Source organism: Roseburia sp. TF10-5, assembly GCF_003462365.1.
Lineage (GTDB): Bacteria > Bacillota > Clostridia > Lachnospirales > Lachnospiraceae > Roseburia > Roseburia faecis.
Genome location: NZ_QTYW01000007.1, coordinates 115,343 through 173,013 on the forward strand (window position 1 = coordinate 115,343; position 57,671 = coordinate 173,013).

Sequence of the window (57,671 nt, forward strand, 5' to 3'; positions counted from 1 at the left end):
TAGGATGGTTAAATTTCGCCAATTCCCAGAATGCGGCTCTGGATATTTTTCCGTCAATGAAATTCTGGATATAATTATAAATCGTATCATCTGCCATCGGACCTTCCACAATATCATAAGTATGTGCAATGCCCTTTCTGCACTGCACGATAAAATCCAGCCATTCTTCCGTCATCTCATCAAAACGCAAATATTTTAACTTTTCATTTGGTGTATACTCGTATTGATTCAGATACCCTTTCGTTCCATACCTGCCTGCCCATCGCCTCGCCTGTTCCGGAAACTGTGTGCAATAAAATCCGAAATAAAAATCTTTATGAAAACGTGCCTTTCGAATTTCCGGATATTTTACAACTTCTTTACTGCCGTGATATAAGATCATTCTTTCCTCTTTCTATTGTCATCATTTTACAACATTCTATCTTTTATTTATCATACTACTTTATCTATCATTAATCAATTCTTTTTGACTTTTTACTTAAATTACTATTGAACTTTAAATTTATTCTTGAATATAAAAATAAAATTGTTTATACTTACTATTGTCAGGTTCCACCTGTGGATTGAAATAATAGTCTTTTTAGTAACGCAAACGAGTGGCGATGTAATCTTCTTTACATCGCCACTCCTCTTTACAAATACAAATCCATTCCCGAATCCACAGACAAATCTAATCCCATATCCTCCGTATACTGATCCAGCTTCACAAGCTCATAAAACTCTGTAGCATCCGAAGAAATCTCCTGTATCATCCCGGCATCCCACAAAATTTTAAAAAGGTTATCATATACCTGAATACAATATTGTGATGCCTTTCGCATCCGTTCCTTTGAAAATCCCTGATGTTTCAATTCCGCCAGCAGTTCTTCTGCCTCCTGCTCCACCGGCACCAAAATGGTTCTTGTATCTTCTTCAATCAGACGAATTTTTTTTGCTGCAGTTTCAAAATTATATTTATGTTCTTGAAATTTTCCCATAATATTCTTTTTATCCAGACTTTGCTCCCGAAAACGGTATAACCGTTTAAAATACTCTGTTATGCTGTCCAGATCAGAAATATCATCTGTTTCCTGCAAAATTGCTTTTGCAATATCCACCGGCAGCCTTTGACTTGGAGCTATTTTGCTGTCTGTTACATCAAACACAAAAACGATACTGTCCTCTGCTTTTTCCTGCCCCTCCCGGTTGCAGCGTCCTGCCGCCTGTATGATAGAATCCACACCTGCAATCTGTCGATACACATGGCAAAAATCCAGATCTACCCCGGCTTCCACCAAGCTAGTAGAAATTAAGATACACTTTTTCTTCTGCTTTAATCTTTCCCTGATCTGTGCCAGAATCCGCTTTCGGTGTTTTTGATACATACTTGTTGACAGATGATAAACTCCCTCTCCCTTTAATTTGCGATAAAGTTCCTGTGCACATTTTTTTGTATTTACAATACACAATGCCTGTTTTTCTTTCTGCAGTTGGCCCGCTAACTGATCAATAGGAACATATCCGAGATTTTGATACGTTACCCTTCTGAAAAATTCAAACTGTTCCTTCACATTCGGACACAATTCTACAAATGTACGCTCTCCGATAAATATTTTATCCAGCGCCGGTTGTGTAGCCGTACACAATACCATACTTGACCGATAATCCTCCATAAGTGTTTCCATCATTGCAATACACGGTTTTAAATAATCTACAGGGAGCATTTGTGCCTCATCAAAAATCACAACCGAATTTGCAATATTATGAAGCTTTCTGCACTTGGACGATGTATTAGCAAAAAGCGATTCAAAAAACTGAACGCTGGTTGTCACGATCACCGGTTTATCCCAATTCTCACTGGCAAGCTGCATGGGTTTTAGATCTTCCGAGCTGTCATAATCAACATTACAGTGATGTTCCAACACATTTTCTTCCCCCAGGATGTTCCGAAACACCTCAGCATTCTGTTCAATAATACTGGTGTATGGAATGACATAAATAATGTGATCCATATGATGAAAAACTGCATGTCTTAACGCAAATGCTAACGATGCAATCGTCTTTCCACCACCGGTAGGAACCGTCAGATGAAACAGACCTCTTTCTTCTTTTCCAGCTTCCATACATGCTTTTAAAATTTCTGTTCTTCTTCCATTGATCGAATTTAGGTCCTGATTTTCAAGCCAGGGCTGCACATGATTTTCCAGTTTTTCCAACAATATTTCCATATTCTGTCCGGAATTTCTCCCTGTCTGACCATTTTTCATGAATTTTTCTGTATCTAAAAAATCCGCATCCACAAGGCAGGAATAAATCATCCGCATAAAAACACTGAGTGAAAAATCAAAATTTTTATTTGGTTTTCTTACAAATGGGTCCGTCTCTATCTTCGGAATCTTTACTTCATATTGATATGCCTGATAATCACATATTTTTTTCTTTAATCTGCCGCATAAACTGGATGGAATTTCTGTATTTCCATAATCCGGAAGTCCGGCATGATGTCCGGCAATACAATATGCCAGTAAAGAATAATACCCACCTTTTTCCATACACAATTTCGTTCCTGCTGTAGAATGATCTACCTGTTCATTCGTATCATATTTTATTTTCTTTTGGAATTCTTCGGAATATTTTCCTATGTCATGGAGCATTCCACAGCAATACCCCCATTCCTGTTTTCCAAATGCATCTGCAAATGCTCCAGCCAATTGAGCCGTTCCGGTTAAATGTTCCAAAACCGTCTGAATTCTATCCCCATCTTTATGTGCTATATATTCCATATCATTTCTCCCATACATTTTACTTTCATTATATATCACAACAATAAGAAACGGCCACCATACTTTCAAATCTAAAAATACAGTGACCGTTCTACTCGGTTTCGTTATTCAATTTTTTGTTCCTTTCTTTTGTAATTTATTTTCTTCAGCTCACAGATACTTCCATCTGTTTAGAAAATTAGTGATATGTAATCTCTATATTGAATAATAATCTGAAGTCTGCTCTCTCGCTTTTTATAAAATGAACTTCTTCCGCACATCTTACCCTCAAATTACCTTCTGTGGTATCTTTCCGCAGCATCTTCATCAGTAAAATGTCTGTACATATCCATTGCCTTTCTCACTCTTGGTATCTTATCCTAAATACCCTCAATTATTATTTTCTATTCCAAAAGGCTTTTCCCGCTGAAATTTTCAGACACTACCACGCTTACCATGAAGTTTTTGTTTTGATCATCGTCCCATTGGACTGTACCTCCTTTTCTCATTCAATTCCTGCTTACTCCAAGCTTCTTTCTATTTCCAATTGGCTTTCCAACCGCTTGGTCCGATTGGAAGTCTTGTGTAATTAGGTCTTGTTTGTTTTGTTGACTGTATATTATCATAGTTGCTTTATATTGTCAACTATTTTGTTCTATATTTTTAAATTTTTCTCTTTATTTTCTGTTTATATTTAAATTGTTTGTGTTTTTACGTGTTTTCTCTATTTTACCAGTAATTTGCATGCAATCATCCAACGCCACGGAACCGCCTTTCCATTGCCCCCACAAAATTACAAAATCGGGAAAAATTCATACAAATTTTATTGATTTTATTGGGTAATTATGTATAATACTAAATTAGGGAAAAAGGAATTTTTTCTTACTATACTATAAAGAAAGAGGTTTAAATCAAGATGGCAGAAATCAATTTAAGCAAGTATGGTATCACCGGTACCACAGAAATCGTTCACAACCCTTCTTATGAGAAATTATTCGAAGAAGAGACAAAAGCTGGCCTTGAAGGATATGAAGTTGGTCAGGAGACAGAGCTTGGTGCAGTTAACGTAATGACTGGTATCTACACCGGACGTTCTCCAAAAGACAAATATATCGTTATGGACAATAACTCAAAGGACACTGTATGGTGGACATCTGATGAGTACAAGAACGACAACCACCCAATGACAGAAGACACATGGGCAGTTGTTAAGGATATTGCAAAGAAAGAGCTCTGCAACAAGAGACTTTTCGTTGTAGATGCATTCTGTGGTGCAAACAAAGACACCCGTATGGCTATCCGTTTCATCGTAGAGGTAGCTTGGCAGGCACATTTCGTAACAAACATGTTCATCAAGCCTTCCGCTGAAGAACTTGAGAATTTCGAGCCTGATTTCGTAGTATACAATGCTTCTAAGGCTAAAGTTGCAAACTACAAAGAGTTAGGATTAAACTCTGAGACATGTGTAGCTTTCAACATCACAAGCAAAGAGCAGGTTATCATCAATACATGGTACGGCGGAGAAATGAAGAAAGGTATGTTCTCTATGATGAACTACTTCCTTCCACTCAAGGGTATGGCTTCTATGCACTGCTCCGCAAACACAGATTTAGATGGCAAGAATACAGCAATCTTCTTCGGTCTGTCTGGAACAGGAAAGACTACACTTTCTACAGATCCTAAGCGTCTCCTGATCGGTGATGATGAGCACGGCTGGGATGACAACGGCGTTTTCAACTTCGAAGGTGGATGCTATGCTAAGGTTATCAACCTGGATAAGGATTCTGAGCCAGATATCTACAACGCAATCAGAAGAGATGCTCTTCTTGAGAACGTAACTGTAGATGCAAACGGCAAGATCGATTTCGCAGACAAGAGCGTTACCGAGAACACTCGTGTTTCTTACCCAATCGATCATATCAAGAATATCGTACGTCCAATCTCTTCTGCTCCAGCAGCAAAGAACGTAATCTTCCTGTCAGCAGATGCTTTCGGAGTACTTCCTCCAGTATCTATTCTGACTCCAGAGCAGACACAGTACTACTTCCTTTCCGGATTTACTGCAAAGCTTGCTGGTACAGAGCGTGGAATTACTGAGCCTACACCTACATTCTCTGCTTGCTTCGGACAGGCATTCCTTGAGTTACATCCTACAAAGTATGCTGAGGAACTCGTTAAGAAGATGCAGAAGAGCGGCGCTAAGGCTTACCTCGTAAATACCGGATGGAACGGATCCGGAAAGCGTATCTCTATCAAAGATACCCGTGGAATCATCGATGCAATCTTAAACGGAGATATCAACAACGTTCCTACTAAGAAGATTCCTTACTTCGATTTCGAAGTACCAACCGAATTAAACGGTGTAGATACAGGAATTCTTGATCCTCGTGATACTTATGCTGATGCTTCTGAGTGGGAGACAAAGGCTAAGGATCTTGCAGCAAGATTCATCAAGAACTTCTCCAAGTATGAAGGAAATGCAGCTGGTAAGGCACTGGTTTCTGCTGGTCCTCAGTTATAATTTCCCTGTATCAGGTAAATTCGATATGCAAAAAGAGCATCCCATGTGGATGCTCTTTTTATTGTTCACCAAAACCAAAACTCAATGCTGTAGATTCTGTTAAAAATCTAATTTAAGGCGTCAGCCCCGCTCTCTCTGGTACGGATCTTTGTAGCAGTACGGATCTCATAGCTGAAAATCTTTCCATCCCCGACTTCTCCGGTAAATGCAGCCTTCTGAATGGCATCAATGGTCGCTTTCTCCCATTCCTCGGACGATACCACAATCTCAAACTTAATCTTCGGCTGCATCATAACATCTACTTCTGTACCACGCACTCTCTTTTTATATCCCCTCTGTGCACCGCATCCCATCACTTGTGATACGGTGATACCATTCACATCAATCGCGTTTAATGCTTCCTTTACATCCTCAAAAACTTCTTCCCGGACGATTGCTTCCACTTTTATCATCATAAGCTTCTTTTTTCTCCTTATACATGATTATTTTATACTTCCAGATTTATCTCTGTCTCGAAATAACTGACGGATCCATTATAACATACGAGGTCTGTTTCTGGGACTTATGAATCCAGACCATTAAATGTCGGATACGCACTCTCTCCATGCTGCGAAATATCCAGACCAACTTTTTCTGCTTTTTCATCTACACGAAGCTCCGTAAACAATCTTACAATGCCAAGGCAGACCAATGTACCGACAATCGCCACGGCAACTGTCACAACAATTCCAATAATCTGTGCAACAAATAAACGGTAATTTCCAAAAAACAGTCCATCCCAGCGGGCAACCGGATTGATAGAATGTTTTGCAAACAATCCGGTTGCAATTCCTCCCCAGACTCCTCCGATGCCATGGCAGCCAAATGCATCGAGTGCATCATCAATCTTTAATTTTCCTTTCAACAGGGAAATGGTACCACAGCAGATCGGGCTGACCAGTGCTCCGATGATAATTGCCGACCAGATCGGAACAAATCCAGCTCCCGGTGTAATTGCAACCAGTCCAACAACCAGACCGGTAGAAGCACCTACTAAGGTAGGCTTTCCATCCTTGATCACATCAATAAACATCCAGGACATCATGGCACTTGCACTGGCAAGTGCAGTTGTCATAAACGCATGTGCTGCCAGTCCGTTCGCTGCCAGTGCACTTCCTGCATTAAATCCAAACCACCCAAACCATAAGATAAATGCTCCGAGTGCTACAAACGGAATGTTATGTACCCGGTATGCCGTCTGTTCATATCCTCTTCGCCTGCCAAGGATAATGGAAAATACCAATGCACTGACACCGGAACTGATATGCACCACATTTCCTCCGGCAAAATCAACCGATCCGATTTCTGCAAGTAATCCTCCCTGTCCCCATACCATATGTGCCATTGGATAGTATACAATGACGGACCAGAACATAATAAATAAAAACAATGCCTTAAATTTTACACGACCCACAAGGGAACCCGTGATCAAAGCCGGCGTAATCATTGCAAACATCATCTGAAATGCGATATAAACCAGATGCGGTATCGTCGACGCATATGGACCTGCTTCATTCATTTTAATTCCATGCAAGCCAAACCACCGGAAATCTCCAATAATTCCTGCATGATTTCCACCAAAAGACAGTGAATATCCAAACAATACCCACATGACAACCGACAATCCCATAATCGCTGCGCATGCCATCATGGTGCTGACGACATTCTTTCTTCGAACCAATCCTCCATAGAAAAAGGCTAATCCAGGTGTCATAAAAAACACCAGAGCTGAACATATCAGCATAAATCCTGTATCCCCTGCGTTCATCCTATCTTCCTCCGATCTCTTATATTTTTAAACGCAAAAAAGGCGTCAAAAGAATTCTCTTTTGACGCCTTCGTCGTAGATAATCATAGCAGACTTATTACTCCAATGCAAGCATTTTTCCATAATATTTGCTATTTTTTATGGTACGAACTACTTCTTTCGTACCATTTTCCCATTATTTTTTCAATAATCAGTCTTTTGATTCGATGACAATAAGCTCTCCGGAAGAAAACGAAACCGTTGCTTCATCTGAAACAATTTCATTACTGATTCCAAGAGAATTAAATCCACCCATGGTATAATCGGTAAGAGGATACTTTAATCCACGTAATGTAACTCCACATACTTTCTCAGAAAATGGAATCAAAGAAACATACTTTCCGTACTGCTCCTCTTTCCGGATCGTCAACGGCTGATTAATCATGCGGATACGATTATGTTCATCGACCAGGCTGATCTTTATCTGTTCCTCCAGACCAATACCAAGCAGACTGATATTGCCCAGTACATGATCAATTCTGGTACCGGTTGCACCAATGACCACAATCTCCATTGCACCTCTGCGAATGGCCTCCCGGATCGCATATTCCGTGTCGGTATCATCCTTTTCCGGATTCAGCATGCACACCTCGATCTGCTCTTTGTCATGAAAATATTCAAGGGTATCCGGATTTACCGAATCAAAATCCCCCACTATGATATCCGGCAGAATATGATCCCGATACAATGCTTCCATTCCCGCATCTGCCGCTAATATGACATCAAATCCTCCATTTTTTACAATCCAGGTTAAAAAACCTTCCTTCACTTCTCCCCCGGAAACAATTAAATACTTCATCTTCTACCCCTGCCTTTGCAACTTTTCCAGAAATGCTTCCACATTCTTTTCGATCTCTCCCTTGAAAACCGCAGAACCTGCCACAATTATGTTGGCTCCTGCATCCATGGCTTCTTCCACATTTTCCAGATTAATTCCCCCATCTACTTCAATATCGGTCTTACATCCGGACTGCTTCACAAGATTTCTCGCTTCACGCACTTTATCTAACGTATACGGAATCAGTTTCTGTCCTCCGAATCCCGGATTAACGGTCATGATAAGAAGCATGTCCACCTTCGGAAGAATATATCGGACAGTTTCCAGCGGAGTGGCCGGATTTAATGCCACACCGGCCAGAACTCCCTTTTCCCTGATTGCCTCCACTGTGCGGTCAAGATGCCTGCATGCTTCTGCATGGACCGTAATAATATCCGCTCCCGCGTCAACAAAATCATCTATATAGCGAATCGGTTCCTCAATCATCAGATGGACATCAAAAATCCGATCGGTACATTTACGAATGGAACGAATGATCGGAAATGCAAACGAAATACTCGGAACAAACATTCCATCCATAACATCGATGTGTACATATTCCGCACCTGCCTGATCCAGCAACCGGATCTGTTCTCCCAGATTAGCAAAATCTGCCGATAAAATTGACGGTGATAAACAGTTCATTGATTCCTCCTAATACTTGCGCATATTCTTCATTTCCTGATAAAGCTGCACATAATTGTCATACCTCACCTGCGATATTTTTCCTTCTGCAAGTGCAGTCTTAACGCCACAATCCGGCTCTCCGATGTGACTGCATCCGATAAATCTGCATCCAGGCTCAAAACGCACGAACTCCGGATAACATGTCCACAGATCCTCTTTGGAAAATCCGGGCAGATCCATAGAACTAAACCCCGGAGTATCCATAATATAGGTGTTTTCCGCAATTGGTATAATCTGCGAATGGCGTGTCGTATGTTTTCCCCGCTCAATCTTGTCACTGATTCCTCCGGTCTGCATCTGCACCGCATCCTGCAGATCATTGATCAGCGAAGATTTTCCTACTCCGGACGGTCCTGCCACTGCCGTCATCTTTCCCTGCAACACAGATTTGAGTTTTTCCACATTTTCCTGTGTCTTTGCACTTGTAAAGAGCAGCTCATACCCCGCCAGTTCATAAATTTTTCGTAATACTTCTCTTTGTTCTTCCGTCACCAGATCGCATTTGTTAAAACAGATCGTAACCGGAACTTTCTGATATTCCATCATACACAAAAAGCGATCCAGCAGATTAAAATTCGGGTCCGGTTTTGCAGCCGCGAAAATTACGAGTGCCATATCGATATTTGCCACTGCGGGGCGGATCAGTTCCCTGGTACGTGGAAGAATTTTTTCTACATTTCCAATCCTTTTTTCTTCATCCAGTACAACGATTTCCACATCATCACCCACGAGAGGTTTGATCTTCTGATTACGGAAAATTCCTTTTGCCTTACATTCATAAATTCCGGTTTCTGCCACGTGAACGTAGTAGAAACCGGAAATTCCTTTTACAATCTTTCCCTTCATATATTACCTACTGTTTTGAAAAGCTGACAGAATGTGTTTCTGTCTTTGTAGACGTATCGGAAAGACCTTCATCATCTATTTTTTCAATGCTCCAGGTAATCGTCACTTTACCGGACTCACATGCCATATCGGATGCCCCGATCGTAAGAGAACCATCGACATCACTGGTTCCGCTTGCATAGGTCGTGCCATCACTTCCCGTCAGTGTATACGTTGCACTGACTGCTCCTTCCGGTGCTGCATATGACTTTGAGAATTTATAGCTGTAATTTATCTCTTCCGGTCCCTTGCTTACCGTAATCGTTACCGTTGTATCTGCCGGCACAATCTTTCCGGATGCTACACTCTGTGAAATTACCTGTCCGGCTTTGACAGAATCACTGTATTCTTCTTTCACTGCAACTTTTAAGCCAGCCTTCTGCAAATCCGCCTGTGCATCTTTCTTGGAGTGACCCTGAACAGATGGCACCGTACTAGACTTCTTTCCCTGACTGATCACAATCGTAACCGTACTTCCCTCCTGTGCATTTCCGCCTCTCGGGCTCTGGGAAACAACCTTTCCTGCATCTACGGAATCATCATATTTGTATGTTTTGGACACTTTAAATCCGGCAGCCGAAAGAGTAGAAGAAGCATCTTTTTCCAGTTTTCCAACTACATTTGGAACCGGAACTTCGTTCTGCCCACTCTGACTCTCCGAATCTGTGAAATCCACATTTTCTGTTCCGGCAACAATTACATTGATTGTCGTTCCGGCAGATACTTCAGAACCGCCAACCGGGTCCTGATTCAGAACGGTTCCTTCCGGCTGATCCGACTTCTGCTCCTGAATAACAAACATATACAGCCCCTGTGCTTCCAGTTCAGACTGTGCCTCCTCCTGTAACTTTCCGCATACATTCTGTACCACGACAGGCTGTTCACTTTCTGTCTGTGTCTGCGTCTGTGTCTGCGTCTGCGTTTCTGTATTCTTTGATGAATTACTGCCAAAACGGAATAAGCCAAAGAAACTTCCCACAAGGTAAATAATCACTGCAAGGATTACAACAAACACCACAATTCCCATGATGGTCATTGCCTTATCCATCTTCGGACTGAGTCCTTCGTTTTCGTCCTCATCCTCATCGTCCTCATCCTCATCCGGATCATAGGAAGATTCCAGCTTGGAAGCGTGCCTGTCTTCTTTTGGCTCCCCCCCGTGTTCTTTGATCTGCTTTAATTCTTCCCCACTGATGACCTTGGTCTTTCCATTGTCCACAAGCGGAGCAATCACAACAAAATCCTCATCCGGATGTACCAGCGATCTGCGCAGATCCGCCAGCAGATCTCCAATGGTCTGGTAACGGCGGTCCGCATTCTTCTGTGTACATTTTAAGATAATCTTCTCCATGCTGATCGGCAGATTCTTTGCATACACACTTGGAGGTGTCATCTCTTCCTGCAGATGCTGAATAGCGACTGCAACCGTTGTATCTCCGTCAAAAGGTACACGTCCGGTTACCATTTCATACATAACAATACCCAGAGAATAGATATCGCTTCTTCCGTCTACAAACCCGTTTCTCGCCTGCTCCGGAGAAGAATAATGAACCGATCCCATCACATCCGAGCTGACGGTATTGGAAGACGCGGCTCTGGCAATACCAAAGTCCATGACCTTGACTTTTCCCTCTGTGGAGATCATGATATTCTGCGGTTTGATATCCCGATGGATGATCTGTTTGTTGTGGGCAGCTTCAATACCTCTTGCTACCTGAATGGCAATACTGACGGCTTCCTTAAAGGATAACTGTCCTTTCTTTTCAATGTATGTCTTAAGTGTGATTCCCTCAACATATTCCATGACGATATAATGAAGCCCCTCTTCGCTTCCTACATCATAGATATTTACAATATTTGGATGCTCCAGCCCTGCTGCTGACTGTGCCTCCGTGCGAAATTTTGCTACAAATCCACGATCTTCCGAAAATTCCGGTTTTAATACTTTTATTGCCACAAAACGGCCAAGCACATGATCCTTTGCTTTATAAACATCGGACATCCCGCCTGCACCAATCTTACTTACGATTTCATAGCGATCTGCTAAATACGTCCCAACTGTTAACATTCTTTCACCTCATCAAGAAAATGGTTCTATAATCATTACTGTAATATTGTCTTTTCCACCGTTGTCATTTGCAGTTTTTACAAGAAGTCCGGCGCGTTCCTCAATGGAAGCATCCCGCAGAATAATACTGCAGATTTCTTCGTCTTCCACCATATTCGTGAGTCCGTCCGTACAGATTAAGATGTGGTCATCTTTCTTTAATTCCACTTCAAAAAAATCTGCCTCTACTTCTTCCCCTGCACCGACTGCGCGGGTAATAATATTTTTGTCCGGGTGCTCACGTGCTTCCTTTGCACCTACTTCACCGATCCTGACCATCTCTGCCACAAGAGAATGATCCCTCGTGATCTGCCGGATGCCATCCGTACCGATGATATACAGTCTGCTGTCTCCGACATTTGCAACATAAAGCCGTCCGTCAATAATGGTGGCTGCAACAAGTGTCGTCCCCATACCTTTTTTCGCTTCATCTTCTGCAGCTTCTGTGATCAGAAGTCTGTTTGCAGTTGTTATTGCCTCTTTTAAAATTGTAACTGGTTCTTCTCCCGAACTCCGGGACACGGATGCAACGATGCGCTGCGTTGTGTAACGCGATGCGTAATCTCCTGCCTTGTGTCCCCCCATGCCATCTGCAACAATGTACAGATTCGGGAGATTCCCAACGGGTTCATCCGACGCGAAAAAATAATCCTGATTCATTTCACGAAGAATGCCTGTATCCGTTATGGAATACGTCTTCATCCGCTTTATCCTTTCTCAATTACATGTAATATACATACTCTTCCATCATCTGTCTATCTTAGCACATGACTTTTCGTTATGCAAGTCTCTGATTCTCTTTGTACTTGCGCCTTAATTGTCCGCAGGCACCATCAATATCACGCCCCATCTCACGGCGTACTGTCACCGTTAAACCACTCCGTTCCAGTTTCTCCTTAAAAGCTTCGATGACATGTGCATTTGACTGCACATAATCCCGCTCCCTGATCGGATTCACCGGAATCAGATTTACATGACAGTTCATCCCGTGGATCAGTTCCGTCAGTTCTTTTGCATCTTCTTTTGTATCATTGACACCACCTACCAGACTGTACTCAAACGTCACACGTCTGCCGGTCTGTTCAAAATAATACCTGCAGGCATCAATTACTTCATGAATGTCATATTTGTTCGCCACCGGCATCAGCTCCAGACGTTTTTTCTGGTTGGAAGCATGTAAAGATAATGCCAGCGTAATCGCAAGTTTTTTATCCGCCAGTTCCCGCATCCGCGGAACAATTCCGCAGGTGGAAACAGTCAGGTTTCTCTGGCTGATGTGAAGTCCGTTCTCATCCGTCAGCAAAGTGATAAATTTTACCAGATTATCAAAATTATCCATCGGTTCCCCGGTGCCCATGACAACAACATTCGAAATCCGCTCTCCAATATCCTTACCAATCTGATAGATCTGATCCAGCATTTCCGCCGGTGCAAGTCCTCTCACCAGTCCGTCCAGTGTTGATGCACAGAACCGGCATCCCATCCGACAGCCGACCTGTGAAGAAATACATACGGAATTTCCGTGCTTATATTTCATCAGCACACTCTCAATGACATTTCCGTCTTCCAGTAAAAACAGATATTTGCGGGTTCCATCCAGTTTTGAAATCTGTACCTGTTCTTTTCTGAGTGTGATGATCCTGCAGGTCTCATCCAATCTCTCCCGCAAGGTTTTGGAAAGATTCGTCATCTCCTCAAAGCTTTCCACCTGCCGCACATGCAACCACTCATATACCTGCTTTGCACGAAACGCTTTCTCCCCCATATCGGAAAAAAAGGTTTTTAATTCTTCCAGATCCATGGACTTAATATCTGTCTTTCCACTCATCCTCTTATTTACTCCTTACCAGCTTTGCAAGAAAAAATCCGTCACTTCCGGCTTCTCCCGGGAAAATCTGTCTCTGGAATTCCAGGGAAAATTCCGGATGTTCTTTTAAAAACCATGCGGTGTTATCCTCATTTTCTGACCGGTGGATCGTACAGGTACTGTACACAAGTGTCCCGCCCGGTCTGACATAATCCCATACAACAGAAAGAATCTGTCTTTGCAGTTTTGCAAGCTCTGCCGCCTTTTCTTTGGTCATCTTATAACGGATATCCGTCTTCTTTCCCATAACGCCAAGTCCGGAACACGGCAGATCACAGACTAAGACGTCCGCTTTCTGATGGGAATCCGGATCATCCACCGTTGCATCCATCTGTACCGCTTTCATATTTGACAATCCATGTCTGGCTATGTTCTCCCGGATCAGATCCACCTTATATTCTGTCAGATCCCTTGCCTCTACCATACCACTTCCCTGAAGCAGTTCTGCCATATGGGTACTCTTTCCTCCCGGTGCCGCACACACATCAATCACATAATCATTCTTTTTCGGTGCCGCAGTTTCCGCAACCAGCATGGAGCTGACATCCTGTACATAAAACAGCCCTTCTTTAAAACTTTTCAGTCCCGCCAGATAATCCAGCCCGGATATTTCAAAAGCATACGGCAGTTCCGGAACCGCATGTACTGTCACCCCTTCTGCTTTCAGTTTGTTTACGAGTTCTTCCGGTGTCACAGCGGAAAGATTGGTACGGATCGTCAGCCGGTTTTCTGCGGTAAGTCCCTCCAGAATCTGACGGGTCTTTTCCTCTCCATAATTTTCGGTCCATATGTCCACGATCCATTCCGGCATCGAATATGTAACGCTCAGATTCGGGAAGCGAACTTCTCTCCATCCTCTTGCCACACTACGCAGCACACCGTTGACAAATCCGCTCAGGCCGGAAAACCCACGCTTTCTCGCCAGCTTTACCGCCTCGTTGCACACTGCGGAATCCGGCACACTGTCCATATACATAATCTGATAAACACTCATGCGCATAAGATTGCGGATGAGCGGTTTCATTTTCTTTACTCTGGTTTTGGAAAACTGATCGATCACATAGTCCAGTGTCAGCTGTCTTTCCAGCGTTCCTTCCATCAGGCGCGTCAGAAAAGCGCGTTCCTGTTTTCCCAGATACTGATATTTATCGAGCACATCGCGGAGGACCAGATGACTGTACTGTCCCTCCTCATTGACCGCCAGAAGCATTTCCAGCACCAGTGCTCTCTCATTGACCTTAGTCGTCACGACTTCTTCCTCCAAACAGTAAAACGATTCGAAGCAGCTGCAGAATCGCAGCTGCTGCACTTGCCACATACGTGAGTGCTGCTGCTGTAAGAACTTTTCTTGTGTAATGAAGTTCCTGATCTCCCAGGATTCCCTGTTCCCTCAGCTGAACCATCGCACGACGCGAAGCATCAAACTCAACCGGAAGCGTAATCAGCTGGAATAACACAGCAAACGAAAACAGCAGAATTCCGATATTGATAAGCATCATGGATGAACGGCTGTTTATGATCACACCAAGAATGATCACCGGCCATGCAAGCATGGAACCAAAGTTTGCAATCGGCACAAATGCGGTACGCAGCCGAAGCGGCACATATCCTCTGGCATGCTGGATCGCATGTCCGCATTCATGTGCTGCCACACCCACAGCTGCAACCGAAGTCTGATTGCAGACACTGTCGGAAAGATTGAGTGTCTTATTGGCAGGATTGTAATGATCGGTCAGATTTCCCGATACATGCTGCACCCGCACATCATAGATTCCCGCTGCGTGCAAAATCCGCTCTGCCGCCTGTGCTCCCGTCATTCCTGACATACTGCGGTATGCGGAATATTTGTTGAACGTTGTCTTTACCCGTGCAGATGCAATCATACAGATCACTGCACCGATAACAACCAGTATATAGGTACTGTCCCAATAAATGTATGGCATAAATCTACCTCCGTCTTACTGCTGTAAAAAAGATCCCTCTGCAACCGGATAGCCACGCAGAAATGATCCTGCATCCATCCGTTTCTTACCGGCAAGCTGTACTTCCAAAAGTTCCAGTCCACCCTCTCCGGTCTGTACCACCATCGTATTTTTTCCAACTTTACAGATACAACCCGGTGCATAAGCGCCATCTGTCTCCACCACCCGGGCTTTCCAGATCTTAAACGCTTTATTATCCAGATGGGTATAGGCACTCGGCCATGGATTTAATCCACGGATCAGGCGCTCAATCTCCACCGCCGGCTTTTTCCAGTCAATATCTCCCAGCTCCTTGGAAATCATCTTTGTGTGGGTACTCGCCTCATTGTCCTGCGGTGTAAAGGTCGCCGTTTTGTTTTCCAGCATCTGCATGGTTTCCACACACAGCTCGGCGCCGACTGCCGCCAGCTTGTCAAACAGACTTCCACCTGTCTCATCTTCTGCAATGCGCACCTGTTTTTTGGCAATGATATCTCCGGTATCCAGTCCGACATCCATGCGCATAGTCGTAACTCCCGTGATCTCATCTCCATTGATGACCGCCCACTGGATCGGTGCGGCACCACGATATTTCGGAAGCAGGGATGCATGTACATTAATGCATCCGTATTTCGGAAGATCGAGAATACTCTTTGGAAGAATCTGCCCGAAAGCCGCCACTATGATGATATCCGGCGCAAACTTTTTCAAATATTCCACACTTGCATCTTCCCGGATTTTTACCGGCTGGAATACTTCCAGTCCATGGGAAACCGCACATTCCTTTACCGGTGGAAACTGCATGGTATTCCCGCGTCCCTTTGGTTTGTCCGGCTGTGTAACCACAAGCATAACCTCGTGTCCGGCTTCTATGATCTTTTCCAATGTATTCACCGCAAAATCCGGTGTTCCCATAAAAATTACTTTCATATTATTCCTCTTCCGGCTCCTCATAATTCACATCATGAAGTCCGCCTTCTACTTTTTCTGTATACATATGTCCATCCAGATGATCCAGTTCATGGCAAATGCAGCGTGCCATCAGACCTTCGCCTTCTACTTCCCACTCATTCATGTCCAGATCATAAAATTTTGCTTTTACATGGTTCGGACGTGTAACCTGACCTGCTTTTCCCGGAAGACTTAAGCATCCTTCATCTCCGGTCTGCTCTCCGTCAGACTCGATAATTTCCGGGTTGATCATAATAAACGGTCCCTGTCCGTCCCCGATATCAATGACTACCATACGTTTTAAAATTCCAACCTGCGGTGCCGCAAGACCTACACCGTTTGCCTCATACATGGTCTCCAGCATATCTTCCGCCAGAGTACGGATGCGATCCGTCACCTCCGGAATCGGTCTGCATACTTTTGTCAGTACGGGATCTCCCTGAATTCGAATTGTTCTAAGTGCCATAATTACCTCCTAAAAACCACTTGTTGGGTTAAAATCAAACTGTACAGACACATTGGAAAATGCGCTGTTATTTTTTATTTTTCGTTCCACCAGATCCTTACATGCCACCAGCGTCGCATATTCCGGCGCCTTCATGTAAATGACCTTTCGGTAAACATCACTGATTTTTGCAATGGATGCATCTGCCGGTCCTACCAGCATAATATTTTTTCCTTTCTGTGATATCACGCGATGCAGAAATTCTGCCAGATCCCTGGCTGCAGCTGTCGTCACCTGCGGATCGGTTCCCGTACAATGAATCAGAAACAGCTGCCACACCGGCGGATAGGCAAGCATTCTCCGATAGGCAATCTCCTGCTTATAAAATGCATCGTAATCCTGTTCCTTTGCGGTCTGGATTGCAAAATGATCCGGATCATACGTCTGGATTACCGCCTGTCCCGGTTCCTTTCCCCGCCCGGCACGTCCCACCGCCTGGGTCAGCAGTTGAAACGTCCGCTCCGATGCATGAAAATCCGGAACATGCAGAGACATATCTGCGGCAAGTACTCCTACCAGCGTCACATTCGGAAAATCATGCCCTTTGACAATCATCTGTGTGCCGATCAGGATATCTGCCTCCTGATTGGCAAATGCATGCAGAATCTTCTCATAAGCATCCTTGGTCCGTGTGGTATCAAAATCCATACGCATCACACGTGCCTGTGGAAATCTCTGCTGCACCAGCATCTCAATCTTCTGCGTGCCCGCCTTGAATCCGCCTAAATATTTACTGCCGCAGGATGGACAGATCTTTGGCAATGGCTGCTCATATCCGCAATAATGACAGACCATCCGGCCTCCCGCATGCTGGCTCAGCGAAACATCACAATGAGGACATTGTATCACATATCCGCAGGCTCTGCATGAAATAAATCCGGAAATTCCTCTCCGATTTAAAAACAGCATGATCTGCTGACGTTTTTTTAACCGGTCTTCCATCAGTTCCTGCAATCTCTCCGAAAAGATGGAACGGTTTCCTGCCCGCAATTCACTGCGCAGATCTACGACCTCGCAATCCGGCAGCGGTTTCTTCTCCACACGCTCAGACAACGTCAGAAGCTGATATTTTCCCTGCATTGCCTGATAATAACTGTCCACTGAAGGAGTGGCAGAACCAAGAAGTACCGATGCATCATTCATGCGCGCCCTCTCGATTGCAACATCCCTGGCATGATACCGCGGTGCCGTCTCACTTTTATAAGACGTTTCATGTTCCTCATCTATAATAATAAGCCCTAAATGCGGAAATGGTGTGAACAACGCAGACCTGGGTCCGATCATAATATCAATATCCCCCGCCTTGGCACGTTCAAACTGATCAAAGCGCTCTCCCTGGGAAAGTTTGGAATTCATAATGGATACCCGGTCCCCAAACCGGTTATAAAACCGCATCACGGTCTGATAGGTGAGTGCAATCTCCGGGATCAGGACAATTGCCTGCCGTCCCTGTGCCACCGTATGCGCAATCAGTTCCATATAAACTTCTGTTTTTCCGCTTCCGGTTACTCCCCTGAGCAGATACGTTTTATGAATTCCAGCATCCAGATCCGAACATACTGTGTCCACAACACGCTGCTGATTTTCATTCAGTGTCAGATGATATCCCTTCTGATCCAGATGTGACACAGGATTGCGAAACTGTCTGCTGCTCTCCACCTTAAGAATCTGCTGCTGTGCCATACCCCGGATCACTGCTGCTGATATATTCAGTTTTCCGGTGACAAGCGAATAATCCAGTACGGATTCCTGTATCAGTTCCCGCAGCAGCCTTGCTTTCGCCGTATAGTGTTTCTGTTCAAAGAGTGCCAGTTTCTGTTGCGCCTCTGTCTTCGGAATCAGTAATACAATCTCCCGCTTCTGTACTTCTTTCGTCTGCCTGCGGATCGGGAGTACGGTCTTTAGTGCCTGATTCATGGTGGAACCGTAATTCTTCCGCATCCATCCGGCCAGTGCAATGAGCTGGGATTCCATTGCCACGCTTCCCTCATGTACCGAAATAATGGGGCGAATCCGTCTGGGATCAAATTCGGCATCCTCCGTCAGTTCAATGACATACCCTGTCAGTTTACGATTTCCAAATGGAATATCCACCTGTACACCAACCTGTATTTCCTCCTGCAGATTTTCCGGGATGCTGTATTGAAAAGTTTTATCCAGTTTTTCTACCGATATATCTACAATAATATTTGCATACTTCATACTTATTCTTTTCTCAAAACACAGTTGACCAGGCCCTCATAGGTATTTACAGCAGCCTCAATCACCGGAGAAACGCCAAGTTCTCCCAGTGCTGCACTGCATTTCGGCCCAATCGAATAAATATCCGTAACGGATGCCAGTGTTTCTCTCTCCTGTGGCTTTAAACTGCCAAGCATCCGCTCCGCCGAAGACGCACAGGTAAAAAAGATCGCATCGTATACATCCTTGTCCACTGGCACCTCCATCGGACAAGGTACATTTTCGTATACATTGAGCCGTCCGCAATCACAGAAAGAAAGCAGTGTATCCACAAGGTTATCCTTTGCATTTTTTGCGGTAGGATACCAGATTACTGCCCGCTTAAACGGATCTCCGCGAAATTCCTGATCCAGATATTCCTTTAATTCCTGTGCCAGATTCGTACTGTTGGAATGTTCCGGCATAAAGTCTGCACAAATTCCATACTCCCGCAGTTTTTCTGCCGTCTTTTGTCCAATCACTGCACATCTGGTATGGAAAAGTGCCCGTGCATCCAGCCCCGATGCAAATACATTTTTCATAAAATAATCCACACCATTGGCACTTGTAAACAATAATACGTCCACATGCGCCAGTTCCTGTGCGGTATACACTGCCGGCACACCGACAATCTCACCTGTCATACACTCACTGGTATATGCCCCCTTTGCCCGGAGCATGGCGGCCAGACGTGAAGGTTTTGGACCAATTTTTGCAACCAGATAATGTTTCCCCCACAGCGGCTTCTCTTCAAAAAAATGCAGCTGGCGGCGAAGTGCAACCACATCCCCAACAATGATCAGTGCCGGAGAGGTCAGTTGCGCCTCTTCCACACGATCTGCCAGATTCTCCAGCGTACCCTCACAAATCTCCTGCGCTTCTGTCGTAGCATGGGAAATCACAGCTGCCGGTGTCTGCCGGCTTCTTCCTGCCTGCATCAGTCCATCCACAATCTGTCTTACTCTCGAAAGTCCCATGAGAAAAATCAGAGTTTCTTTTGAATCTGACATCGTTGTAAAATCAGGTTCTGACAGATCCTCTCCGTTTTTTTGGTGTCCGGTGATCACCCGAAAGCTTGTGGCAACACCACGGTGTGTGACCGGAATTCCTGCATAAGCAGGTCCTGCAATGGCAGAAGTCACCCCCGGAACAACGGTATAGGAGATTCCATGTTCCCGCAGATAAAGGCCTTCTTCTCCTCCACGCCCGAAAACAAAGACATCTCCCCCTTTTAGACGAACAACGCAATGATATTCTTTTGCCTTCTCGACCAGCAGTTCATTGATCTGTTCCTGCGGAAGCGTATGATGCCGGTCCGCTTTTCCTACATAAATACGCTCACAGTCCATTCCTGCATACCCCAATAATTCCGGAGACGAAAGTCTGTCATAAATAATACAGTCTGCTTTTTTTATCAATTCCAGTCCCTTGACTGTGACAAGTCCCGGATCTCCCGGACCTGCACCGACCAGATATACCATAGATGCCATTCTTTTTTCCTTTCCCTGTCAGCACTGCTGCTTTTTAATAAATGCTGAAAATTCATTTTCCGGCATTGGTTTTGCAAATAAAAATCTATCTTATTATACCACTTCTGCGGTATTGCCCGCAACCGAACCCCTATCGGGTACACCCGGTTTCCCGCAATGCACGCTGTGCCGCTTCCTGCGGTGTCTCTCCGAAAACCTTACATTTCTTTATACTGCTTCCGTCCGCATTTCCGACCATTCCAAGCAATTGTATCCTTCCATCGGGCAGTTTACAGGCATATGCCCCAATCGGCATATGGCAGTCCCCCCCGGTTCCCTTTAAAAACAGCCGCTCGGCACATGTAATCTTCTCCGTCACGATATCTGAAAGTGCATTCACCTGCTCGAACAATTCTTTGTGGTCTTCCCGCAATTCCAGTGCCAGCGTCCCCTGTGCCGCTGCCGGTATCATCTGTTCCGGCTCAAAATACTGCGTGATCAAAGAAGTTCTCCCCAGCCGGTGCAGTCCCGCCGCCGCGAGTACAATTCCGTCCAGTTGTTCTTCCTGCATCTTTTTTATTCTGGTATCGACATTTCCGCGTATTCCCGTAATGCGCAGATCCTTTCGAAGCTGCAGAAGCTGAAATGCCCTTCTTCGGCTTCCGGTGCCGATCACAGCATGCTGTGGAAGTTCCTCCAGTGAAACGGCTTCCCGCAAAATCAATACATCCCTCGGATCTTCCCGTTTCCATGCATGTGCAAACACAAGTCCGGACGGCTGTTCGGCCGGCATATCTTTCATACTGTGTACTGCAAGGCTGATCGTTCCATCCAGCAGTTCCTGTTCAATTTCCCGCACAAAAAGTCCTTTATCCCCAATCTGGTCTAACGCTTTTTTCTGTTCCCGGTCGCCTTTTGTGGATATAATTTTCAGTTCGTAACTGTTTTGTGGATAATGTTTCTGCAGGCGGTTTTTTACATACTCTGCCTGCGCCAATGCCAGTTTTGATCCTCTCGTTCCAATGATCACATTCATTCTTTTTCTCCCTACTCCCGGATTTCGGTATCAAACTGAAATAAATCCTGCAATACCTTTTTATACTGTTCCTGCTGCTCTTTGGATTCCGTCTGTTTAAGCTCCAGGATCGGCTCCCGGATCAGACGCTTTAATGATGCCTTTAAAATCTTTTTTACAATTTTCTGATCCCTCGTACTCAGATCCAGTTTGCGGTTTAGATATGCATAACTGTCCTCTACAATTTCCGTACAGCGCTGCTGCAACGAAGCGATCGTCTCATCGACACCGGTCGTTGCCAGCCATTCCCTGGTTTCCCCAATGGCTTCCTCTATCATACGCTGACCTTTTTGCACCAGTTCTTCCCGCTGCTTCCGGTTCGTCTCTACAATTTCATTTAAACTGTCAAGATTAATCAGAAGTGCCTGGGGATTTCGTCCAATCGCCGTCTCCACATCCCGCGGAGATGCCAGATCCAAAATTGCAGTCGGATGTAACAACTGTATGTCTTTTTCCCGGATAATATGATGCGGGGAGGCTGTAGCGGAAACTACCAGCTCACACTCCTTCATTGCTTCATACCGCTTTTCAAACGGAATGATGGTAAGTGTGGGAAACTCATGCAGGAGATTTCCGGCATGTGAAAATGTCCGGCTGCAGACTGTTACATGAGAGGCCCCGTATTCATACATATAACGCAGAGCCAGCGTTGCCGTATGTCCGCTTCCCACAACCAGTGCTTTTTTCCCTGCAATTCCAAACGTTTCCTGCAGCTGGCGGATTCCCACATAGCTGACCGAAAGCGGCCGTTCACTGATTCTTAACTTTGTCTTTATCTTTTTTGCACAGGTGACCGCATCCTGTACCACACGGTTTAACTCTTTCCCAGTACTTCCAACCGTCCGTGATAATTCAAATGCATCCCTGACCTGTCCTAAAATCTGGTCCTCTCCCAGCACCATGGACTCCAGTCCCGCAGTCACCCGGAACAGATAGGAAATGGCATCCATTTCCTCCCGTTGTCTGAGATATTCCGAAAAATCTACTCCCGGAAACATCTCTTCATACAAGGTGCGAATCACGCCAAGCGGCTGTGCAATCTCTTCCTGTGCAAAAAAATAGACTTCGCTACGATTGCAGGTCGAAAGCACAAAACATTGTTCAATTCCTGCTTTCCCGGCTTTCTGCAGAAAATCAATTTTCTGATTATCGGTAAAGGACACCCTGTCACGGATGTCCTGATCTGCATGTTTATAATCAATTCCTATATATCCAAATTTCATTCTGCAAAGTACTCCTGCATCACATGGATGGTCTTTTGTATATCTGCATCGGTATGCGCATCGGACACAAACATGGATTCAAACTGTGACGGTGCCACATAAATTCCATGATCAAGCATAAACCCAAAATAATCGGCATATGCTTTGGTATCCGCGGTTGTCGCAGAATCGTAATCTGTCACATCTTCGCCGGTGAAGAAAATACTCATCAGAGAGCCGATCTGATTGACATGCACACGGTTTCCTGCGGCATGGCGCACCGCATCCGCCAGCATCGCTGTATTTTCCTGCAGCCGCATATAAATATCCGTATCTGCCTCCAGAATACGAAGTGTGGCAAGCCCTGCAGCCGTAGCAATCGGATTGCCGGAAAGTGTTCCTGCCTGATAAACCGGACCGTCCGGGGAAACCATACGCATGATATCCTCTCTTCCACCATACGCGCCGACCGGCATACCTCCACCGATAATCTTTCCAAACGTGGACAAATCCGGCGTAATATGAAAATACTCCTGTGCTCCGCCCAGTGCCAGACGAAAGCCGGTGATGACCTCGTCAAAGATGAAAAGTGCCCCGTAATGTTTTGTGATCTCACGCAAAAACTCCAGGAATCCGTCTGCCGGCGGAACAACGCCCATATTTGCAGCCACCGGTTCCACGATGATTGCTGCGATCTCATCCGGATAAGCCTCAAACAGTGCCTTGACGCTGTCCGGGGAATTGTATTCTGCAACCAGTGTATGTCTGGTAAAATCTGCCGGAACACCCGCACTGTCCGGAACAGATGTTGTCAATGCCGCAGATCCTGCTTTTACCAGAAGTCCGTCCGAATGACCGTGATAACATCCACGGAATTTGATGATCTTGTCACGCTTCGTATATCCCCGCGCAACACGGATGGCACTCATCGTTGCCTCTGTTCCGGAGCTTACCAGACGGCTGACTTCCATGGATGGCACCAGCTGTGCCAGAAGTTCTGCCATCTCCACTTCCCGCTCTGTCGGGGCGCCAAACGTAAGACCTTCCTCACATGCAGCCTTTACCTTTTCGATGACACGTGAATCGGCATGCCCCAGAATCCCGGGTCCCCAGGAACATACATAGTCGATCATTTCATTTCCATCCACATCGGTAATATGGGAACCTTTTGCACTCTGAATAAAACGCGGCGTACGCCCTACAGCCTGGTACGCACGTACCGGGCTGTTCACGCCTCCCGGAAGCCGGAGTTTTGCTCTCATATAAAGTAATTCTGATGTCTGGTCTGTCATGTTATACTTCCCCTTTCTGTATCCATTCTGCCACGTCCAGTGCATGATAGGTAATGATCATGTCTGCTCCTGCACGTTTCATCCCGATCAGATTTTCCATCACGATCTTTTTCTCATCGATCCATCCGTTTGCCGCCGCTGCTTTTACCATGGAATATTCCCCGCTCACGTTATAGGCAACGATCGAAATATTATAATTTCTGCGGATCTCCGTAATGATATCCATATATGCCATTGCCGGTTTGGCGATAATCAGATCTGCTCCCTCTGCAATATCCTCTTCCACTTCCCGCATGGCTTCACGCCCGTTTGCAGGGTCCATCTGATAAGTTTTCCGGTCCCCGAATCCCGGCGCAGAATGTGCCGCATCACGAAACGGTCCGTAATATCCGGATGCAAATTTTGCGGAATATGCCATAATCGGTGTATAGGTAAATCCGGCCGCATCAAGTGCCTGACGGATCGCCCCTACACGCTTGTCCATCATATCGCTCGGCGCAATGATATCTGCCCCCGCACGCGCATAACTGACCGCCGTCTGTGCCAGAAGCGGCAGTGTCTCATCATTTAAAATAATTCCATCTCTGATCAGGCCACAATGTCCATGCGAAGTATACTCACAGAGACATACATCTGCTATCACAAGCAGATCCGGGTAATCCTTTTTGATCCGGCGGATCGCGGTCTGTACAATGCCGTGCTCATCATAAGCCCCGCTCCCCACTTCATCCTTATGTTCCGGAATTCCAAAAATCAGAATTGCCGGAATCTGCAATGCTTTCACACGGTCTAACTCTTCGTTCATGCGGTCAACGGAATACTGGCAGATGCCAGGCATGGATTCCACCGGCTGTACGATATTTTCCCCTTCCATAACAAAAAGCGGGTAGATCAGTTCCTCTGTCCTCACGTGATTTTCCCTGACCATACTTCGCATAACAGCAGTCTGTCTTAATCTTCTTGTTCGATCCATTCCCTTGTTCCTCTTTTCTTTTACTCTTTCGTACGCTTTTCCTGTATAAGAATCTGTTCCAGTTCTTCCGGTAACAGTGAAGTTTTTTTCTCTGCAAGCAGCCTGGCAAGAATGGTCTGATATACCTGTCTGCGCAGTTTTTCTGTTTCTATACGCGTTTTTACCACTGGACGGATACTTCCCATATAATCGTTAATCTGTCCCAGTTCTTCCGTCAGAATTTCTTTCAGAGATTCTTTTAAATACTGTGTGAGCACCGGACTGTTTCCCGCACTGGAAAAAGCCCCCACCAGATCCCGGTGTTTCAGATAGGACGGAAAAATAAAACTGCAGTCCTCCTGCTGATCCACGGCATTGACCGGAATATGCTTCTTTTGTGCCATCCGGGCAATCCTGTGATTTTCTCTGACATCATCAGTAGCTGCCACAACCAGAACACATTCCTTCAGATCCTCCGGTTCAAAGGTACGTTCCTTTACACATACATTTCCTGTAAGCTGCAGAATCTGCGGGTCAATCTGTGGTGCCACCACCGTAATCTGCGCCCCGAAATCCAGAAGCACCCGGACTTTGCGCAATGCCACAGTTCCTCCGCCTGCCACCAGACATTTCTTTTTTTCGATATCTATAAACATTGGAAAATAAGCCATAATACCCTTATCTTATAATTGTTTTGCATTTTTTTCAAGTATATCTGCCGGATAATCGCATATCCTACATGCATAGTATTTTTTGCGGGAGGTCTTTTCATGAACTGGAAAACATTTTTTATCTGTGGTCTGACCGGATGGTGCATGGAAATCCTGTTCACCTCGCTGGGCGGACTGCTGCGGGGAGATCTGCTTTTAAACGGACACACATCCATCTGGATGTTTCCGATCTACGGACTTGCAGCAGTCATCGGACCTCTTTCCGTGCGCCTGCGCCACTGGCCTGTGCTTCTGCGCGGCTGTTTTTACGGTGCCGGCATCATGCTCGTTGAATTTATCAGCGGCAGTATTCTGCGGCTTTTCTCCCTTTGTCCCTGGGATTACAGCAAAACTCCCTACAATATTTCTGGTCTTGTCCGCCTCGATTATTTTCCTGTATGGTTCACCGCCGGGCTGATCTTTGAATATATTCTTTCCCAAAAAAAGAAGCACATCCTCTCGTGATGTGCCCCTTTGTCTTACATTACTTTTATCTGACGCCGGTTCGGATTGGTATATTTTTCCTCGCAATACTTGCAGCGGTACACTTCTTTTTCCTCATCTGCCAGAATAAAGATCTGATCCAGTTCCTGCTCGATCGATGTCACGCAACGCGGATTTTTGCATTTGATGACATTTTTGACCTGCTTCGGAAGCTTCAGTTCCTTTTTCTCTACGATCCGGTCACCCTTAATCACGTTTACCGTAATATTATGATCGATAAAACCGAGAATATCCAGATCCAGCGCTTCAATCGGACATTCCACTTTGATAATATCTTTCTTGCCCATTTTATTACTTTTTGCATTCTTGATAATGGCAACGGAACAATCCAGCTTGTCCAACTTCAGATCATGATAAATCTGAAGACTCATTCCCGCCTGGATATGATCCAGTACAAAGCCCTCGTGAATTCCACTAATATTCAGCATCTTTTACTCCACCTCGATTCCCAGTAATGTCAGGATCAGTGCCATACGGACGTATACACCATTCTGTACCTGTGTAAAATAAGCCGCACGCGGATCATCATCCACTTCAACGGAAATTTCATTGACACGAGGCAGTGGATGCAGCACGATCATGTCATCCTTCGCAAGTTCCATCTTTTCTTTGGTCAGAATGTAGAAATCTTTCAGACGGATATAATCTTCTTCGTTGAAGAAACGTTCTCTCTGTACTCTTGTCATATAAAGAACATCCAGCTGGCTCATGGCATCTTCTAAACGCTCCACTTCCTCAAACTCCACATGGTTTGCCTGAAGTACATCCTCCCGGATGTAATCCGGAATCTTTAACTCTTCCGGGGAAATCAGGATAAATTTCACGTTTTCATAACGGATCAGTGCATTGATCAGGGAATGAACGGTTCGTCCGAATTTCAGATCCCCGCACAGACCAATTGTAATATTCCCCAGTCTTCCTTTCAGGGAACGAATGGTCATAAGATCAGTTAATGTCTGGGTTGGATGCTGATGTCCACCGTCGCCTGCATTGATTACAGGGATACGGGACTTCTGGGATGCAACGAGTGCCGCGCCTTCTTTCGGATGCCGCATTGCACAGATATCTGCATAACAGGAAATAACTCGAATCGTATCAGAAATGCTCTCGCCTTTGGATGCCGATGAAGAATCAGCACTCGCGAAACCTAAAACAGAACCACCGAGGTTTAACATGGCAGCTTCGAAACTTAATCGTGTTCTTGTGCTCGGTTCATAAAAACAGGTTGCCAGTTTTTTGCCATCACAGGCATGTGCATATTTCTTTGGATGCTTCTCAATGTCGCTCGCCAGATCCAACAACTGATCCAGTTCCTCTACGGAGAAGTCTAAAGGACTCATTAAATGCCGCATTTTTATCCTCCTTCAGCTTAACGCATTTTTACTATCATATAATAAACTGCGGCTATTTTCAAGGCTAATATAGCAGCTATATAAAATTAACATGGGCGACAGCAGAAACACAATGCCTGCGCACACAGCAGACTCATGCAGAAATTGCTGTAATTTCCATAAGGACGCTCATACTCGCTCCCCATATTGGTATACCAGGTTCCGCCATATTCAAGATGCTGCTGGAACTGCCGGTACTCCATATTGCTCGGCTCAAGTTCCACCGCACGGCGGATATGCTCAATCGCCGTTGCACTGTTTCCCACGCCTTCATTTGCCACCGCACTGTAATAGTACCACTGTCCGGCACGCTCGGAAAATGGAATCGAACTTAACACATTGAGTGCTTCCGGATAACACTGATTCTGAATATAATTAAGTGCCGCCTGTAATTTTGGAGAAGTCGCACGACTCTGGGAACGGTAGGTTCCATTTCCATAATAATACTGTCCGCTGAACCCTCCAAACGGCCCCTGTCCATAGCTTCCTGTGCCTGCCGATCTGCCATCTGCAGAACCTGCACCATAACTGTAGCTTCCGGAAGTTCCCTGCTGTTTTTCCTTCATAATCAGATCATAGGCCTGCTGCACCTGTTTGAAACGTTCTTCCGCCTGATCTTTGTTCGGGTTGTTGACATTTGCATCCGGATGATACTTCCGGCTCAATGTACGGTATGCTTTCTTTATCTCTTCATCCGAAGCGCTACGGCTGACGCCGAGCACCTGATATGGATCTGTCATGATTTCTTCCTCTTTTTCTTCAACTGAATGTATTCATACTTGGACCATACACCGGAATACAGAATATTCCGCAGAATATCCGCGTGAAGCAGAATCGGCAGGCGTTCAAAAGACTTCGCGCATTCCGAAATCATGCTGGTCATCATCAGACGGCACAACGTCTCATACTCCTGCTCATCTTCTGTATCCAGATACCGGAGCGGGTTGTAACTGTCTTTTTTTTCATCTTTATCCCGGTCCTCGTAGGCATCCATCAGGTAGATAAATTTGCCCAGATAAAATCCAAGTGTTTTCAATTCATCATACCACTCGTCCTGCTTCCATGCAAATATTTCTCCGAGCATCTCGCCTGTCAGCCCTGCCACAAGATCAATATTCGTCTGTTTTTCCGCCTCATAAGCTGCCAGTTTCTCCATATACTGCTCAATGGCATTGGTCTGCCGCGGATAATTTATTTTGATCCGCTGATAATCTTTCTCAAACATTGAGGCAATGGTTTTCTTCGTGTAATTATGGTCATCTTTCCAGTCATCCACCAGATTGTAATATGCCAGAAGAACGTTCATCTGTGCCGCATAACTCTGAATATCGTTTTCCCGCAGCTGTCGTTTTTTCATCGGATGCATCATACAGGTAAATTCACCAGTCTGCGTGTCCGGCTCATACAGACCGGTCAGCAGAACGACCAGAAATGTCATATCATAATTCAAAAGTGCCTGTCCTTTTTTTCCACAGAACTCTTTTAATTTCCGGCAAAGCCCACAATAATACGACTGATATATTTTTTTATTTTCTTCCGACAGCTGTGCGCCGTTTACATTAATATATCCGAACATACTGCCTCCGATTTAGGTTCTGCGAATAAATTTTTCCCTGCATTTCGGGCAGGTAATCTCTATCTTTCCATGTCCCCTCGGCACACGGACTTCCTGTTTACACATCGGGCACTTGAAAAAGCGGTAATCCCTTGCCTGTCCCATGCGTTTTTTAAACCGGTTCCACGATACGGTGCGGTTATAACGGAAATTCAAATACTTCTGGTTTTCTTCATAACGTTTGGATGTATTTCTTGAAAATACCCGGAAATACATATAAATCATTAAAATCAGCGCTACAAAGGAAAACAGGCCGATGCGTGTAAACATACCGACAAGCAAAAGAATCAGAACAAGCCAGGACTGCATCCGTGCCAGTTCATCCATGCCATTTCTTCCCTGCATAAAACGATACAATTTGTCTCTCATACAATTCCTCTTTTCTGTGTTTCGTCGATATTTTTCGTGTCTTATATTAGTTATATATCATGGGAAATCATATCGTCAAGCAACGTATTTTCTTTTCATACACTTTTCATAAAGTGTTTAGAAATCCGGGAAATTTATAATGGTATAGACGTGAAAAATGAAAATTTCCAAAGAATACTGCTGATATTTACGGAAAACATCTTAAGAAGAAGGACGATAAGCCGGGTTATGTCGTTGGGTGATCATCTATCTAGTACGATTGTTGCCAACCGTCTCAAGCGACCTACCTAAAGCTGGCGGGCCACGTCAGCGCTTTGTTTCGGTCTTGCTTCGAATGGGGTTTACATGTGCCCTCTCTGTTACCAGCGAGGCGGTAGTCTCTTACACTGCCATTCCACCCTTACTATAGAGGTGCATCTGTGATGCATCTCTTATAGCGGTATATTTCTGTTGCACTTTCCTTAGAGTTTCCTCCACCGGCCGTTAACCGGCATCCTGCCCTGTGAAGCCCGGACTTTCCTCACCTGCGGTCTTTCGACACCTGCAGCCGCGATCACCTGTCCTCCATCTTAAGATGCTTTTCCACTATAACACAGTTTCCAGTAAGGTTCAAGCCGTAAAGTTTACCGTGTTTTTATACATTAAAACAACTTCCTCCGACAAATTCCCGCACCAGAGAACTCTGTGCAATTCCTTCCGTCGGAAGCGGCAGAAAATAGTCCAAAAACTTAAGCAGACGCTTCGCTTCCAGATATTCTGCACTGTCACGCGGAATCTGAAACAGAAGCGGTTCCGCATATACTTTAAGCACCGCAACCTCATACAGTAAAGCGGAATTAAACATGACATCCGCACTGTCCTGAAACGGGAAAATATTTTTTTCTTCTCCCCTTCGCACAGATTTCCACATCGCAATCGTCTCCTGTGCCGTCGTTCCACGGGTTCTGGCATCTCTCACGATCCGGCGTAACAGACGGCAGTCCGTCGTGGACAGCGGATTGTGTTCATCAATATTCAACTGTGTCAGCGCAGAAATATAAATCTTAAATTTACTTTCTGCGGGAAGTGTATACGACAGCTTATCGTTCAGACCATGAATTCCCTCTATGACAAGAATATCATTTTCTTTAAGCTGCAGGGTCCTGCCACGGTATTCCCTCTTTCCCGTCTTGAAATTGAAAGAAGGCATATCTACTTTCTCCCCTGCCAGAAGCCGGGTCATATCTTCATTAAACTGTCTGACATCCAGTGCCTCCAGACATTCAAAATCAAGATTTCCGTCTGCATCCCTCGGACACCGCTCCCTGTCATCATAATAATCATCCAGACTGATCGGATGCGGTTTTCTTCCCTTTGCCAGAAGCTGAATCGACAGGCGGTTGGAAAATGTCGTCTTTCCGGAAGAAGACGGACCTGCAATCATGACAAATTTAATTCCTTTTTTTGCTGCAATCTGTGCTGCCAGGGAACCGATCCGTTCCTCCATCAATGCTTCCTGAAGCAGAATAATCTGTTCGCCCCTGCCGGATGCGATTGCATCATTGAGCGCACCGATCGTTCCAACGTCCAGCATACGGCTCCAGCTGCGTGATTCTTTTAATGTGTGGTACAGTTTATTGGAGGTATGAAGCGGTTCCACTTCATCTCCCTTTTTATTTGGGAACAAAAGAACAAAGCCGTCTTCATATAACTCCAGATCAAACACTCCGAGGTATCCCGTGGATGGAACCATATAACCGTAATAATAGTCCTGATGTCCGTCCAGCTCATAAATATTGACACGCGAACTTCTGCGATAATGTAAAAGCCGCTCTTTGTCCTTCATTCCCTTATCATGAAACAGCTGTTCCGCATCTTCTGTTTTTACACTGCATTTCTTGATCGGTAAATCGGCCTCTACCAGACGCTGCATCTCTGCACGCAGTGCCTGCACGGCTGCTGCATCATTTGCAGTTCCATGCAGTTCACAGTAATAACTTTCTCCCAGAGAATAATATACCCTGATTTTTACCTGATCCTTCCACAGATTTTCTACCGCCTTCTGCAATAAAAGCGTCATACTTCTGCGATAGGTGCGTTTGCCGTCCCTGTCCGTCATCGTCAGAAACGAAATTTTACCGGGTGCCTTCACCACTTTTGAAAGTTCCCGCAGTTTTCCATCTACACATGCCAGTACAATCCTGTCACTGTAATTTTTCTGATATTGTTTTGCAATCTGTTCCAGTTTTGTCTGCTCCGGAATCAGAACCAGTTCGGTTTTCTCCGGCGCAGTCTCCAATGTGATCTCAAATTCCTGCACTTTTTATCGCCCCCAAAATCGTATACGCAGATTCATTCTGCTGTAATTTTTCCTGCACTTCTGCAATACGTCGTATGATCTGTTCCGATTCTTTCTGTGCTTCAAGCGTCTGCAGAATCTGTGTCAGCTGTCCATGCTGACGCACCAGAAACCGGCGCAGTACCGGATTTCCGTTTCTCAGAAGAAGCGGTCCGTAAATATCACAGACTGCTATTGTCTGATCGTTCAACCGGTTCCACGTTTCATCCTGCTCCGTTTTTACGGCACGCATCATCGGATAATATTTTCCTTCTTCACAGACCATATCTTCATCTTCAATTTTATACTGATGCTGGCGCAGATATTCCCGGACCTTATGTATTTCAGACTGCGGCTGCAAAATCAGTTCTTTCGCTGTACTGCAGACGGATTCCCCTTCCGTCAGAATATGCAGAATCAGTTCTCCACCCATTCCTGCAATCAGAATGGAATCCGCTTCATTTGGAAGCAGTGCCTCTGCCCCGTCCGAAAGCCTGGTCTGTATATATTCCTCCAGCCTGGCTGCCCGGATATGTTCCTGTGCCCGGGCAAGCGGTCCCTCATTAATATCCATTGCAATGGCTCCCTTTATTTTCTGCCTCTGTACCAGTGCAATCGGCACATACGCATGGTCTGTTCCGATATCCGCAAGGATACCGCCGGTTGTAACCATGGAAGCCACTGCTTTCATTCTCCTCGATAATTTCATCATGTTACTCTAAATAATCCTTTAACTTACGACTTCTGCTGGGATGGCGAAGCTTACGGAGCGCTTTTGCCTCAATCTGACGGATTCGTTCTCTGGTTACATTGAACTCTTTTCCGACTTCCTCAAGGGTTCTCGCCCTTCCATCCTCCAGACCAAAGCGAAGCGTCAGCACTTTCTGCTCCCGCTCGGTCAGTGTTCCGAGTACCTCTTCCAGCTGTTCCTTAAGCAGCGTAAAAGTTGCAGCATCTGCCGGTACCGGTACATTATCATCTTTAATAAAATCGCCCAGATGGGAATCTTCCTCTTCTCCGATTGGTGTTTCCAAAGATACCGGTTCCTGTGAAATCTTTAAGATTTCCCGCACACGTTCCACCGGCATCTTCATCTCTTCCGCGATTTCTTCCGGCGTAGGTTCCCGCCCGAGTTCCTGCAGCAGCTGTCTGCTGACACGAATGAGCTTGTTGATCGTTTCCACCATGTGCACCGGAATACGGATGGTTCTTGCCTGATCCGCAATTGCACGGGTAATTGCCTGCCGGATCCACCATGTTGCATAAGTGGAGAACTTATATCCTTTGCGGTAATCAAATTTTTCTACCGCCTTGATCAGTCCCAAATTTCCTTCCTGAATCAGGTCTAAAAACAGCATGCCCCTGCCCACATAGCGCTTGGCAATGCTGACTACCAGACGAAGATTTGCCTCCGCCAGACGTTTTTTGGCATCTGATCCACGGTCGACATCCAGTTGCAATGCTTTGATCTCCGCTTGTATTTCTTCTTTTTCCTGTTCATCACCGGTTTCTGCCAGACGCTCTTTGAGCAGTGGAATTTTTTCAACTGCCACACTTCCGGCCTCCATCTTCTGTGCCAGCTCAATTTCTTCGTCTGCAGACAGCAGCGGCACTTTGCCGATTTCCTTTAAGTACATGCGTACCGGATCCTCGACACTTACGCCCTCCGGAACCGAAAGATCAATCTTTTCTACTTCTACCTCGTCTTCGTCATCCAGAATGATATCATCATCCTCATCATCCCCGTCACTGATCCTGAGGACATCTACTTTATTTGCTTCCAGGAAATCCAGAACCTTCTCCATCTTTTCTTCGTCAAGATTCATATCCCTGAAAAAATCGCTGATCTCCTGATACTCCAGAATGTTCCGTTTCTTTTTTCCCAGTTCCAGCAGACTTTTCAGTTTTTCTCTGAACTTTGCCTTTGTTTCTTCCGTTTCCACTGCTGCATTCTCTTCTTTTTTCTTTGCCATGTCGTTTCGTCCTCTCAGGTTACTTTCTATTTTGTCCCTAATCAATAGAAATATGCGTTTTCTTCAGCTTCTCCAATTCCTTCTGTTCATTGATCAGCTGCATAACGACCGTCAGATCATTCGGATCTGACTGCCGGCTTCGAACATCAATACTGTTTTCCTTGATTCTCTCAATTGTTTCCTTTAATGCTTTTTCTTTGTCCTGTTTTGTCTCTACTTCATGAATTTTTGCATTAAAAAGCCCCGCAATTTCTTTTTGTTCTTCCTCCTCCTGAAACCGGCTGATAATCTTTGCCGGATTCACCTGTCCGCTCTCCCCATACTGGGTGAACAGCTCCTGTGCCGCTTTGCGATACAGCGGTTCCGTGAAATCTTCCTCCGTGATCCATCCTTTGATGCTGTCAAAAAGCCGCGTATCCTCGATCAGCCAGGTCAGAAGCAGCTTCTGTGACTGTTTCATGCCATCTTCTTTCTTTTTTTCATGGATACCGCTCTTTAACGGAGCCGCCTTTGTAATCCCGCTCCCTGCCATTGCCAGATTATTCACAAGCTTCCGCAGATCCTCAAAGCCAATCCTGTACTTATCAGCGACCGCCTGGATATAATTGTTGCGCTCAAGCTCCTCCGGAAAGGCTAAAAGCCGCCGCGCCGTCTCATTATAAAATGCCGTCTTGGACTCCGGATCATTCATATCATAATTCTGCTCCAGCATACGGATTTCAAACAGAAAACTGTTTTCCGCCTGATCAATCCGCTTCTGATATTCTTCGGCCCCAAGTGCTTTGATAAATTCATCCGGATCTTTGTACGGCTGCATGTTTATGACTTTCGTGATAATTCCAACTTCTTTTAAAATCGGAATTGCACGGAGTGCCGCCTTTACCCCAGCCCCATCACTGTCATATGTCAGATACACTTCTTTGGTGTAGCGTTTCAGCAGACTGGCATGTCCACTGGTAAGCGATGTGCCAAGAGAGGCCACCGCATTGTCAAAGCCTGCCTGGTGCAGTGCAATGACATCCATATATCCCTCACATAAAAGCAGCTGCGGTTTTCTGGTTGTCCTTGCAATATTTAATCCATACAGATTCCGGCTCTTGTCAAAAATCTTTGTCTCCGGCGAATTCAGATACTTCGGTTCCCCTTCGCCCATGACACGCCCTCCAAATCCGATCACCCGGTTATGTACATCCATGATCGGAAACATGGCACGATTCCAGAATTTGTCATGGCCTCCGCGCACCTCATCGATGGAGACAAGCCCCGACTCTTTCAGCAGCGCATCGTCATATCCCACATGTCTTAAATAGCGATAGAGATCATCGCTGTACTGATCCGAATAGCCCAGGCCAAATTTGCGCATCGTTTCATCCGACAGCTCCCGCTTACGGAAATACGCATATGCTTTTTCCCCTCTCGGGCTGCGCAAAAGTTTATAAAAATACTTTGCGGCTTCTTTGTTAATCTCCAGCAGCTTCGTGCGCTTGTCCGCCTCACGTTTCTGTGCACCTGTCATCTCCTGCTTGGGAAGTTCAATTCCCGCACGATCGGCAAGTACCTGCATCGCTTCGGTAAAAGTATAATTCTCATACTGCATCAGAAATGTAAAAACATTGCCTCCCGCTCCACATCCAAAGCAGTAATACATCTGTTTATTCGGAGAAACGGAAAATGATCCCGTCTTCTCATTATGAAAGGGGCATAACCCAAAATATGTACTTCCTTTTTTCTGCAGACGCACATACCCGCCGATCACATCCACAATGTCATTGCGGGAACGTACCTCCTCAATCAGATCATCTGAAAAATACGGCGTGGAAATCCCCTCCTTTCTCTAGTCATCAATATCCATCCACTTTCCATGCCTGCGGCATAAAATTTTCTTTAAATTTGGTAATCGCATACTTATCTGTCATACCGGAAATATAGTCACAGACGATGCGCCCTTTGTCTTCGCCCTCATCCAGCATTTTTAATAACTTTGCCGGCAGCTGCTCGATATGGTCCATATAAAAATAATACATCTGTTCCAGCATGGTCTTAGCTTTTACTTCCTCGCCTTTTGCGACCGGATTCCGGTATACATGTTCAAACATGAACAAGCGCAGATCCCGCAGCGCCTCCGCGGTCTCATCCGACATAATGATATCGTTTCTTCCCATGCTGTTGCTGATGATATCGTGGATCAGGTGATCCAGGCGCTCTCTCGTGGTAAATCCCAGCGTACGACGCAGTTCCACGGGAATATCTTCCTCATCCAGAATCATTGCACGGATCGCATCGTCAATATCGGAATTGACATATGCAATCTTATCGGACAGGCGCACAATCTTTCCTTCCAGCGTGTGCGGAATTGTCCGTGTCTGATGGTTTAAAATTCCATCCCGGACCTCCCAGGTCAGATTCAGTCCTTCTCCGTCTTTTTCCAGTTTTTCTACAATACGTACGCTCTGTTCGTTGTGGCGGAACCCGCCTTCATACACCTGATTCAGCAGAAATTCTCCTGCATGTCCAAACGGTGTATGCCCCAAATCATGCCCCAGTGCTATCGCCTCAACCAGATCTTCATTCAGCCGGAGCGCCTTCGCAATGGTTCTCGCATTCTGCGATACTTCAAGCGTATGTGTCAGCCGCGTCCGGTAATGATCTCCCATCGGTGTGAGAAAAACCTGCGTCTTACTTTTCAGTCTCCGGAAAGACTTACTGTGCAGGATACGGTCACGGTCCCTCTGAAAGACCGGACGAATATCACACTGCGGTTCCTCCCTGTCTCTGCCCTTTGAATTTATGGACAGACAGGCGTACGGACTTAAAGTATCTGCTTCTATCTGTTCTATTCTTTCCCGAATTGTCATATTCTGCTCATTTCTGCGGCACAAACCGCCAAAATCCTTACAATATTTCAAACAACTCTACATATTATATATTCTGCGTGAATTCCTGATTTCCTTTTTTATTTTGCATTTCCTCCGAGTACTTTCCGCAGCTGTTGCAGACAGATACCCGTAATCTGATTTTCGTAGCTTCCAAAATAAAATTTGTTATCTTTCACCAGAATACATCCGACCCAGTCTCCATCCACAGGATCTTCCTCCAGTGCCTGCTCCATCTCCTGATATCCCCGAAGTGTAAAATAGGCATCATAATCCGAAAAATCCGCTGTGCGGTAGGTCACATCCGGAAACTGCATCCTAAGCCCCTGTATCAGATCCGCCGGACATGCCACATAACCTGTCGGCTCATGCGAATATGCCGATTCCAAAGCCCAGTCTTCATCCCAGAGAAGAAACACATCATCCGTTTCCCATGCCTTGTCTGTTTCCACCGATGCCACCGGTGCATATGTTCCTCCATCGGTTCCGGCTGTCTGTACGAGATTTGTTTTTCCGGTCGGATCGGTATACAGAAGATTTGCAATCGCAAGCTGATAAAACCGACTGTCGCAGCGCTCTCCACGCTCTGCCAGATAGCCCTGGGCAATTCCGTTTTTCTCCAGATCCGCTTTCTCATTTACCGGTACATAAACCGCATCTCCATATTCCATCGGTCCCATCCGCGTATCCTCAGTCAGAAATTCCGCAACCTTCGTATAATCCCCTGCGGTATCTTTTGGCATCAGAAGTACTATCACGACAACAATTGCAGCAGCCGCAATACTACAGCCAACCGTCACAATCTTTCTGATCATCCGGTGTCTGCGCGATTCTTCTTCCCCGGCGGATGCCGGTATTCCATCTATATTTTTAACCGCATACTGTCTGGATGCATAGCTAAATACAAATGCACCGATGACAAGAATAAAAACAACCATTGCCAACAGACAGGTGATTTCCTGCCAGGTCCGCATCCGGCCGCAAAGCAGCAGATGATCGATCAGACATGTTGCTCTGCCTGATGATTTCTGTTCAAATTTCAAACGACAGACGCCGTTCATTCCAAGACATACCAATGCAAACACCGCACCATCAACCAGTGCATAGCGAATCCACCGCACCTTTTCCCGGATTACAGCAAGCGGAAACAGTGAAAGCACAAACGCAAACATGATCATCCCCGCAAAAAAATATGCCCATTTTTCCAAAAGCGATGTGTTCCACATCTGCCGTACATATTCCACTGCAGAAGCTCCATTGATATTTCCCCAGCCGGTGACCCGGGAGATCAGAAACGCAATTCTTAAAATTCCCCATAAAACCAGATAACCAGCAGCATATTTCCACAACAGCCGTCCTGTGATCTGACGATCTGACAATTCCTGCTGTATCCCTCCGTTTTCCATTCCCGCACGGGTCCGTATCCGGAAAAATACCAGCGTAAATGCAACAAACGCAGGAAATCCACCCATACTTCCGACAAACCCATTGATAAAAAGCATCACCGTAAATGCCAGTATGGCGGAAACCAAAAGACGCATCGGATCTGCATCCATCGTTTCAGGTTCTTTCTTATCATACTTCATGCCATAGCCTCCTTTTTGTGATCCTTAAGAAGTGCCCATGCCGTAATTCCTGCCGTCAATGCTTCTGCAGCCATAAATGACAGCCAGACACCACGGATTCCAAACATACGTGACAATATCACGGAACACACCGCGATAGCTACAAATCCTCTGCAAACCGAGGCCGTAAATGCCTCTTTTGCATGCTCCGATGCACTCAGATATCCGGTTCCGATAATATTGAAACCGGCAAACAAAAATCCGATCACATAAAGCCGCATTCCTGTAAATGCATATTCTGCCATCTTTACCGAATGTTCACCGTTAAACAAGGCTACCATCGGGTCTGTAAATCCCCAGACAAGCGAAATAATCAAAAGACTGAAAACAACACCCGTAGCCAGTCCCAGATGCAGAATCTTTTTAACCGCACGTTCATTCCCTTCTCCATAATAACGGCTGACCAGTGGCTGGGCTCCCTGGGAAATCCCGTTAAAAATACAGGTAAATATGAGTGCAAAGTTGGCAATCACGCCATAGGCAGCCACTCCTACATTTCCGGCAAGCCCTAAAATCAGGTAATTAAAAAGCGTTGTTGTCACTCCGGAAGAAAATTCTCCCACAAATGCCGGCACCCCCAGCTGGCAGGATGCTGTAAGCATCCGTACCGATGGTCTGGTCTTTGCAAACTGTACCGTATTTTTCTTCTGAAAAAAATGAATACTGCAGATTAATATGCTGACGATCGGAGAGGCTGCTGTGGCAAGTGCTGCTCCTGCCAGTCCCATCCCCATTGGAAACATAAACACATAGTCAAGGACAACATTGGAAAAACTTCCCATCATCGTTCCAATCATAGCGAGGGTCGGGGCATTGTCATTTCGTACAAACGCAGAAAACACATAATTCATCATAAAAAACGGTGTAAATAATAAGAAAATCCTCGTATATGTGCGGCCCAGCTGCGTGATCCCGGCATCCGCCCCCATCATATGCATCACCGTATCCGGAGAAAAAATGCCAGACAGGACAAATGGAATGCTGATTATGAGGATACACAAAATCGCATTTGCAAAATATTTCTTTGCACTGTCATCTTCCTGTGCTTTTAATATCGTATACCGGGTTGCCGATCCTACCCCAATCATCGATCCTATGGCAAAAATCAGGTTATATACCGGCAACACCAGATTCAATACGGTAATCCCGTCCGTTCCCGCTGCCTGCGAGATAAAGAATGTATCCACGATAATATAGCAGGAAATCCCCAACATTCCACAGATATTCTGGGAAACATATTTTATAAACTGTTTTTGAATATTCATATTTATATAGTTATCCTTTTTGTTGTGTGCATCAGCATGCTTCATTATACCATATTTTATATAACAAAAAAGCCTTGATCTCTCAAGGCTTTCTCACATCTTAGTGCGGAAGATGGGACTTGAACCCACACGATCGCAATGATCACAAGATCCTTAGTCTTGCTCGTCTGCCAGTTCCGACACTTCCGCATGTCTTAGCGACTTGTTTATAATAGCAAACTCTCCCTCATATGTCAATGGTAATTTTTAATTTTTTTAAATTTTTTCTTTTATTGCAACAAAATAAAAAAAATTAAAATTATCTATTGACATATTGCTCAGATTCCTATAGAATAGCATTTGTTCGCAGGAGTGGCGGAATTGGCAGACGCGCAGGCTTCAGGTGCCTGTGGTAGCAATATCGTGTGGGTTCAAGTCCCATCTCCTGCATCGAAAAAGGATTCATCCAGACGGATGAATCCTTTTTGTTTATCTATAGTTTTTAAACCATCCTATGACTATGACTCTGACTCCGTTTCCCCAGTCGCTGCCTCCATGACAGATTCCACCGACACCACTTCCGGTCCGGCTGCAAATGCTTCCTCTGCATCGGCTGCTTCCATCGGGTCTTCATGCTCTTTCTTTTCCTCATCTTCCCAGAGCGAATCATACTTTTTGCGTTTTTCCAACCGCGCCATCATTCCGGCGTTTTTCGCCATAATATAGAGATCCTTATCATATTCCATCAGTTTCTTCTCATCCTGCATCGGCACCTGATCTCCATGCATCAAGCGTCTTGCCACGGTCATGATCTTTCCCATTTCCTCCCCATAATCTTTTGCGGCCTCGCCCTGCTGCTTTGCCACAACACTGTTAAACTTACCTTCCCATTGCGCCACAAGCTGATTTACATAATTCTGATACTCGTCCTGTTTCTCCGCAACCGCATTATATTTCAGTTCCAGTGTAGCAGCTTCATCCGCATACCGTGTTTTTCCATCCGGCGTACTTTCCATCCGCTCCTTTAACTCTTCCCGCTGCTTCGACAGTTTGAATTTCTGCTCGTTATATGATTTCAGAACAGAACTGTAAATTCCCCTTGCCTCTCCTGTTTTCATAATATTTCCTCCGTGAAATGCATCCATCCATTGTTTCCTTACATTTCATATATCGGACTATTCACGCGATTCTTTATTTATATTCTACTCTTCCCGCTTCCCAGAAGGAATCATCATCTGCACCAACAAGAAACAAAAAACAACTTTTTCATAGTTTTTCCCTCGACTTGCCAATCAATAATCAACACTTATCGTTCCTGTCAATGTCAAGTTAGCACACGCTAACTGTGCTGTCAACTTTTGTTTTCCTATGCATCTGTGTGTTGATTCATTCCAAAAGCCACACCAGTAACTATGATGTACCCCATCAGCGAAATAACAGACGCTTCTATACCAAATTCTCCGCCCGTCACCGCAAATGATTTTGCATCAAGAACATAAGTCATGACAGAGAATTGATCCGCTTTTTGTCCAATTGCCAGTCCCCCACCGATCATTACAATATTCCAGATGGCATGCACGATTCCACTGTTCCAGACAGAACCACTCTCGATTGCAATCATTGAAAACATAATTCCCGCCATCGTGCCTGCAACAAGAACCTGCAAACAGCTTCCGATGGAAAAATCCATTTCCAGAATATGAACCATGCCAAACAGCACCGATGGAACGATAACCGCCACCTTACGATTCCATTTTTTCCTTAAAAGATTTAAAATAACGCCCCGAAATACCATTTCTTCGACAAATCCAGCCGCGATTCCGGTAAACATAATTCCGGCACTTAATGTACGAAATATCTGCTTTCCATTCATATGCGAGGAAACATACGCACCCTGAAAGAACAAAAGATAACTTCCTTTTACCAGCAGTGGCAACAGAATAGCAATTAGAATCCATTTTCTTTTAATATGAAATACGGGCATTCCAAAATCAGAAATAGGTAACCTGATCACTTTCTCAATATATATCTTTAAAATAACATAAGTCAGTCCGACATAAAAAATTCCTGCAATGATATTACATATTCCATCCGGAATCTTTATCAGGTTCAATGCACTTGCGGCAAGCTGTGCTGCAAGTTGTGCAATGATGAGAATAACTATGGCAGCAACCGAACCGCCAATTACTTTTTTGGTACTCATTTTTCTGTTTTCCTCCTTATGTTCTGCTTTTTCTGCACGCTCCTGTAAACCACATAGAGGCCTGCGATCAAATAAAAAACGGCTAATACTCCCTGCAAAATATCATCATATTTCCAAACGGTATAATTCCATCCAAGAATTTCATTCATAAAAAAATTAGAAAAATTACAAAGTCCATGTACAAGAACCGGAATGAATAAATGATTCGTCTGTATAAAAAGTGCTGCCAGAAACATGCCAAAACAAATCGCATACAATACCTGTTTTGTCGTATCTGCAAAGTTCTGTCCCACTAGCAGATTCCGGTAATGGCACAGACCAAATCCAAGGGAAGACACAACTACCGCACAATAAATTCCATTTTTCTTTTTTCCCCATGCAGCAAGAAACATATTTAACAGAATTCCCCGCCACACATATTCTTCCAGCAGTCCAATACTAAGACTTGCCACACCGCAGATCAGGAAAAAACAAATCCCTTTACCGGAAAGCAGTGAAAAAACTTTTTTTCCATGAACGAGAGTCATAAGATCATTCCCAATCTGTATTAACGGAAAAATAAACATTCCCAATACCGGTAACCATGACCCATTTCTTTTTTCTTTTCTTACGAAATCTGCTTTTTTGCGAAACAATACAAACATAATAACAAACGTCAACACTTCATTGAATAACATGGAAATATAAGAACTGTATAAAGTTTCCTCCCAGTTGTCCATTACCTTTCCAACCACATAAGCCACCAATGTTCCGGTCAGTTCCCACAGGATATATACAAAGACAGCATATATGACCGGAATGAAATAATGATAAAACGCACGATTCTTTTTCTTCATTTTCTCCCCATCCCTTTCTTACCCCCACTCTTCCACATTCCGGCAGAATCCAATATAGGTAATGATAAAATACACCAGATAAATTCCGAAAAACAATACCGAAGAAATCAAAAAATAAGTTGCCGGTGCCGCCCGAACCCCCGTATAAAAGTCAAACTTACCACCAACATATACACAGACCAGTCCGCTGATTGCAAGTGACACACATGCCGGACAAAGATAATACCCGGCAAGCTGCTTTAAAATCATCCTGCGGATTTCTCTTCTGCTGTAACCAATCTGAAAGAGAACCCTGTAGCGGAATTTGTATTTTACGGAATCGCTGAGCTGCTGCACGGAAAGCACGGTCAGTGCCACACACAAAAATACCAGTCCGATATAAAAAAGCGGAAACATCAGCGAAGATAACATATATTTCACTTCCGGAATCAGATTGTCACGCACAAGATTTTTTGCCGTATAGGTAACAATTGTATCCGAACCCGAACAGGAATTTCCAAGTGCTTCCCCATCCCAGTCATCCGAAGCTGCTTCCGTCATGGCGTGCCCCTGCACACTAATTTTATCCGGATCCTTCTCCAGATCATCCAGCCGTTTCTCCAGATCCGCAGGTGCCTCGCCTTTGATATCCGCCACCAATTCTGCATAATAGGGATGCATCTGTGCAAGAACGGCATCCGGAACAATAATAATATAATCCCCTCCGTTGTGGCCGTTCTGCGAAAATCCCTCCGTGTGATAGCCCGCAAAAGATAATGTCCCATCTGTTCCCTGAATTTTGATCCGACCGGAAAAATCCCCGGTCTGATTCAGCACGCGGTCTTTGATATGGATGGTATACTGATCTTCTTTTAACTGCACTTCCGAAAGTCCGATCATGGTACGGAGCCGGTTGTAATCCGAGAGTCCCATATAGGTATCGTAATTGCAATATGCCAGTTCTTCATTTTTACTGATCTTTTTCCAGTCCGGTGTGCCATCTGCGTTCCGATACTCTGATCCAAATTCTTTCAGATGTGTATACAGATATGCATTGACCTGATTCGTTTCGTTCTCATAAACCTTATAAGTAAAAATTTCCTTTATGGCTGTCTCCTGTTTCAGCAGAGCAATTTCCTGCTGAAACTCATCCTTCACATTGCTGCTGTATACCTGCACATCAAACGGAAATTTGCTCACAAGCACCTCATTCTGGAAATGATTAAACATAAATGCCACCGAACTTCCGAGTATCGCCAGAGTAAACAGTGCCGTCAGTGTTCCCATGGTAAACCGCAGTGTCCGGATCTTAGAAGAAAACTGCCGGAGCAGAAACAGCGCATCCCCACGGTAAATAGCAGCTCCCTTTTTTCTGACATAACAGGCGATCCACGCCGCAATGCCTGTGTAAAAAAGATAAATCGTCAGCACCAGTCCAATGAGAAAAGCGATTACAACTCCGGTATCCCATGCTTTAAAACAAAACAGAAACACACCGAATACGACAAGAAACAGCACAGATAACGGAAGGAACCATCTCTTTGCCTTTTCATGTGTTTCTTTGATTTCCTCATTCTGTCTCTGGCTGTCCATCAGATCATGGATATTCATTTTGCGGAATTTTTTTTGGCTACGAAACAGCGCCAGCAGATAACAGCACAGATAACATGCAGCCGTCATCAAAATACAGTTTCGGTTCCATTCCAGATGCAGTTTGTAATCCAGCTGCACCATGCTGTAAAAAATGGACAGAAGGATCTGCTGAAAAAGCAGGCCCAGTCCCATCCCTACAAGAAATGCGCCCGCTCCAAGCAGCAGATTCTCTGCAAAATAAAGTCTCGCAATCTCTTTTTTCTTTACCCCGACCAGAAGATAAATCCCAAACTCACGGCTTCGCTTTTCCAGTACAAACCGCACCATATAATTGATCAGCCACGCAATGATCGGCACGATAAAAGCAGTCGCAAGTCCCGTCATCACACTCATCATGGCATCCATCTGAAACAGATTCTGCACATCTTTGGAAAACAAAAGCGTATGAAACGAAAACATGAGTGCGGTCACGACCGCCATCGTCATAAAATACACTATATAGTCTTTTGCCATGCGCTTTACATTTCGAAAAGCAAGTTTACACATCATGGGAACGTTCACCTCCCGTCAGTGTCATCACATCGAGTATTTCATTTAAAAACGCCCGGCGTTCTTTTTCCCCACGCACCAGTTCATGAAAAATCCGTCCGTCTTTCAGAAACAGAATACGGCTGCAATAACTTGCGGAAAAAGCATCGTGTGTCACCATCAGAATGGTTGCCCCCATGTTTTTGTTCATCTCCGTAAATGTCTCTAACAGTGTCTGCGCTGCCAGTGAATCCAGTGCCCCCGTCGGCTCATCTGCCAGAAGAAGTGTGGGATAATTTGCAAGTGCACGGGCACATGCACACCGCTGCTTTTGTCCGCCGGACACCTGATACGGATACTTATCCTTAACCTCCTCGATTCCCAGAATGCGAAGCAGCTCCCTGCACCGTTTCTGAATCTCCTTTTTGCCACGCCGGTGCAGCGTCATAACGAGCATGATATTTTCTTCCAGCGTGAGCGTATCCAGCAGATTGTATTCCTGAAAGATAAACCCAAGCTGTTTTTTACGGAATTCCGAAAGCTGTTCTTCCCCCAGTTCTGTGATATCGGTATCTCCGTAATAAATATGTCCCGCTGTCACCCGGTCAATGGTTGACAACAGATTTAAAAGCGTTGTTTTTCCGGAACCGGAAGCTCCCATCACACCGATAAACTCCCCCTGCTGCACGGCAAAACTGACACGATCCACCGCTTTGGTCACCTGATCCCCGTCTCCATAATATTTCTCCACATCGCTTACGCGTATGATTTCCTGCATCTTCTGACGCTCCTTTCCCTCGCTTGTAAATAAAAGGCATAGTAAAGAATATCATTTTTTCTTCACTATGCCTACTTTAACACGGGATCTTTCCGCTTTGTATGAAATTACCTTTCCTGAATCTTACAGTTTTGAAAGATAAACGCGTTATGTCTCCCTGTAACCGGTAAGATATTCACTCACCGGAAACATAAGTATGATCTCTGTTCCCTTTCCTTCCGCAGATTCTGCCCGGATTTCTATATTTAACTTGTCACAGAGTTTACGGCACAGATACAGTCCCATTCCGGTCGAACGCTCCCGGTTTCTTCCGTTCGTTCCCGTAAACCCTTTTTCAAAAATCCGTGGGAGTTCTTCCTTTGGAATCCCGATACCGTCATCTTTTACCCACAAAAGAACACCGCTTTTCGTTTTTTTAGTAACAATCTGAATGTGAGTACCCTCACTTCTGCCGTATTTTACGCTGTTTTGAATGAGCTGGTTTAAAATAAAAGCGATCCATTTCTTATCGCTGTATACCGTATCGGGGCAGGCAACTTCCGCCTTTACATGGCTCTGGATCAGATAATATTTGTTCTGCAAAAGCACCTGTTGTGCCACTTCCTGCAGATTGGATTCCGCGATCATGTAGTCTTTGTATACCGCATCCATACGCGCATAGTACAGTGCCATATCCACATAATTCTCAACCTTGCGGTTTTCCACAAGGAGATAGCGGCTCCTCTCATCCCGGTTATTTTCACAGTTTAACGCAATCGCCGTGATCGGTGCCTTGATCTCATGCACCCAGCTTTCAATGTACTCCCGGTAATCCTTTTGGTTTTGTTCCATCTGGTGTATCCGCTCGATTACCGATTTGTTGGATTTGCGGATCAGTTCCCGGTACTTGCGATCTTCCAGCCCAAACGATTCCGGCATCAGTTCTCCAAGAAGATAACGCCTGTCCAGCTGATCCGTAAGCTGCTCTAATTTTCTGAAATAGCTTCTGCGTGAAAAAAACTGAAGGAAAAGCCATCCTGCCAGTATTACACCGTAACACACCAGTATAATCACACATTTATCCATGGAATAGCCGGTCAGCCGCAAAAAGATAACAAGCCCAGCCATGCATACCATATGTAAAAGCAGTAGCAACACCTTGTCTTTCAGATATTCTGTCAGTTTCATATGCGATAGCCCATCCCTCTTTTTGTCTCAATAAAGTCACATACGCCAATTTCTGCAAGTTTTGCGCGCAGGCGTGTGATATTTACACTGAGGGCATTATCATCAATAAAGACCTGCTGATCCCACAGGTATTCCACCAGTTCGATTCTTGGCACGATCTCTCCCTGATGCAAAAACAGGTAATGCAGGATTTTCAATTCATTTTTCGACAGATCCACCTGCTGCTCCTGACACTTCACACAGCCACGGACAACATCAAGTTCCACACCTTTACAGATCATCTTCTCTGTTACGTCTGCTTTTTTCGCCCGTTTTAATACGGCCGCGATATGCGCCAGAAGTAACGGCGGCTGAAACGGCTTTGTGATATAATCATCACCGCCTTGCAGCATTCCGCTTAATTCATCCATTGAATCCGTCCTGCTGGTCAGGAAAATAATCGGAACATCCGACGTTTTCCTGACACTTTTACAGATCTCAAATCCGGATTGCTGCGGCAGATTTACATCAAGCAGAATCAGATCCGGCTCCATTTGCAGAATGTCCTCTACCACGTGATGAAATTCTGTCAGTACCGTGACCTGATACAGTGCATTTTCTAACAGCAGCTTTAATTCCTGACGGATGGCTGCATCATCTTCTATGATTAAAATGTTCATGATTTTCCTCAAAAATTGGATATTTTTTCTTATCGGAATCGGTTATTTTACGGATTACCTTACAGGGATTACCGGCCGCGATCACACCATCCGGAATATTTTTATTCACAACACTTCCGGCACCAATGATGGTATTGTTTCCGATTGTCACGCCCGGCAGCACGAATACATTCGTTCCAATCCAGACATTGTCTCCCACTGTGATTGGCAAAGCAATTTCCAGCCCCTGCCCTCTCTGTTCGCTGTCTATTGCGTGTCCTGCTGTCGAAAATACACAATTCCATGTTTTACTTAAATACTCTGACATTTCCGAGATTGTACTTTCATGCAAATGCAAATATAATTCAAGCAGATCCTTTAATTCATTTTCATAAATTTCTCTAACCAATATAGTTCCTCCACATATTTCACTTTGATATTTTAAATGATAACATCTTTGCTTAACTGTTTCTACCTGCACTTTTTACAAAAATCGACCAGCGCTCCATATGGTCTTTAAAAAATCAATTTGATAATTTATGTAAAGAATTTGGTATGAACGCTTCCACCGCATTTAATATTTTTGCGCGGGCAGTTGTCAGAGAACGTAAAATTCCATTTGAAATTTGTGCATCCACCAGCGTTTCTTTAGAGGACGGACGCTCTGCTTTTAATGCCCTGCGTCATTCCGCAGAACAAAACAATCTGCAGGATTTATCCTTAAATGACATTAACACAGAAATACAATTTGCACGCAACAATAAAGCCTAAGCAAGGAGACACTCAAAATGGTCAATCGGAATTACTCTTATTCCATTTTAATCAAATACTCTTTCGGCACCTCTTTTGTAAGCCAGACTCCGTTTACCGATAAGAAAAACGCATAACCTGCCCTTTCCATCTTTCCAGCAGCCACTTTGTAAATCACCGGCTTTCCATGCCTGCTTCCAACCTTGACTGCCGTATCTTCATCCCCTGATAAATGGACATATAACCGACTCTTTGGAATCAGACCGGTCTTATCAATCGATGCAACATACTTCTCCCCGGTTCCATGATAAAGAAACTCCGGCGGTATGGCTTTTTTTAATTCAACATCTACGGGTATGGAATGTCCCTGGTTTGCCCTTATGAACGTCTTATCTTCATTAAATGAATATCTTTGTTTATTATCTGTTTGTACAATTTTTTCGAGCATTTCCATGTCAAACGGCCTTGTCTTTGAAATGCTTTCTATTAACTCTGATACATTCGCCCAGCCGTGTTCATCCAGCGAAATTCCTATTGTATCCGGTTTATGTCTGAGTACCAGACTTAAAAATTTACTTGTATCTGTTAATCCCATACATAGTTTCTCCTTAAAATAGAATTTAATGGTACACTACAAAGATTAGCATACTGACTTACAGATGTCTGTCCAATACAATAAACAGCATTTTTCTCGGCACCATTTCTTTGTTCAAATTTCTCTTTTGTTGTAACAATTGTAAGAAAGAAAAAAGCAGCAACGAGATTCAAAACAACGATGAGAAAATCGTTGCAAAAGCAATGTAATCATATTTATATGTAATTCTTTGCCATACCCCACTTCTGATCCGTATAAAATCGATAATTTGTCATACGCCTTTTATCAATATCCGCCATCATTTTTTCTGCTTCCTCCTCGGTAACATTGTACAGTTTACAGATACGCGCTACCTTTTCCGGCATATCCCCATGTATAAAAATCAGCACATTATCTTTGTCTTTTAAGATAAAATCCGCATTCCGTCCTATGATCACACAGCTTTCCTTTTCCGCAATCTCCAAAATCACTTTTCTCTGCGCTTCATACACCATATTCTCTTTAAAAATACATAGCCGGCCAGACACGCGATAAACTCTGTGATCGGGAACGCCCACCAGATCAGCGAAACTCCCATCTGTCCGTTTCGGACGAAAATAGAGAAAATGCCTGCCAACGGCAATATAATTACAAGCTGTCTAAGCAGCGAAATCACAAGCGACTCGATGCCTCCGTCCAATGCCTGATAAATTCCCTGATATGCGACATTGACTCCTGCAAAAAGAAAGCTGATAGAAATAATCCGCATTGCTCCGATAAAATATTCTCTTGACAGCCCTGCGTTAAATAAAGTTGCAAATGCACCCGGGAAAATTTCCGTGATCAGCACACCGAGGATCATAAGTGCAATCGTATAAATCAGCCCGTATTTGATTCCATCCTTGATACGCTTTTTGCTTCCCATTCCATAAGAAAAAGCGATGATCGGTGTGATCGCATCACGCAGACCAAATGCAAGGAACAACACAAACTGCTGCACTTTATAAAACAATCCATATGCGGTCTGCGCCGAAGGATTAAATTTTAAGATCAGATTCATTACATAAACCATAATAGACATCAGTGCCTGTGCAATGATCGCCGGAAGTCCGATCGAATAAATTTCTTTTATAATTCCGCCCTCCGGTTTCATGTATTTTGTTCCATGCGCAAACTCTTTATTTAATTTCATATGGAAAATAAAGAGTAATACTGCCGATGTAACCTGTCCGATTACCGTCGCATATGCTGCACCTTCTACTCCCATTTCAGGAACAGGTCCAATACCATAAATCATAATTGGATCAAGAATAATATTTACCATTGCCCCCACAACCTGACCAATTGTAGAATAAAGCGAACGTCCGGTTGCCTGTAATAACTTTTCAAACAGGGAAAAGAAGATAATTCCAAACGAAATCACGCAGCATATTCGAAGATAACCTGTTCCCATTGCAATTACTTCCGGATCAACCGTCTGCGATGAAATATAGGCTTTCACTCCGAAAATTCCAAACAACAGACATACCGCATAAATAATTACTCCAAGAAATAAACTGTTTCCCGCAACTTTTGCTGCTTTTTTGCTGTTTCCCTGTCCAAGTGTCCGCGCAAGAAGTGCATTCGTCCCCACACCGGTTCCGATTCCTACCGCTACCATGAGCATCTGCACCGGAAACACCAGCGTAAGTGCATTTAAAGCGGCTTCACTTCCCTCCTTCATGTTTCCGACAAAGGCACTGTCCACAATATTGTAGACCGCCTGTAATGCCATTGACAAGATCATCGGTATTCCCATCTGCACCATGAGCTTATTGACCGGCATCTCCTTCATCCTGTTACTTTCTGCCATCTTAACTGAATCCTCCTTTTTCTGCATAAAAAAAGCATGTACTTATCTCACAAGCTGGACTTACGCTGATAAGCTACACACTTTTTCATGGCATCATAAAAATAAAAACGAGCAGCAAAACTGGATTTACGCTCGTTTGCTACTCGTTTGAAAATCATTATATTTCTCTTTTTCTAAAAAGTCAAACTAAACTTTCTTGTAAAAAATACATAGGATGCTATTTCCATACTCACTTACACGAAAAGCCCGAATACTCTATTCTTTTTCGCATGTGCATCCAACTCCGCCTGTGTTGTAATCCCTTTTTCAATAGCCCGCGCCTTAATTGCAGGTGGATAATTGTAAAGCTGGTATTTTGCTCCCTGGATTCTAAATAAAACGAGCATAAACGCTGTATAAAGCAGACTGTACACGATTGCTTCTACTGTAATCCTGATTACCATAGTTACGTCTCTCCTTTCAGGTTAGTTATTTCTAACTGTTATTTTAGCACAATTTTTACCAACTTGAAAGTCCATTTACTCTTATTCCGACTCCATCTCCCCAGTCGCTGCCTCCATAACCGATTCCACCGACACAACCTCCGGTCCGGCTGCAAATGCTTCCTCTGCATCAGCTGCTTCCATTGGATCCTCACGCTCTTTCTTTTCCTCATCATCCCAAAGCGACTTATACTTTTTGCGTTTTTCCAACCGCGCCATCATTCCGGCATTTTTTGCCATCATGTACAGATCCTTATCAAATTCCATCAGCTTTTTCTCATCCTGTGCTGGCACAATGTCTCCATGCATGATGCGTCTGGCTACCGTCATGATTTTTCCCATTTCCTCACTGTAGTCTTTCGCAGCCTCGTCCTGCTGCTTTGCCGCAACACTGTTAAACTTGCTTTCCCACTGCTCCATAAGCTGATCTACATAATCCTGATATTCATCCTGTTTTTCTGCAACGGCATTATATTGCAAATCCAGAGTGGCTGCCTCATCGGCATACAACGTTTTACCGTCCGGTGTGCTTTCCATCCGTTCCTTTAGCTCATTTCGCTGCTTTGACAGTTTGAATTTCTGCTGATTGTATGATTTCAGAACAGAACTGTAGATTCCTCTTGCCTCTCCTACTTTCATAATGTCTCCTCCGTGAAATATATCCATTGTTTCCCTTATATTTCATATATCGGATAAATCACATGATTTTTTAATTCACTTTCAATTTCATCTTAATATATTCGCTGACCGCACATAGACCAGCTTTCAGGATTTCGGCATCACAGGCATATCCAATCCTCATGCTGTGCGACTGTTCAAAACAGTCCCCTGGCGTGACAAAAGCACCTGTCTGCTTGTACATTTCTTCACAAAACGTATAAGAATCAATGGGCAGATCATTTTTGTTTCCGGTGTTGCCAGACGGCGAATCTCCTCAATATCAGGAAGATACCCATTTTCCTTTTTAAGATCAATCAACTGCACATCTGCACCATAGGATTCCGGAATAGAATACAATTGTTGATAGGTCGGTCTGATGCTAATGACTCTCTCTCCCGGCGAAATGAGAGAATAAAACACATGATGATTGGCACCCGTAGCACCATGCGTGGGGATAATCTCATCCAATTTAATAGTTTTATAAAGCTTGCAGACTCCTGCTTTAAATTCAGGATTTCCCTCAATGTTACCATAAGTTAATCTTTGTTTACAAAAATCTTCTAAGAATTTATTCTTATCTTCACTATAAAATCTCCTTTCTTTCCCAATTGCCACCAAAAAGAAAAAAGTATCCAAGGCATCGCCTTATAGCACATTTTTAATGCGCTGTACCTACGGCGGTGTCCTGAACACCTTTCATTTAATCGCTGCCCGGTGGCAACGATAAGTGTTATATTTAATTCATATTTATTTTATGTTGTAAACTACATTTTGTCAACAGCGCATCACTATCACCGCCTACTCGGGAGTTTGACAGTTGAATAATAGAAAAAGTACTTGCAGGCCTTATAAAACCTGCTTTTTTTGCGTCAAATTTTATGTTTTTATATATGTTATTTTCTGTTATTGTATTGTATAATAAGAAGGTGTTGCATATGCATCTTCATATATCAAAATCCAAAAATGCAGAGTCCTTTTATATCTGCAAAGGGAAGGAATAAATTACTATACTTCAAAACAACGGCAAAAATCGCTGAACCCCAGTAAAATCAATGGATACAGCGATTTTTTCTTCTAATAACTGTCAAAGACAGGAATATATTCTTGTATGATTGCACAGTCAATAAGCATTATATAATAATTCCCTGCTTGGTTTTTTTGTTTTAATGAACTTTCGTTATTGCTCCGGCATCCATCTCGTACACCTCATCACAGAGAATTTCTATATCCAGTGGATTATGACTCGCTACGAGGATGGTTGTCCCTTCTTCTTTTAATTGAACCAGAAGCTTCCGCATATCCTCCACGCCATGTTTATCCAGACCGTTCATCGGCTCATCCAAAATGAGGATGTCCGGACTTTCCATAATTGCCTGTGCAATTCCAAGTCGCTGACGCATGCCGAGGGAAAATTTCCCCACCTTCTTCTTATCTTCCGGATCAAGCCCCACGAGCCGGATGCTCTCTTTTATCTTCTCATCTGTGATTTTTTTCTGCAGACGCGCAAGAAGCTTCAGGTTCTGAAAGCCTGAATAATCCCGCAGAAAACCCGGATGTTCAATAATAATTCCAATTCCCTGTGGGATATCCACATCCTTCCCCACCTGTTTGCCACGAACCAGGATTTTCCCCGCATCCGGCAGGACAAAACCACAGATGCTTTTAAAAAGAACTGTCTTGCCGCTTCCGTTCCTTCCGATGATTCCATATATTTTTCCGGGTGTGACAGAAAGGCTCACATGGTCCAGAACCGTCTGTTCCCCGAACCTTTTTACGACATCCTGTATTTCTATCAAATTTTCCATTCTCTAAATCCTCTCTGCCTTCAGCAAATGTTCTATAAGCCTGACTCAATAGCGTCAAGTGTGTATGTCTTCGATTTTTTCATAATGATAAATCCGGTCACCAGAATAATTGCGATTTCAACCGCAAGAATATACCACAGCGGAACTGCATCATCGCTCCTTAAATAAGCATAGGTGGTCGTCCAGTGCAGTGGTGACAGAACTCTGAGCTTAGGCAGCCTCACCACATCAATCATATTGGAAAAAACAATCCAGCCAATGGCCACTGCTGATCCATATATTCTGCTCCCAAGCATGTTTCCAAGAAAAACAACAAGACCAAGCAGCGTACCCACAAGTACATTCAGTCCGTAGGTAATCAGACAGGCAGCAAGTGGCGTATAGGCTTCCACGATTTCCTTGTGCATCACCACTCCGGCCAGTCCGTTATTTTCTGCACACATCCGGATAATACCGCCCCAGTCCGTAGAAAATCCGACCTGCGGAATGAGTACCAGAACTGTCGTCAGTGCAGTCCACAGAAAATATACCAGATTCGCGGCAACAATGTAGGCAAGCTGTCCGGCAAACCAGCGCAGCCGCCCTGTCCTCACCAGAACAAACATCTGCTGGTCATCCATAAACGGGGCATTACAAAACAATAAAACCACCCCAAAATAAAAAAGCATCCGCGTTATTCCGTCATCCATCTGAAAAGCGAAAAAATATGGTGTCACCGCTAGTCCCACATCCTGCGCATACTGCCTTAAATAATCTTCCCGGATAAATGTGAAAACCAAAACGGACAAAAAGACGATGAATACCCGGTAGCTGCTTTTCCACTTTCTGAAATTGTTACACATACTCCTAAGCATTTTCCATCCTCCTTATAATCTGCCTTGCCGCAATCTTCCACAAAACAAAGTAGATACAGCCTGTATACGCCAGAGCATAAAGCATCTGCCAGATTCCTCCCCCCAGAAATTCCGCATTGCCAAAGTATACCCATGCCGGCAGAATTGGTCCCAGCTCCAGCGGAGCATATTTATTGGACAGGCAGATGACCATGTAATAAATAAGAATGGGCATTGCCGTCCCGACAAATATATTGGGAATACATGCCGTCACCGTCATCGCCAATCCTGCGAGAACCGCACCCAGCAGGGACAGTAGCAGAGCATTCCAGATATTCTGGATAAAGTAAGCATGATTCTGCGAAAACATAGCATAAAACGAGCCTTTTATCGGCCAAAGCGTAAAAATCATGAGCAGTTCATACAATGCCATACCGCCAAGCATGCTTGCACAGCCGCCAAGGGCTGCAGAAAAAAGATGCCCCCTGATATACTTTTTTGCATCACCTCTTACGACTGCGTATCTGGTAAAACCACTGTTACAGTCCTCACAGTAACTGAGACCTCCGCCAATCACGCAGAGCAGATAAAACAGGATAATGAACCCGGAACTGGATACGACGGAAAAAGCATCCTGCAGATTCGCAGAATCCCCGTCTGAGCGGATAAAAGCAATTCCGCTCATATACAGTGTCAGTGCCATTCCAAGTGTGCAGATATATATTTTTCGATTCTGAAACATGCGAAGTACATTTGTTGTAAAATACCGGTTCATATTTCTCCCCCCTCATTTGGTCTGCAGAACTTCACCTGTATAGGCATCATAAATAGCTATATATTTCTCTTCGGAATCATAATTCACCTCACCATAGTGAGTGACTGTCTGCGAATAATAACATGCCCATACCGGACACATATGGTACAATTCCGTTTCTTTATCGTAAACCGGCAGATATTCCAGCGAAACCTCCGACAGCTTCATTTCACCGGTTTCCTCCTTTGACTTCATCATCTCTACCTGTTTTTCTATAATGTCCGCCGGACGAAGAATCTCCTGTTCGGTTCCCATTTTCTCCAGCTCATACGTTGGTGCAGACTGAAAATATGCAATTCCATCCCTGTCTACACTTACTTCACACACGCTTGAACGGAAAGTGGTATCGTTTGTAAGTTTTCCATCCCCCGGATCATATCTAAGACCCGGAATGCCAAAGTAATCCTGATAAAGAAATATCGCATACGAGAAATTCCTATTTTCTTCTTCCTCCGGTGTGTGATTGTCGAATTTATCAAGATCCAGCCATGATATTCTCTTATTCTTTTCATCCAGTGTATAGCAGTCCACTGTATCACTGACCTGAATTCCCATTTTTTCTGCATAATCCACTGCCAGCTGTTCACTCTCTTTTATCGAACCGAACGCCAGCTCTCTGCCGGTTTTGTACAGTTCTCTGTTGTCTCCCTTATAATCTCCGCAGAAGTCTGACTGATTTAAGGAAACATACCCGCGTTCAGTTGAATAACTAAATCTGTCCGGTAAAACATAAACATTGTCCTCATGATTTGAAATCTCTACATAATAAATTTTTTCCCCTTCACTGTTCCTGTAACACTCTACATCCTTCTCCTCATATTTCCACCCTGCTTCGTTCATCATTTTCTGAATCAGCTCATGTGCCTCTTCTTCTGATTCTGTATAATTTTTTTCTGTCGCATACCAGTCGGAAAGCTTCCATTCCGAAAGCCCCCATAACCGGACATCTGCATCTACCATTAACAGATCATCCACCTGACAGGTCAGATGATCTGGAATTTTCTCAACATCATCTGTATCAAACTCTGTAAGCTCCTGTTTGGCGACCCCCTCCATCTGATTCTGGTGCTCTGTGCCATTCTGCTCGGGAAACTCCGTTGGCGCACAGGCTGTCAGAACAAGACAGGCACTTGTCAGCATAATAACTGCACAATTTTTTCTTCCCATCTTTCTTTCCCCCTCCAATAAGCAGATGCGCCAAATGCCGCATCTGCTTATCATAACTTCTTATGGTTCCCAAGTTCCTCCTACTGAAACCGTAATTCCACCGTTTGATGAAGGATTATAACCATATAAACTTACATTTTCATCTTTTTTTACCGTTTTATTGTAAATAACTGTACACGTTCCTAAGCCTCTTTGTTCAGTATACTCCGCTGTAAATTCCTTATCTGCTACATGTGTACGGTACTTAATTGAGGCAGACGGATAATTCATTTCCGTAACATGCACAGATGCATAGGCTGTACTTCCAGTTTTTGCTTTATAGGCTGTATTTTGAACATTTTCCGGCATGAGACCAAATGAATATCCATAGGTTGCTGCCATAACGCTTGTTGTTGAAAACATGGTTAACACTAACCCTAAGCAAAGTGCTTTTTTTAATTTGTTTTTCATTGTTATTTCCTCCTGTAAAGTACGTTTTTCCACAAAAATTTTTACCAATTTCATTCTTTACTTCTTTTCATGTTTTATCAAATAGATTTTCCTCAGTCCTTCCGGCTCCTTAGTCTGATAATTATACCAATCTGAGCTTTCAGATACGGATGCAATTGCCACTGTTTTTACAAGTGACGCAAATACCTCTGCAAATTTCTTACCTTTCATCTGACATCCTCCTTCCCCCATATAATTAGTAGCGCTACTTCTATTAAAACTACCAGAATAGCAAATGATGCGTCCGGCAATTTTATCCTTATGCTTAACGATATAATGATAACCATCAATGTTATGATAAGTGTCTTTCTTTTATTTACAATTCTAACCCGTTCAAACAATGGCTTTCCTGGATTCTCTACTGGTGCAAAAAAGAACATAACCATGAAAACCATGCAACATATAATAAGTTCAATTCCAAATCTAGTGAACCCAAATTTTTGTTGCAGCCTCTGTAACACTATTACAACTGCCCAATTTGTGATAGTCAAAATATAACATTTTAATTTTGTCTTAGCATGATAACCACCCGAATATCGTCTTATACCGGCAAATACAGCAATAAAAATGAGTGTACTGATTTCTTTATTGAAAATAAAACCCAGACAAATCAAAAATATAGTTGTACCTATATTTTCAATTAATATATCTGAACCATATTTATAAATCTCATATTCCTCATGTTCAATTACATTTTCACGAACAAAAAAATCAGCTATCATTTTTGATAATCCAGACATAAACACACGTCCTTTCAATCTGATGATAACTGATTTCTTAATCTTTACAATTCGTTTGGCAAGT

The 57,671-nt window shown here is 44.2% G+C and carries 56 protein-coding genes, 2 tRNA genes, 1 other RNA gene and 1 pseudogene (1 of these 60 cut by a window edge); 4 read left to right on the forward strand and 56 right to left on the reverse strand.

The features are described from left to right. Positions 1-382: the 5' portion of a DUF3990 domain-containing protein gene (locus DXD06_RS08980; protein ID WP_117831404.1), read on the reverse strand. 86 nt of this gene lie to the left of the window's left edge; only the first 382 of its 468 coding nucleotides appear in the window; it begins with the start codon at positions 380-382; its stop codon lies beyond the left edge, outside the window. A 250-nt stretch (positions 383-632) separates the two neighbouring features. Continuing rightward, positions 633-2,762 carry a CRISPR-associated helicase Cas3' gene (cas3, locus tag DXD06_RS08985; RefSeq protein WP_117831405.1) on the reverse strand — a complete coding sequence of 710 codons (2,130 nt, stop codon included), beginning with the start codon at positions 2,760-2,762 and terminating at the stop codon, positions 633-635. Between the two features lie 895 nt (positions 2,763-3,657). Between cas3 and pckA the strand changes: the two genes are divergently transcribed. Continuing rightward, positions 3,658-5,262, forward strand: coding sequence for a phosphoenolpyruvate carboxykinase (ATP) (gene pckA / locus DXD06_RS08990; protein ID WP_055068641.1), 1,605 nt, complete (start codon positions 3,658-3,660; stop codon positions 5,260-5,262). Positions 5,263-5,369: 107 nt separating this feature from the next. Here pckA and DXD06_RS08995 read toward each other — a convergent pair whose 3' ends face one another. From DXD06_RS08995 to DXD06_RS09085, 19 genes are all read right to left on the reverse strand, one after another. Further along, positions 5,370-5,717: a P-II family nitrogen regulator gene (locus DXD06_RS08995; protein WP_022045760.1), complete on the reverse strand. Its 348-nt coding sequence runs from the start codon at positions 5,715-5,717 to the stop codon at positions 5,370-5,372. A gap of 107 nt (positions 5,718-5,824) precedes the next feature. Then, the gene (locus tag DXD06_RS09000; RefSeq protein ID WP_117831406.1) at positions 5,825-7,069 is read right to left on the reverse strand and encodes an ammonium transporter; all 1,245 of its coding nucleotides are present in this window, start codon (positions 7,067-7,069) and stop codon (positions 5,825-5,827) included. A gap of 190 nt (positions 7,070-7,259) precedes the next feature. Continuing rightward, positions 7,260-7,907: a thiamine diphosphokinase gene (locus tag DXD06_RS09005; RefSeq protein WP_117831407.1), complete on the reverse strand. Its 648-nt coding sequence runs from the start codon at positions 7,905-7,907 to the stop codon at positions 7,260-7,262. Positions 7,908-7,910: 3 nt separating this feature from the next. Then, positions 7,911-8,570, reverse strand: coding sequence for a ribulose-phosphate 3-epimerase (gene rpe, locus DXD06_RS09010; protein ID WP_117831408.1), 660 nt, complete (start codon positions 8,568-8,570; stop codon positions 7,911-7,913). Between the two features lie 9 nt (positions 8,571-8,579). Then, on the reverse strand, positions 8,580-9,458 hold the full coding sequence (gene rsgA, locus DXD06_RS09015) for a ribosome small subunit-dependent GTPase A (RefSeq protein ID WP_117831409.1): 879 nt from the start codon (positions 9,456-9,458) through the stop codon (positions 8,580-8,582). A gap of 7 nt (positions 9,459-9,465) precedes the next feature. Beyond that, positions 9,466-11,565, reverse strand: a complete 2,100-nt coding sequence (gene pknB / locus DXD06_RS09020; protein ID WP_117831410.1) for a Stk1 family PASTA domain-containing Ser/Thr kinase — start codon at positions 11,563-11,565, stop codon at positions 9,466-9,468. A 12-nt stretch (positions 11,566-11,577) separates the two neighbouring features. After that, on the reverse strand, positions 11,578-12,306 hold the full coding sequence (locus DXD06_RS09025; RefSeq protein ID WP_022045766.1) for a Stp1/IreP family PP2C-type Ser/Thr phosphatase: 729 nt from the start codon (positions 12,304-12,306) through the stop codon (positions 11,578-11,580). Positions 12,307-12,382: 76 nt separating this feature from the next. Beyond that, complete coding sequence (gene rlmN, locus DXD06_RS09030; RefSeq protein WP_117831411.1) at positions 12,383-13,432, reverse strand: 23S rRNA (adenine(2503)-C(2))-methyltransferase RlmN; 1,050 nt, start codon at positions 13,430-13,432, stop codon at positions 12,383-12,385. A 4-nt stretch (positions 13,433-13,436) separates the two neighbouring features. After that, complete coding sequence (rsmB, locus tag DXD06_RS09035; protein WP_243000979.1) at positions 13,437-14,720, reverse strand: 16S rRNA (cytosine(967)-C(5))-methyltransferase RsmB; 1,284 nt, start codon at positions 14,718-14,720, stop codon at positions 13,437-13,439. Then, positions 14,710-15,414 carry a zinc metallopeptidase gene (locus DXD06_RS09040; RefSeq protein WP_022045769.1) on the reverse strand — a complete coding sequence of 235 codons (705 nt, stop codon included), beginning with the start codon at positions 15,412-15,414 and terminating at the stop codon, positions 14,710-14,712. The genes rsmB and DXD06_RS09040 overlap by 11 nt, the downstream gene beginning before the upstream one ends. Positions 15,415-15,429: 15 nt before the next feature. Then, entirely contained in the window at positions 15,430-16,362 is a 933-nt protein-coding gene (fmt, locus tag DXD06_RS09045; RefSeq protein ID WP_022045770.1) for a methionyl-tRNA formyltransferase, read from the reverse strand. Position 16,363: 1 nt separating this feature from the next. Beyond that, positions 16,364-16,849 (reverse strand): peptide deformylase, encoded by a 486-nt coding sequence (def, locus tag DXD06_RS09050; protein ID WP_022045771.1) that lies wholly within the window; start codon positions 16,847-16,849, stop codon positions 16,364-16,366. Positions 16,850-16,858: 9 nt separating this feature from the next. Next, complete coding sequence (gene priA / locus DXD06_RS09055) at positions 16,859-19,090, reverse strand: replication restart helicase PriA (protein WP_117831413.1); 2,232 nt, start codon at positions 19,088-19,090, stop codon at positions 16,859-16,861. A gap of 2 nt (positions 19,091-19,092) precedes the next feature. Next, the gene (gene cobA, locus DXD06_RS09060) at positions 19,093-20,598 is read right to left on the reverse strand and encodes a uroporphyrinogen-III C-methyltransferase (RefSeq protein WP_117831414.1); all 1,506 of its coding nucleotides are present in this window, start codon (positions 20,596-20,598) and stop codon (positions 19,093-19,095) included. A 130-nt stretch (positions 20,599-20,728) separates the two neighbouring features. Continuing rightward, on the reverse strand, positions 20,729-21,613 hold the full coding sequence (hemC, locus tag DXD06_RS09065) for a hydroxymethylbilane synthase (RefSeq protein WP_117831415.1): 885 nt from the start codon (positions 21,611-21,613) through the stop codon (positions 20,729-20,731). An 11-nt stretch (positions 21,614-21,624) separates the two neighbouring features. Then, positions 21,625-22,875 carry a glutamyl-tRNA reductase gene (hemA, locus tag DXD06_RS09070; protein ID WP_117831416.1) on the reverse strand — a complete coding sequence of 417 codons (1,251 nt, stop codon included), beginning with the start codon at positions 22,873-22,875 and terminating at the stop codon, positions 21,625-21,627. Further along, the gene (gene hemL / locus DXD06_RS09075) at positions 22,872-24,146 is read right to left on the reverse strand and encodes a glutamate-1-semialdehyde 2,1-aminomutase (protein WP_055068649.1); all 1,275 of its coding nucleotides are present in this window, start codon (positions 24,144-24,146) and stop codon (positions 22,872-22,874) included. Before hemL ends, hemA begins: the two co-directional genes overlap by 4 nt. 1 nt (position 24,147) lies before the next feature. Then, complete coding sequence (hemB, locus tag DXD06_RS09080; RefSeq protein WP_117831417.1) at positions 24,148-25,119, reverse strand: porphobilinogen synthase; 972 nt, start codon at positions 25,117-25,119, stop codon at positions 24,148-24,150. A 20-nt stretch (positions 25,120-25,139) separates the two neighbouring features. Then, entirely contained in the window at positions 25,140-25,769 is a 630-nt protein-coding gene (locus tag DXD06_RS09085) for a precorrin-2 dehydrogenase/sirohydrochlorin ferrochelatase family protein (RefSeq protein ID WP_117831418.1), read from the reverse strand. Positions 25,770-25,868: 99 nt separating this feature from the next. On the opposite strand from DXD06_RS09085, the gene DXD06_RS09090 reads away from it, so the two are divergent. Further along, positions 25,869-26,273 (forward strand): putative ABC transporter permease, encoded by a 405-nt coding sequence (locus tag DXD06_RS09090; protein ID WP_117831419.1) that lies wholly within the window; start codon positions 25,869-25,871, stop codon positions 26,271-26,273. 14 nt (positions 26,274-26,287) lie between these two features. Here DXD06_RS09090 and DXD06_RS09095 read toward each other — a convergent pair whose 3' ends face one another. From DXD06_RS09095 to DXD06_RS09160, 14 genes are all read right to left on the reverse strand, one after another. Continuing rightward, positions 26,288-26,740 carry an aspartate carbamoyltransferase regulatory subunit gene (locus DXD06_RS09095; protein WP_022045780.1) on the reverse strand — a complete coding sequence of 151 codons (453 nt, stop codon included), beginning with the start codon at positions 26,738-26,740 and terminating at the stop codon, positions 26,288-26,290. A 3-nt stretch (positions 26,741-26,743) separates the two neighbouring features. Continuing rightward, positions 26,744-27,664, reverse strand: coding sequence for an aspartate carbamoyltransferase (gene pyrB / locus DXD06_RS09100; protein WP_055068652.1), 921 nt, complete (start codon positions 27,662-27,664; stop codon positions 26,744-26,746). A gap of 86 nt (positions 27,665-27,750) precedes the next feature. Beyond that, positions 27,751-28,443, reverse strand: coding sequence for a DnaJ domain-containing protein (locus DXD06_RS09105; RefSeq protein WP_022045782.1), 693 nt, complete (start codon positions 28,441-28,443; stop codon positions 27,751-27,753). After that, positions 28,440-29,279, reverse strand: coding sequence for a DUF5685 family protein (locus DXD06_RS09110; RefSeq protein WP_117831420.1), 840 nt, complete (start codon positions 29,277-29,279; stop codon positions 28,440-28,442). The genes DXD06_RS09105 and DXD06_RS09110 overlap by 4 nt, the downstream gene beginning before the upstream one ends. 12 nt (positions 29,280-29,291) lie before the next feature. Further along, positions 29,292-29,687 carry a hypothetical protein gene (locus tag DXD06_RS09115; RefSeq protein WP_022045784.1) on the reverse strand — a complete coding sequence of 132 codons (396 nt, stop codon included), beginning with the start codon at positions 29,685-29,687 and terminating at the stop codon, positions 29,292-29,294. 201 nt (positions 29,688-29,888) lie between these two features. Then, positions 29,889-30,256, reverse strand: an RNA gene (rnpB, locus tag DXD06_RS09120) — RNase P RNA component class A. A gap of 65 nt (positions 30,257-30,321) precedes the next feature. Beyond that, positions 30,322-31,986 carry a nucleoside kinase gene (locus DXD06_RS09125; RefSeq protein ID WP_082413927.1) on the reverse strand — a complete coding sequence of 555 codons (1,665 nt, stop codon included), beginning with the start codon at positions 31,984-31,986 and terminating at the stop codon, positions 30,322-30,324. Then, positions 31,973-32,695, reverse strand: coding sequence for a tRNA (adenine(22)-N(1))-methyltransferase (locus tag DXD06_RS09130; RefSeq protein ID WP_055068654.1), 723 nt, complete (start codon positions 32,693-32,695; stop codon positions 31,973-31,975). Before DXD06_RS09130 ends, DXD06_RS09125 begins: the two co-directional genes overlap by 14 nt. Positions 32,696-32,717: 22 nt before the next feature. Next, the gene (rpoD, locus tag DXD06_RS09135; protein ID WP_022045787.1) at positions 32,718-33,977 is read right to left on the reverse strand and encodes an RNA polymerase sigma factor RpoD; all 1,260 of its coding nucleotides are present in this window, start codon (positions 33,975-33,977) and stop codon (positions 32,718-32,720) included. Positions 33,978-34,014: 37 nt separating this feature from the next. Continuing rightward, a complete protein-coding gene (dnaG, locus tag DXD06_RS09140) occupies positions 34,015-35,799 on the reverse strand; it encodes a DNA primase (protein WP_055068655.1) in 1,785 nt (594 codons plus the stop codon). A gap of 19 nt (positions 35,800-35,818) precedes the next feature. Beyond that, positions 35,819-36,832, reverse strand: a complete 1,014-nt coding sequence (locus DXD06_RS09145; RefSeq protein WP_117831439.1) for a deoxyguanosinetriphosphate triphosphohydrolase — start codon at positions 36,830-36,832, stop codon at positions 35,819-35,821. Between the two features lie 98 nt (positions 36,833-36,930). Next, entirely contained in the window at positions 36,931-38,436 is a 1,506-nt protein-coding gene (locus DXD06_RS09150; RefSeq protein ID WP_117831421.1) for a hypothetical protein, read from the reverse strand. Next, positions 38,433-39,740 carry an MATE family efflux transporter gene (locus DXD06_RS09155; protein WP_117831440.1) on the reverse strand — a complete coding sequence of 436 codons (1,308 nt, stop codon included), beginning with the start codon at positions 39,738-39,740 and terminating at the stop codon, positions 38,433-38,435. Before DXD06_RS09155 ends, DXD06_RS09150 begins: the two co-directional genes overlap by 4 nt. Positions 39,741-39,844: 104 nt before the next feature. Then, a tRNA-Leu gene (locus tag DXD06_RS09160) sits at positions 39,845-39,929 on the reverse strand. A gap of 156 nt (positions 39,930-40,085) precedes the next feature. Between DXD06_RS09160 and DXD06_RS09165 the strand changes: the two genes are divergently transcribed. Continuing rightward, positions 40,086-40,169, forward strand: a tRNA-Leu gene (locus DXD06_RS09165). 68 nt (positions 40,170-40,237) lie between these two features. On the opposite strand, the gene DXD06_RS09170 is transcribed toward DXD06_RS09165, so the two are convergent. The 8 genes from DXD06_RS09170 to DXD06_RS09205 all read right to left on the reverse strand — a co-directional run bounded on the left by DXD06_RS09170 (position 40,238) and on the right by DXD06_RS09205 (position 47,850). Then, on the reverse strand, positions 40,238-40,837 hold the full coding sequence (locus tag DXD06_RS09170) for a hypothetical protein (protein ID WP_147343618.1): 600 nt from the start codon (positions 40,835-40,837) through the stop codon (positions 40,238-40,240). Between the two features lie 248 nt (positions 40,838-41,085). Next, on the reverse strand, positions 41,086-41,922 hold the full coding sequence (locus tag DXD06_RS09175) for a CPBP family intramembrane glutamic endopeptidase (protein WP_117831423.1): 837 nt from the start codon (positions 41,920-41,922) through the stop codon (positions 41,086-41,088). Continuing rightward, positions 41,919-42,758: a CPBP family intramembrane glutamic endopeptidase gene (locus DXD06_RS09180; RefSeq protein ID WP_117831424.1), complete on the reverse strand. Its 840-nt coding sequence runs from the start codon at positions 42,756-42,758 to the stop codon at positions 41,919-41,921. The genes DXD06_RS09175 and DXD06_RS09180 overlap by 4 nt, the downstream gene beginning before the upstream one ends. 18 nt (positions 42,759-42,776) lie before the next feature. Further along, positions 42,777-44,879 carry an ABC transporter permease gene (locus DXD06_RS09185; protein WP_117831425.1) on the reverse strand — a complete coding sequence of 701 codons (2,103 nt, stop codon included), beginning with the start codon at positions 44,877-44,879 and terminating at the stop codon, positions 42,777-42,779. After that, complete coding sequence (locus DXD06_RS09190; protein ID WP_117831426.1) at positions 44,869-45,636, reverse strand: ABC transporter ATP-binding protein; 768 nt, start codon at positions 45,634-45,636, stop codon at positions 44,869-44,871. Before DXD06_RS09190 ends, DXD06_RS09185 begins: the two co-directional genes overlap by 11 nt. 147 nt (positions 45,637-45,783) lie before the next feature. After that, complete coding sequence (locus DXD06_RS09195) at positions 45,784-46,803, reverse strand: sensor histidine kinase (protein ID WP_117831427.1); 1,020 nt, start codon at positions 46,801-46,803, stop codon at positions 45,784-45,786. Further along, complete coding sequence (locus DXD06_RS09200; protein WP_117831428.1) at positions 46,800-47,462, reverse strand: response regulator transcription factor; 663 nt, start codon at positions 47,460-47,462, stop codon at positions 46,800-46,802. Before DXD06_RS09200 ends, DXD06_RS09195 begins: the two co-directional genes overlap by 4 nt. After that, positions 47,437-47,850, reverse strand: coding sequence for a DapH/DapD/GlmU-related protein (locus tag DXD06_RS09205; protein WP_330418174.1), 414 nt, complete (start codon positions 47,848-47,850; stop codon positions 47,437-47,439). The genes DXD06_RS09200 and DXD06_RS09205 overlap by 26 nt, the downstream gene beginning before the upstream one ends. A 98-nt stretch (positions 47,851-47,948) precedes the next feature. On the opposite strand from DXD06_RS09205, the gene DXD06_RS09210 reads away from it, so the two are divergent. Continuing rightward, a complete protein-coding gene (locus DXD06_RS09210) occupies positions 47,949-48,212 on the forward strand; it encodes a type II toxin-antitoxin system RelB/DinJ family antitoxin (protein WP_226948328.1) in 264 nt (87 codons plus the stop codon). A 37-nt stretch (positions 48,213-48,249) separates the two neighbouring features. Here DXD06_RS09210 and DXD06_RS09215 read toward each other — a convergent pair whose 3' ends face one another. The 13 genes and pseudogenes from DXD06_RS09215 to DXD06_RS09275 all read right to left on the reverse strand — a co-directional run bounded on the left by DXD06_RS09215 (position 48,250) and on the right by DXD06_RS09275 (position 57,607). Further along, on the reverse strand, positions 48,250-48,786 hold the full coding sequence (locus tag DXD06_RS09215; RefSeq protein ID WP_055263574.1) for an RNA 2'-phosphotransferase: 537 nt from the start codon (positions 48,784-48,786) through the stop codon (positions 48,250-48,252). Between the two features lie 221 nt (positions 48,787-49,007). Continuing rightward, positions 49,008-49,286: pseudogene (locus tag DXD06_RS09220) on the reverse strand (AAA family ATPase); the annotation flags it as partial. Further along, on the reverse strand, positions 49,253-50,617 hold the full coding sequence (locus DXD06_RS09225) for an MATE family efflux transporter (RefSeq protein WP_117831429.1): 1,365 nt from the start codon (positions 50,615-50,617) through the stop codon (positions 49,253-49,255). The gene DXD06_RS09225 and the pseudogene DXD06_RS09220, both read right to left, overlap by 34 nt. Positions 50,618-50,850: 233 nt before the next feature. Next, on the reverse strand, positions 50,851-51,060 hold the full coding sequence (locus DXD06_RS09230; protein WP_055068666.1) for a hypothetical protein: 210 nt from the start codon (positions 51,058-51,060) through the stop codon (positions 50,851-50,853). Between the two features lie 81 nt (positions 51,061-51,141). Then, complete coding sequence (locus DXD06_RS09235; RefSeq protein WP_055068667.1) at positions 51,142-51,738, reverse strand: hypothetical protein; 597 nt, start codon at positions 51,736-51,738, stop codon at positions 51,142-51,144. Between the two features lie 159 nt (positions 51,739-51,897). After that, complete coding sequence (locus DXD06_RS09240) at positions 51,898-52,395, reverse strand: aminotransferase class I/II-fold pyridoxal phosphate-dependent enzyme (RefSeq protein ID WP_055068668.1); 498 nt, start codon at positions 52,393-52,395, stop codon at positions 51,898-51,900. Positions 52,396-52,922: 527 nt separating this feature from the next. Beyond that, a complete protein-coding gene (locus DXD06_RS09245) occupies positions 52,923-53,564 on the reverse strand; it encodes an ABC transporter ATP-binding protein (protein ID WP_055068669.1) in 642 nt (213 codons plus the stop codon). 32 nt (positions 53,565-53,596) lie between these two features. After that, complete coding sequence (locus DXD06_RS09250) at positions 53,597-54,418, reverse strand: hypothetical protein (RefSeq protein ID WP_055068670.1); 822 nt, start codon at positions 54,416-54,418, stop codon at positions 53,597-53,599. After that, positions 54,411-55,172: a hypothetical protein gene (locus DXD06_RS09255; RefSeq protein WP_055068671.1), complete on the reverse strand. Its 762-nt coding sequence runs from the start codon at positions 55,170-55,172 to the stop codon at positions 54,411-54,413. Before DXD06_RS09255 ends, DXD06_RS09250 begins: the two co-directional genes overlap by 8 nt. Before the next feature lie 12 nt (positions 55,173-55,184). After that, positions 55,185-56,378, reverse strand: a complete 1,194-nt coding sequence (locus DXD06_RS09260) for a DUF6034 family protein (protein WP_055068672.1) — start codon at positions 56,376-56,378, stop codon at positions 55,185-55,187. 60 nt (positions 56,379-56,438) lie between these two features. After that, positions 56,439-56,828 (reverse strand): hypothetical protein, encoded by a 390-nt coding sequence (locus DXD06_RS09265; RefSeq protein ID WP_147343619.1) that lies wholly within the window; start codon positions 56,826-56,828, stop codon positions 56,439-56,441. 57 nt (positions 56,829-56,885) lie between these two features. After that, positions 56,886-57,038, reverse strand: a complete 153-nt coding sequence (locus DXD06_RS09270; protein WP_082413929.1) for a cyclic lactone autoinducer peptide — start codon at positions 57,036-57,038, stop codon at positions 56,886-56,888. Then, positions 57,035-57,607, reverse strand: a complete 573-nt coding sequence (locus DXD06_RS09275; protein ID WP_117831433.1) for an accessory gene regulator B family protein — start codon at positions 57,605-57,607, stop codon at positions 57,035-57,037. Before DXD06_RS09275 ends, DXD06_RS09270 begins: the two co-directional genes overlap by 4 nt. Between the last annotated feature and the right edge of the window lie 64 nt (positions 57,608-57,671).

Coding starts and splice junctions, on each gene's coding strand:
- DXD06_RS09215 (WP_055263574.1), bottom strand. CDS start 48,786: ATGGGATTAACAGATACAAGTAAATTTTTAAGTCTGGTACTCAGACAT.
- DXD06_RS09090 (WP_117831419.1), top strand. CDS start 25,869: ATGAACTGGAAAACATTTTTTATCTGTGGTCTGACCGGATGGTGCATG.
- cobA (WP_117831414.1), bottom strand. CDS start 20,598: ATGGCATCTATGGTATATCTGGTCGGTGCAGGTCCGGGAGATCCGGGA.
- DXD06_RS09195 (WP_117831427.1), bottom strand. CDS start 46,803: ATGAAACTGACAGAATATCTGAAAGACAAGGTGTTGCTACTGCTTTTA.
- hemL (WP_055068649.1), bottom strand. CDS start 24,146: ATGACAGACCAGACATCAGAATTACTTTATATGAGAGCAAAACTCCGG.
- DXD06_RS09235 (WP_055068667.1), bottom strand. CDS start 51,738: ATGAAAGTAGGAGAGGCAAGAGGAATCTACAGTTCTGTTCTGAAATCA.
- rsgA (WP_117831409.1), bottom strand. CDS start 9,458: ATGAAGGGAAAGATTGTAAAAGGAATTTCCGGTTTCTACTACGTTCAC.
- DXD06_RS09085 (WP_117831418.1), bottom strand. CDS start 25,769: ATGGCTTATTTTCCAATGTTTATAGATATCGAAAAAAAGAAATGTCTG.
- pknB (WP_117831410.1), bottom strand. CDS start 11,565: ATGTTAACAGTTGGGACGTATTTAGCAGATCGCTATGAAATCGTAAGT.
- DXD06_RS09275 (WP_117831433.1), bottom strand. CDS start 57,607: ATGTCTGGATTATCAAAAATGATAGCTGATTTTTTTGTTCGTGAAAAT.
- fmt (WP_022045770.1), bottom strand. CDS start 16,362: ATGAAAGTAATTTTTATGGGAACACCGGATTTTGCGGTGAATACATTG.
- DXD06_RS09025 (WP_022045766.1), bottom strand. CDS start 12,306: ATGAAGACGTATTCCATAACGGATACAGGCATTCTTCGTGAAATGAAT.
- DXD06_RS09260 (WP_055068672.1), bottom strand. CDS start 56,378: ATGGGAAGAAAAAATTGTGCAGTTATTATGCTGACAAGTGCCTGTCTT.
- DXD06_RS09265 (WP_147343619.1), bottom strand. CDS start 56,828: ATGAAAAACAAATTAAAAAAAGCACTTTGCTTAGGGTTAGTGTTAACC.
- DXD06_RS09245 (WP_055068669.1), bottom strand. CDS start 53,564: ATGGAAAATTTGATAGAAATACAGGATGTCGTAAAAAGGTTCGGGGAA.
- DXD06_RS09155 (WP_117831440.1), bottom strand. CDS start 39,740: ATGAATATTCAAAAACAGTTTATAAAATATGTTTCCCAGAATATCTGT.
- DXD06_RS09230 (WP_055068666.1), bottom strand. CDS start 51,060: ATGGTAATCAGGATTACAGTAGAAGCAATCGTGTACAGTCTGCTTTAT.
- hemB (WP_117831417.1), bottom strand. CDS start 25,119: ATGGATCGAACAAGAAGATTAAGACAGACTGCTGTTATGCGAAGTATG.
- rlmN (WP_117831411.1), bottom strand. CDS start 13,432: ATGAGTGGAAAGACAGATATTAAGTCCATGGATCTGGAAGAATTAAAA.
- DXD06_RS08995 (WP_022045760.1), bottom strand. CDS start 5,717: ATGATGATAAAAGTGGAAGCAATCGTCCGGGAAGAAGTTTTTGAGGAT.
- rpe (WP_117831408.1), bottom strand. CDS start 8,570: ATGAACTGTTTATCACCGTCAATTTTATCGGCAGATTTTGCTAATCTG.
- DXD06_RS09225 (WP_117831429.1), bottom strand. CDS start 50,617: ATGGCAGAAAGTAACAGGATGAAGGAGATGCCGGTCAATAAGCTCATG.
- priA (WP_117831413.1), bottom strand. CDS start 19,090: ATGAAGTATGCAAATATTATTGTAGATATATCGGTAGAAAAACTGGAT.
- DXD06_RS09105 (WP_022045782.1), bottom strand. CDS start 28,443: ATGACAGATCCATATCAGGTGCTCGGCGTCAGCCGTAGCGCTTCGGAT.
- DXD06_RS09255 (WP_055068671.1), bottom strand. CDS start 55,172: ATGAACCGGTATTTTACAACAAATGTACTTCGCATGTTTCAGAATCGA.
- DXD06_RS09145 (WP_117831439.1), bottom strand. CDS start 36,832: ATGACAATTCGGGAAAGAATAGAACAGATAGAAGCAGATACTTTAAGT.
- DXD06_RS09000 (WP_117831406.1), bottom strand. CDS start 7,069: ATGAACGCAGGGGATACAGGATTTATGCTGATATGTTCAGCTCTGGTG.
- DXD06_RS09005 (WP_117831407.1), bottom strand. CDS start 7,907: ATGAAGTATTTAATTGTTTCCGGGGGAGAAGTGAAGGAAGGTTTTTTA.
- DXD06_RS09150 (WP_117831421.1), bottom strand. CDS start 38,436: ATGAAGTATGATAAGAAAGAACCTGAAACGATGGATGCAGATCCGATG.
- pckA (WP_055068641.1), top strand. CDS start 3,658: ATGGCAGAAATCAATTTAAGCAAGTATGGTATCACCGGTACCACAGAA.
- DXD06_RS09040 (WP_022045769.1), bottom strand. CDS start 15,414: ATGCCATACATTTATTGGGACAGTACCTATATACTGGTTGTTATCGGT.
- def (WP_022045771.1), bottom strand. CDS start 16,849: ATGGCACTTAGAACAATTCGAATTCAGGGAGATCCCGTACTGACAAAA.
- DXD06_RS09270 (WP_082413929.1), bottom strand. CDS start 57,038: ATGAAAGGTAAGAAATTTGCAGAGGTATTTGCGTCACTTGTAAAAACA.
- DXD06_RS09130 (WP_055068654.1), bottom strand. CDS start 32,695: ATGAAAGCAGTGGCTTCCATGGTTACAACCGGCGGTATCCTTGCGGAT.
- DXD06_RS09185 (WP_117831425.1), bottom strand. CDS start 44,879: ATGATGTGTAAACTTGCTTTTCGAAATGTAAAGCGCATGGCAAAAGAC.
- pyrB (WP_055068652.1), bottom strand. CDS start 27,664: ATGCGGCATTTAATGAGTCCTTTAGACTTCTCCGTAGAGGAACTGGAT.
- DXD06_RS09115 (WP_022045784.1), bottom strand. CDS start 29,687: ATGAGAGACAAATTGTATCGTTTTATGCAGGGAAGAAATGGCATGGAT.
- rpoD (WP_022045787.1), bottom strand. CDS start 33,977: ATGGCAAAGAAAAAAGAAGAGAATGCAGCAGTGGAAACGGAAGAAACA.
- DXD06_RS09170 (WP_147343618.1), bottom strand. CDS start 40,837: ATGAAAACAGGAGAGGCAAGGGGAATTTACAGTTCTGTTCTGAAATCA.
- cas3 (WP_117831405.1), bottom strand. CDS start 2,762: ATGGAATATATAGCACATAAAGATGGGGATAGAATTCAGACGGTTTTG.
- DXD06_RS09200 (WP_117831428.1), bottom strand. CDS start 47,462: ATGAACATTTTAATCATAGAAGATGATGCAGCCATCCGTCAGGAATTA.
- DXD06_RS09095 (WP_022045780.1), bottom strand. CDS start 26,740: ATGCTGAATATTAGTGGAATTCACGAGGGCTTTGTACTGGATCATATC.
- DXD06_RS09190 (WP_117831426.1), bottom strand. CDS start 45,636: ATGCAGGAAATCATACGCGTAAGCGATGTGGAGAAATATTATGGAGAC.
- DXD06_RS09110 (WP_117831420.1), bottom strand. CDS start 29,279: ATGTTCGGATATATTAATGTAAACGGCGCACAGCTGTCGGAAGAAAAT.
- hemA (WP_117831416.1), bottom strand. CDS start 22,875: ATGAAATTTGGATATATAGGAATTGATTATAAACATGCAGATCAGGAC.
- DXD06_RS09175 (WP_117831423.1), bottom strand. CDS start 41,922: ATGAGTACCAAAAAAGTAATTGGCGGTTCGGTTGCTGCCATAGTTATT.
- DXD06_RS09180 (WP_117831424.1), bottom strand. CDS start 42,758: ATGAAGAAAAAGAATCGTGCGTTTTATCATTATTTCATTCCGGTCATA.
- hemC (WP_117831415.1), bottom strand. CDS start 21,613: ATGAATGTGATCATTGGAACGAGAGGATCAAAACTGGCATTGGCGCAG.
- DXD06_RS09250 (WP_055068670.1), bottom strand. CDS start 54,418: ATGCTTAGGAGTATGTGTAACAATTTCAGAAAGTGGAAAAGCAGCTAC.